55 protein-coding genes and 2 riboswitches (1 of these 57 only partly in view) are annotated in these 55,497 nt (G+C 70.3%); of the genes, 38 read left to right on the top strand and 17 right to left on the bottom strand.

Going from position 1 to position 55,497, the window contains the following annotated elements:
• The first annotated feature begins 150 nt into the window (after positions 1-150).
• From dacB to ACWEVS_RS18610, 11 genes are all read left to right on the top strand, one after another.
• On the top strand, positions 151-1,314 hold the full coding sequence (gene dacB, locus ACWEVS_RS18660; protein ID WP_449922011.1) for a D-alanyl-D-alanine carboxypeptidase/D-alanyl-D-alanine endopeptidase: 1,164 nt from the start codon (positions 151-153) through the stop codon (positions 1,312-1,314).
• Between the two features lie 100 nt (positions 1,315-1,414).
• Positions 1,415-2,521, top strand: coding sequence for a zinc-dependent metalloprotease (locus tag ACWEVS_RS18655; protein ID WP_449922009.1), 1,107 nt, complete (start codon positions 1,415-1,417; stop codon positions 2,519-2,521).
• Between the two features lie 132 nt (positions 2,522-2,653).
• Positions 2,654-3,652: a tRNA lysidine(34) synthetase TilS gene (gene tilS, locus ACWEVS_RS18650; RefSeq protein ID WP_452552505.1), complete on the top strand. Its 999-nt coding sequence runs from the start codon at positions 2,654-2,656 to the stop codon at positions 3,650-3,652.
• Between the two features lie 10 nt (positions 3,653-3,662).
• Positions 3,663-4,217 carry a hypoxanthine phosphoribosyltransferase gene (gene hpt / locus ACWEVS_RS18645; protein ID WP_354909343.1) on the top strand — a complete coding sequence of 185 codons (555 nt, stop codon included), beginning with the start codon at positions 3,663-3,665 and terminating at the stop codon, positions 4,215-4,217.
• Positions 4,218-4,449: 232 nt separating this feature from the next.
• On the top strand, positions 4,450-6,441 hold the full coding sequence (gene ftsH / locus ACWEVS_RS18640) for an ATP-dependent zinc metalloprotease FtsH (RefSeq protein WP_449922007.1): 1,992 nt from the start codon (positions 4,450-4,452) through the stop codon (positions 6,439-6,441).
• Entirely contained in the window at positions 6,438-7,016 is a 579-nt protein-coding gene (gene folE / locus ACWEVS_RS18635; RefSeq protein ID WP_449922005.1) for a GTP cyclohydrolase I FolE, read from the top strand. The genes ftsH and folE overlap by 4 nt, the downstream gene beginning before the upstream one ends.
• 188 nt (positions 7,017-7,204) lie before the next feature.
• Positions 7,205-8,047 (top strand): dihydropteroate synthase, encoded by an 843-nt coding sequence (gene folP, locus ACWEVS_RS18630; protein ID WP_449922003.1) that lies wholly within the window; start codon positions 7,205-7,207, stop codon positions 8,045-8,047.
• The gene (locus ACWEVS_RS18625; protein ID WP_354909351.1) at positions 8,044-8,493 is read left to right on the top strand and encodes a nuclear transport factor 2 family protein; all 450 of its coding nucleotides are present in this window, start codon (positions 8,044-8,046) and stop codon (positions 8,491-8,493) included. Before folP ends, ACWEVS_RS18625 begins: the two co-directional genes overlap by 4 nt.
• The gene (folB, locus tag ACWEVS_RS18620; RefSeq protein WP_354909352.1) at positions 8,483-8,848 is read left to right on the top strand and encodes a dihydroneopterin aldolase; all 366 of its coding nucleotides are present in this window, start codon (positions 8,483-8,485) and stop codon (positions 8,846-8,848) included. Before ACWEVS_RS18625 ends, folB begins: the two co-directional genes overlap by 11 nt.
• A complete protein-coding gene (gene folK / locus ACWEVS_RS18615) occupies positions 8,845-9,348 on the top strand; it encodes a 2-amino-4-hydroxy-6-hydroxymethyldihydropteridine diphosphokinase (RefSeq protein WP_354909355.1) in 504 nt (167 codons plus the stop codon). The genes folB and folK overlap by 4 nt, the downstream gene beginning before the upstream one ends.
• Entirely contained in the window at positions 9,345-9,806 is a 462-nt protein-coding gene (locus ACWEVS_RS18610; RefSeq protein WP_354909357.1) for a DUF3180 domain-containing protein, read from the top strand. Before folK ends, ACWEVS_RS18610 begins: the two co-directional genes overlap by 4 nt.
• A 151-nt stretch (positions 9,807-9,957) precedes the next feature.
• Here the strand turns inward: ACWEVS_RS18610 and ACWEVS_RS18605 are convergent, their stop codons facing one another.
• Together ACWEVS_RS18605 and ACWEVS_RS18600 are read right to left on the bottom strand one after the other, a co-directional pair.
• Complete coding sequence (locus ACWEVS_RS18605; protein WP_452552502.1) at positions 9,958-11,040, bottom strand: acyltransferase family protein; 1,083 nt, start codon at positions 11,038-11,040, stop codon at positions 9,958-9,960.
• The gene (locus ACWEVS_RS18600) at positions 11,037-12,182 is read right to left on the bottom strand and encodes an NADH-quinone oxidoreductase subunit D (RefSeq protein ID WP_354909362.1); all 1,146 of its coding nucleotides are present in this window, start codon (positions 12,180-12,182) and stop codon (positions 11,037-11,039) included. The genes ACWEVS_RS18605 and ACWEVS_RS18600 overlap by 4 nt, the downstream gene beginning before the upstream one ends.
• 91 nt (positions 12,183-12,273) lie before the next feature.
• On the opposite strand from ACWEVS_RS18600, the gene ACWEVS_RS18595 reads away from it, so the two are divergent.
• Entirely contained in the window at positions 12,274-12,786 is a 513-nt protein-coding gene (locus tag ACWEVS_RS18595; protein WP_452552500.1) for a DoxX family protein, read from the top strand.
• Here the strand turns inward: ACWEVS_RS18595 and ACWEVS_RS18590 are convergent.
• On the bottom strand, positions 12,783-14,039 hold the full coding sequence (locus tag ACWEVS_RS18590; protein WP_452552498.1) for an aminotransferase class V-fold PLP-dependent enzyme: 1,257 nt from the start codon (positions 14,037-14,039) through the stop codon (positions 12,783-12,785). The two genes, ACWEVS_RS18595 and ACWEVS_RS18590, sit on opposite strands and share 4 nt — an antisense overlap.
• A gap of 47 nt (positions 14,040-14,086) precedes the next feature.
• Positions 14,087-14,202, bottom strand: a riboswitch (SAM riboswitch).
• A gap of 103 nt (positions 14,203-14,305) precedes the next feature.
• Between ACWEVS_RS18590 and ACWEVS_RS18585 the strand changes: the two genes are divergently transcribed.
• Together ACWEVS_RS18585 and ACWEVS_RS18580 are read left to right on the top strand one after the other, a co-directional pair.
• Positions 14,306-15,037 (top strand): TerC family protein, encoded by a 732-nt coding sequence (locus tag ACWEVS_RS18585; protein WP_449921993.1) that lies wholly within the window; start codon positions 14,306-14,308, stop codon positions 15,035-15,037.
• Positions 15,037-16,227 carry a cytochrome P450 gene (locus tag ACWEVS_RS18580; RefSeq protein WP_452552495.1) on the top strand — a complete coding sequence of 397 codons (1,191 nt, stop codon included), beginning with the start codon at positions 15,037-15,039 and terminating at the stop codon, positions 16,225-16,227. Before ACWEVS_RS18585 ends, ACWEVS_RS18580 begins: the two co-directional genes overlap by 1 nt.
• A 58-nt stretch (positions 16,228-16,285) precedes the next feature.
• On the opposite strand, the gene ACWEVS_RS18575 is transcribed toward ACWEVS_RS18580, so the two are convergent.
• Genes ACWEVS_RS18575 through ACWEVS_RS18565 form a run of 3 tightly spaced genes read right to left on the bottom strand, consistent with a single transcriptional unit; the run spans position 16,286 to position 18,957 of the window.
• Positions 16,286-17,470 (bottom strand): cation:proton antiporter, encoded by a 1,185-nt coding sequence (locus ACWEVS_RS18575; RefSeq protein ID WP_452552494.1) that lies wholly within the window; start codon positions 17,468-17,470, stop codon positions 16,286-16,288.
• Between the two features lie 37 nt (positions 17,471-17,507).
• Positions 17,508-17,990 (bottom strand): cation:proton antiporter regulatory subunit, encoded by a 483-nt coding sequence (locus tag ACWEVS_RS18570; protein WP_354909374.1) that lies wholly within the window; start codon positions 17,988-17,990, stop codon positions 17,508-17,510.
• Positions 17,991-17,994: 4 nt separating this feature from the next.
• Positions 17,995-18,957, bottom strand: coding sequence for an SAM-dependent methyltransferase (locus tag ACWEVS_RS18565; protein WP_452552491.1), 963 nt, complete (start codon positions 18,955-18,957; stop codon positions 17,995-17,997).
• 192 nt (positions 18,958-19,149) lie between these two features.
• Here ACWEVS_RS18565 and ACWEVS_RS18560 point away from each other — a divergent pair, with 192 nt between their 5' ends.
• The 6 genes from ACWEVS_RS18560 (at position 19,150) to ACWEVS_RS18535 (ending at position 25,160) form a co-directional block, all read left to right on the top strand.
• A complete protein-coding gene (locus ACWEVS_RS18560) occupies positions 19,150-19,380 on the top strand; it encodes a chaplin (RefSeq protein WP_354909378.1) in 231 nt (76 codons plus the stop codon).
• A 262-nt stretch (positions 19,381-19,642) separates the two neighbouring features.
• A complete protein-coding gene (locus tag ACWEVS_RS18555) occupies positions 19,643-20,533 on the top strand; it encodes a Rossmann-like and DUF2520 domain-containing protein (RefSeq protein ID WP_452552490.1) in 891 nt (296 codons plus the stop codon).
• A 47-nt stretch (positions 20,534-20,580) separates the two neighbouring features.
• Positions 20,581-21,402 carry a pantoate--beta-alanine ligase gene (gene panC, locus ACWEVS_RS18550; protein WP_449921986.1) on the top strand — a complete coding sequence of 274 codons (822 nt, stop codon included), beginning with the start codon at positions 20,581-20,583 and terminating at the stop codon, positions 21,400-21,402.
• 9 nt (positions 21,403-21,411) lie between these two features.
• Positions 21,412-21,822, top strand: a complete 411-nt coding sequence (gene panD / locus ACWEVS_RS18545; protein WP_449921984.1) for an aspartate 1-decarboxylase — start codon at positions 21,412-21,414, stop codon at positions 21,820-21,822.
• A 74-nt stretch (positions 21,823-21,896) separates the two neighbouring features.
• On the top strand, positions 21,897-24,377 hold the full coding sequence (locus ACWEVS_RS18540; protein ID WP_452552488.1) for an L-aspartate oxidase: 2,481 nt from the start codon (positions 21,897-21,899) through the stop codon (positions 24,375-24,377).
• Positions 24,378-25,160: a type III pantothenate kinase gene (locus tag ACWEVS_RS18535; RefSeq protein ID WP_354909390.1), complete on the top strand. Its 783-nt coding sequence runs from the start codon at positions 24,378-24,380 to the stop codon at positions 25,158-25,160. It begins immediately after the preceding gene.
• A gap of 40 nt (positions 25,161-25,200) precedes the next feature.
• Here ACWEVS_RS18535 and ACWEVS_RS18530 read toward each other — a convergent pair whose 3' ends face one another.
• Positions 25,201-25,689 (bottom strand): hypothetical protein, encoded by a 489-nt coding sequence (locus ACWEVS_RS18530; RefSeq protein WP_449921980.1) that lies wholly within the window; start codon positions 25,687-25,689, stop codon positions 25,201-25,203.
• A 143-nt stretch (positions 25,690-25,832) separates the two neighbouring features.
• Here ACWEVS_RS18530 and lysX point away from each other — a divergent pair, with 143 nt between their 5' ends.
• The gene (gene lysX, locus ACWEVS_RS18525; RefSeq protein ID WP_452552486.1) at positions 25,833-27,314 is read left to right on the top strand and encodes a bifunctional lysylphosphatidylglycerol synthetase/lysine--tRNA ligase LysX; all 1,482 of its coding nucleotides are present in this window, start codon (positions 25,833-25,835) and stop codon (positions 27,312-27,314) included.
• Between the two features lie 105 nt (positions 27,315-27,419).
• Here lysX and ACWEVS_RS18520 read toward each other — a convergent pair whose 3' ends face one another.
• Entirely contained in the window at positions 27,420-28,349 is a 930-nt protein-coding gene (locus tag ACWEVS_RS18520; protein WP_452552485.1) for an NADP-dependent oxidoreductase, read from the bottom strand.
• Between the two features lie 78 nt (positions 28,350-28,427).
• On the opposite strand from ACWEVS_RS18520, the gene ACWEVS_RS18515 reads away from it, so the two are divergent.
• Together ACWEVS_RS18515 and ACWEVS_RS18510 are read left to right on the top strand one after the other, a co-directional pair.
• Positions 28,428-28,844: a winged helix-turn-helix transcriptional regulator gene (locus ACWEVS_RS18515; RefSeq protein ID WP_452552483.1), complete on the top strand. Its 417-nt coding sequence runs from the start codon at positions 28,428-28,430 to the stop codon at positions 28,842-28,844.
• 225 nt (positions 28,845-29,069) lie between these two features.
• The gene (locus tag ACWEVS_RS18510; protein ID WP_354909400.1) at positions 29,070-29,285 is read left to right on the top strand and encodes a LuxR C-terminal-related transcriptional regulator; all 216 of its coding nucleotides are present in this window, start codon (positions 29,070-29,072) and stop codon (positions 29,283-29,285) included.
• Here ACWEVS_RS18510 and ACWEVS_RS18505 read toward each other — a convergent pair.
• On the bottom strand, positions 29,282-30,325 hold the full coding sequence (locus ACWEVS_RS18505; protein WP_452552481.1) for an NlpC/P60 family protein: 1,044 nt from the start codon (positions 30,323-30,325) through the stop codon (positions 29,282-29,284). The two genes, ACWEVS_RS18510 and ACWEVS_RS18505, sit on opposite strands and share 4 nt — an antisense overlap.
• Positions 30,326-30,330: 5 nt before the next feature.
• Positions 30,331-30,481, bottom strand: a riboswitch (cyclic di-AMP (ydaO/yuaA leader).
• 276 nt (positions 30,482-30,757) lie between these two features.
• Here ACWEVS_RS18505 and ACWEVS_RS18500 point away from each other — a divergent pair.
• From ACWEVS_RS18500 to ACWEVS_RS18475, 6 genes are all read left to right on the top strand, one after another.
• Entirely contained in the window at positions 30,758-31,327 is a 570-nt protein-coding gene (locus ACWEVS_RS18500) for an amino-acid N-acetyltransferase (RefSeq protein ID WP_354909405.1), read from the top strand.
• An 86-nt stretch (positions 31,328-31,413) separates the two neighbouring features.
• Positions 31,414-32,772, top strand: a complete 1,359-nt coding sequence (locus tag ACWEVS_RS18495) for an RDD family protein (RefSeq protein WP_452552479.1) — start codon at positions 31,414-31,416, stop codon at positions 32,770-32,772.
• Between the two features lie 97 nt (positions 32,773-32,869).
• Positions 32,870-33,367 carry an RDD family protein gene (locus ACWEVS_RS18490; RefSeq protein ID WP_452552477.1) on the top strand — a complete coding sequence of 166 codons (498 nt, stop codon included), beginning with the start codon at positions 32,870-32,872 and terminating at the stop codon, positions 33,365-33,367.
• 386 nt (positions 33,368-33,753) lie between these two features.
• Complete coding sequence (locus ACWEVS_RS18485; RefSeq protein WP_354909410.1) at positions 33,754-34,086, top strand: histone-like nucleoid-structuring protein Lsr2; 333 nt, start codon at positions 33,754-33,756, stop codon at positions 34,084-34,086.
• A 300-nt stretch (positions 34,087-34,386) separates the two neighbouring features.
• The gene (locus tag ACWEVS_RS18480; protein WP_452552475.1) at positions 34,387-36,888 is read left to right on the top strand and encodes an ATP-dependent Clp protease ATP-binding subunit; all 2,502 of its coding nucleotides are present in this window, start codon (positions 34,387-34,389) and stop codon (positions 36,886-36,888) included.
• An 879-nt stretch (positions 36,889-37,767) separates the two neighbouring features.
• Positions 37,768-38,661, top strand: coding sequence for a TIM barrel protein (locus ACWEVS_RS18475; protein WP_449921967.1), 894 nt, complete (start codon positions 37,768-37,770; stop codon positions 38,659-38,661).
• Between the two features lie 308 nt (positions 38,662-38,969).
• Here ACWEVS_RS18475 and ACWEVS_RS18470 read toward each other — a convergent pair whose 3' ends face one another.
• Positions 38,970-39,836 carry an A/G-specific adenine glycosylase gene (locus tag ACWEVS_RS18470; protein WP_449921966.1) on the bottom strand — a complete coding sequence of 289 codons (867 nt, stop codon included), beginning with the start codon at positions 39,834-39,836 and terminating at the stop codon, positions 38,970-38,972.
• A 68-nt stretch (positions 39,837-39,904) separates the two neighbouring features.
• Between ACWEVS_RS18470 and ACWEVS_RS18465 the strand changes: the two genes are divergently transcribed.
• Complete coding sequence (locus ACWEVS_RS18465; protein ID WP_452552473.1) at positions 39,905-40,588, top strand: hypothetical protein; 684 nt, start codon at positions 39,905-39,907, stop codon at positions 40,586-40,588.
• A gap of 6 nt (positions 40,589-40,594) precedes the next feature.
• On the opposite strand, the gene disA is transcribed toward ACWEVS_RS18465, so the two are convergent.
• The 5 genes from disA to ACWEVS_RS18440 form a co-directional block, all read right to left on the bottom strand.
• Positions 40,595-41,680 (bottom strand): DNA integrity scanning diadenylate cyclase DisA, encoded by a 1,086-nt coding sequence (gene disA / locus ACWEVS_RS18460; RefSeq protein WP_354909421.1) that lies wholly within the window; start codon positions 41,678-41,680, stop codon positions 40,595-40,597.
• A gap of 425 nt (positions 41,681-42,105) precedes the next feature.
• Complete coding sequence (gene radA, locus ACWEVS_RS18455; RefSeq protein ID WP_449921962.1) at positions 42,106-43,521, bottom strand: DNA repair protein RadA; 1,416 nt, start codon at positions 43,519-43,521, stop codon at positions 42,106-42,108.
• 157 nt (positions 43,522-43,678) lie between these two features.
• Entirely contained in the window at positions 43,679-43,984 is a 306-nt protein-coding gene (gene trxA, locus ACWEVS_RS18450) for a thioredoxin (protein WP_449921960.1), read from the bottom strand.
• Positions 43,981-44,355 carry a MerR family transcriptional regulator gene (locus ACWEVS_RS18445; RefSeq protein WP_452413520.1) on the bottom strand — a complete coding sequence of 125 codons (375 nt, stop codon included), beginning with the start codon at positions 44,353-44,355 and terminating at the stop codon, positions 43,981-43,983. The genes trxA and ACWEVS_RS18445 overlap by 4 nt, the downstream gene beginning before the upstream one ends.
• Positions 44,356-44,440: 85 nt before the next feature.
• The gene (locus ACWEVS_RS18440) at positions 44,441-45,139 is read right to left on the bottom strand and encodes a class I SAM-dependent methyltransferase (RefSeq protein WP_452413522.1); all 699 of its coding nucleotides are present in this window, start codon (positions 45,137-45,139) and stop codon (positions 44,441-44,443) included.
• Positions 45,140-45,175: 36 nt separating this feature from the next.
• Here ACWEVS_RS18440 and ACWEVS_RS18435 point away from each other — a divergent pair, with 36 nt between their 5' ends.
• The 7 genes from ACWEVS_RS18435 to ACWEVS_RS18405 all read left to right on the top strand — a co-directional run bounded on the left by ACWEVS_RS18435 (position 45,176) and on the right by ACWEVS_RS18405 (position 51,999).
• The gene (locus ACWEVS_RS18435; protein ID WP_449921955.1) at positions 45,176-45,985 is read left to right on the top strand and encodes a sugar phosphate isomerase/epimerase family protein; all 810 of its coding nucleotides are present in this window, start codon (positions 45,176-45,178) and stop codon (positions 45,983-45,985) included.
• 25 nt (positions 45,986-46,010) lie between these two features.
• Positions 46,011-46,907: a class I SAM-dependent methyltransferase gene (locus tag ACWEVS_RS18430; RefSeq protein WP_452552470.1), complete on the top strand. Its 897-nt coding sequence runs from the start codon at positions 46,011-46,013 to the stop codon at positions 46,905-46,907.
• The gene (locus tag ACWEVS_RS18425) at positions 46,904-47,485 is read left to right on the top strand and encodes a TetR/AcrR family transcriptional regulator (RefSeq protein ID WP_449921952.1); all 582 of its coding nucleotides are present in this window, start codon (positions 46,904-46,906) and stop codon (positions 47,483-47,485) included. Before ACWEVS_RS18430 ends, ACWEVS_RS18425 begins: the two co-directional genes overlap by 4 nt.
• Before the next feature lie 92 nt (positions 47,486-47,577).
• Positions 47,578-49,671 (top strand): (Fe-S)-binding protein, encoded by a 2,094-nt coding sequence (locus tag ACWEVS_RS18420; protein ID WP_452413526.1) that lies wholly within the window; start codon positions 47,578-47,580, stop codon positions 49,669-49,671.
• Between the two features lie 140 nt (positions 49,672-49,811).
• A complete protein-coding gene (locus tag ACWEVS_RS18415; RefSeq protein WP_449921949.1) occupies positions 49,812-50,642 on the top strand; it encodes a hypothetical protein in 831 nt (276 codons plus the stop codon).
• The gene (locus ACWEVS_RS18410) at positions 50,639-51,700 is read left to right on the top strand and encodes a glycosyltransferase (protein ID WP_354909444.1); all 1,062 of its coding nucleotides are present in this window, start codon (positions 50,639-50,641) and stop codon (positions 51,698-51,700) included. Before ACWEVS_RS18415 ends, ACWEVS_RS18410 begins: the two co-directional genes overlap by 4 nt.
• Positions 51,701-51,717: 17 nt before the next feature.
• Positions 51,718-51,999: a metal-sensitive transcriptional regulator gene (locus tag ACWEVS_RS18405; RefSeq protein ID WP_183653791.1), complete on the top strand. Its 282-nt coding sequence runs from the start codon at positions 51,718-51,720 to the stop codon at positions 51,997-51,999.
• Positions 52,000-52,085: 86 nt separating this feature from the next.
• Here the strand turns inward: ACWEVS_RS18405 and ACWEVS_RS18400 are convergent, their stop codons facing one another.
• Both ACWEVS_RS18400 and ACWEVS_RS18395 read right to left on the bottom strand, forming a co-directional pair.
• Positions 52,086-52,247 carry a hypothetical protein gene (locus ACWEVS_RS18400; RefSeq protein WP_354909446.1) on the bottom strand — a complete coding sequence of 54 codons (162 nt, stop codon included), beginning with the start codon at positions 52,245-52,247 and terminating at the stop codon, positions 52,086-52,088.
• A gap of 195 nt (positions 52,248-52,442) precedes the next feature.
• Positions 52,443-54,638 carry a hypothetical protein gene (locus ACWEVS_RS18395; protein ID WP_452552469.1) on the bottom strand — a complete coding sequence of 732 codons (2,196 nt, stop codon included), beginning with the start codon at positions 54,636-54,638 and terminating at the stop codon, positions 52,443-52,445.
• 45 nt (positions 54,639-54,683) lie between these two features.
• Here ACWEVS_RS18395 and ACWEVS_RS18390 point away from each other — a divergent pair, with 45 nt between their 5' ends.
• Positions 54,684-55,497, top strand: the 5' portion of a protein-coding gene (locus tag ACWEVS_RS18390) for a hypothetical protein (protein ID WP_449921943.1). It continues 77 nt past the right edge of the window; the window shows 814 of its 891 coding nt (coding positions 1-814); it begins with the start codon at positions 54,684-54,686; its stop codon lies off the right edge, out of view.

The following is a 55,497-nucleotide window of genomic DNA, read 5'->3' as shown; positions in this document are numbered from 1 at the left end:
TACGCGCTGACGAACGATCTCAGCCTGGGCGCGCTGACGAGGCCTGAACCACTGCCGACCGAGCGTGCTGAGCCTTCGCCCGTCCCTGTGGTCACCGCGGGGCCGGTGCTGGCCTCGGGTGGAGACGGACCTCTCCCCCCTAAGGGTACTTTGACCGCACAGCTCGCCGACGCCCTGGGTGACGAAGCGCTCGGTGACAGGGTGGGCGCCGTCGTCATCGACGCAGGGACGGGGGAGCAGATCTTCGCCGCCGGCGCCGCCACCGGGATCACCCCGGCCTCCACCACCAAGGTGGTGACCTGCGCCGCCGCGCTCGCCTCCCTCGGTCCCGACGCCCGCCTGAAGACCTCCGTCGTCCAGGGCCCGAACCGCAACTCGATCGTGCTGGTCGGCGGCGGCGACCCGACGCTGGCCGGGCCGTCGGCCAAGCCGGGCGCCTATCCCAAGCAGGCGTCGATGGTCCAGCTCGCCTCCCGCACCGCGGCCGCGCTCAAGTCGTCGGGCGTCACCAAGGTCACGCTCTCCTACGACGCCTCCCTCTTCACCGGCAGTGGGTCCGCGCCCGGCTGGAAGCCCAACTACATCCCGGACGGCGAGGCCGCTCCCGTCCACGCGCTGGCGATCGACGAGGGCCGCCAGAACCCGGCCTCCTCGACGCCGCGCGTCGCCGACCCGGCCGCCTACGCGGCCACCGCGTTCGCCAAGACCCTCGGCAAGTACGGCATCAGCGTCGGCGCGTCGATCCGCCCGGCCAAGGCGGCCCGCGGGGCGGCCACGCTCGCCGCGGTGGAGTCCGCGCCCGTCTACGCGCTCGTCGAACGCACGCTCACGAAGAGCGACAACGATCTGGCCGAGGCGCTGGCCAGGCACGTGGCCATCAAGGAGGGCAGGCCCGCCTCCTTCGAGGGCGGCTCCCAGGCGGTGCTGGCGGTGCTCAAGCGGCTGGGCATCGACAAGGGCGTGACGGTCTCCGACGGGTCGGGGCTGTCCATCAGGAACCGGATCAGCGCGGAGGGCCTGGCCCGTGTGCTGGCCGTGGCGGCCAAGGACCCCGCGCTGCGTCCGCTGCTCGCCGGCATGCCGATCGCGGGGTTCACCGGGACGCTCGGCCACCGCTTCACCGGCGGGGACAGCAAGGGGCAGGTCGGCCTGGTCCGCGCCAAGACCGGCACGCTCAACCACGTCAACACGCTGGCCGGGTTCGCCACCACGCGCTCGGGGCGGCTGGTCACCTTCGCCTTCCTGGCCGACAAGGTCCCCTACACCGCCGAGTCGGTCCTCGACCGTCTGGCCGCCATCGTCGCCCGCTCCTGACCGGCCCGGGCACGCGGCAGCCGGGCGGCGGCGCCGGGCCCGCGCAGGAGGGCGGGCCAGTTCTTCGCAGTGGGCGAGCCGACCACGTACGGTGGACGGTATGCAGGTGATCGACTGGGATCTGGCCGTCTCGACCGGAACGCGCCTGGTGCGCCCCGGACCACAGGTGAGCCGTGAGGAGGCCCGCCACGCCGTCACCGAACTGCGCACCCTCTCCCGTGAAGCGGAGGGGCACGTCCGCGAGTTCACCAAGATAGAGGCGGCCACCCCGCCGCAGCCCGCCACCATCGTCGACCGGCCGGGATGGATCCGGGCGAACGTCGAAGGCTTCCGCGTCGTGCTCGAACCGCTGACCGAGCGGATGGCCAACCGCGACAACCCGCCGCCCGCCATCGTCAGCGCCGTCGGGTCGCGGATCACCGGCGTCGAGGTGGGCGCCGTGCTGGCCTTCCTCGCCTCGCGGGTGCTGGGCCAGTACGAGCTGTTCCTGCCGCCCGACCCGACGGGACGCGAGCCCATCGGCCGCCTCACCCTCGTCGCGCCGAACATCGTCAACGCCGAGCGCGAGATGGGCGTCCACCCGCGCGACTTCCGCCTGTGGGTGTGCCTGCACGAGGAGACGCACCGGGTGCAGTTCACGGGGGTGCCGTGGCTGCGCGAGTACGTCAGGTCGCAGATGACCGACTTCCTGCTCGCCTCCGACCTCGACGTGGCCACCCTGCTCGAACGGCTGCGCGCCGCCGCCGACACCGTGGCGGACGTGGTGCGCGGCACCGGCGACGGCAACCTCATCGACGTGATCCAGACGCCGGAGCAGAAGGAGATCCTCGACCGGATCACCGCGGTGATGACGCTCCTGGAGGGCCACGGCGACTACGTGATGGACGCGGTCGGCCCGAGCGTGGTGCCGTCGGTGGCCGACATCAGAGCGAAGTTCAGCCAGCGCCGCGAGGGGATGTCGCGCCTCGACCGCACGGTGCGCAAGCTGCTGGGCCTCGAGATGAAGATGAAGCAGTACGCCGAGGGGTCGGCCTTCGTCCGGCACGTGGTCGGCAAGGTGGGGATGGACGGGTTCAACCGCGTGTGGACCTCGCCGGAGACGCTGCCGATGTCGGACGAGATCGCCGATCCTGACCGGTGGATCGCGCGCGTCGTCCCGCAGAGCCCGCCCGCCCTCCCGGCCCAGCCGGCCGACCCGGAGGCCTGACCGGCGCGGGCGTCGCGGGGACGATCCCGGCGGTCTGGCCGGACGCGGGAACGATCCCCGAGGTCTGGCCAGGCGCGGGCGTCGCGGGGACCGTCCGGCTGAGCGGGGCCCGAGGGGCGGGAGAATGGCGCCATGGGCCCACATCCGGCCGTCGCCGACGTACGGCGAGCCGTCCGCGAGGCGCTGGCCGACCTCGTCCCCGGCGACCTGGTGCTGGCCGCCTGCAGCGGCGGCGCCGACTCGCTCGCGCTGGCCGCCGCCCTGGCCTTCGTTGCGCCCAGGGCGAACATCCGCGCCGGTCTCCTGACCGTCGACCACCAGCTCCAGGACGGCTCGGCCGACCGGGCGGTGAAGGTCGCCGAGACGGCGAGGGGGTGGGGCCTGGACCCGGTCGAGGTCCTCACCGTCAGCGTCGGTACGGCGGGCGGTCCCGAGGCGGCCGCCCGCGACGCCCGCTACCAGGCGCTCGCCGAGGCGGCCGACCGGCTGGGAGCCGTGACGGTCCTGCTCGCCCACACCCGTGACGACCAGGCCGAGACCGTCCTGCTCGGCCTGGCCAGGGGCAGCGGACCGCGGTCGCTGTCGGGGATGGCGGAGCGCGCGGGCCGCTACCGTAGGCCGTTCCTCCGGCTCGGCAGGGACACCACCGAGGCCGCCTGCGCGGCGCTGGGTCTCGACGTGTGGGACGACCCGCACAACACCGACACCCGCTACACCAGGGTGAAGGTGCGCACCAGGGTGCTGCCGGTGCTGGAGGGGGAGCTGGGGCCAGGCGTCGCCCAGGCGCTCGCGCGGACCGCCGATCTGGCGAGGGACGACGCCGACGCCCTCGACGAGTGGGCCGCGAGGGCCTTCGACGATTGCGCTCTAAGCGATATCGGCGGGGTTGTGACGCTTGCCGTACCGGGGCTCGACGGTCTTCCGGCCGCCGTGCGGCGGCGCGTGCTGCGGCGCGCGGCGATCGCCGCGGGCTCGCCCTCGGGAGCGCTGTCGGCGGGCCACGTGATGGCCGTGGAACGGCTGATCACGGCATGGCGAGGGCAGGGAAGGGCCGACCTACCCGGGGGAGTTGGTGTGGTTCGGCGGTATGGCACCCTTGTGTTCGCCCCCGCGCAAGAGAACCAAGCGTAAGGACACCCAGGTGGACGCAGCCGACATGGGCAAGGACCTCGAGAGGGTCCTCATCTCCGAAGACGAGCTCCAGGCCAAGATCGGCGAACTGGCGGCTCGGATCGACGCAGACTACTCAGGCAAGGACCTGCTGCTCGTCGGCGTGCTGAAGGGCGCGGTGATGGTGGTCGCCGACCTGGCCAGGGCCCTGCACCTGCCGGTCCAGACCGACTGGATGGCGGTGTCCTCCTACGGCGCCGGCACCAAGTCGTCGGGCGTGGTGCGGATCCTGAAGGACCTCGACACCGACATCACCAACCGCCACGTGCTGATCGTCGAGGACATCATCGACTCCGGCCTCACGCTGAGCTGGCTGCTCGACAACCTGAAGTCGCGCAACCCCGCCTCGCTGGAGATCTGCGCGGCACTGCGCAAGCCCGACGCGGTCAAGGTGCCGATCGAGGTCAAGTACATCGGCTTCGACATCCCGAACGAGTTCGTCATCGGCTACGGGCTCGACTACGCGGAGCGTTACCGCAACCTCCCCTTCATCGGGACGCTCGCGCCGCACGTCTACAACAGCTGACAGCCGACGAATGGCGGGGAACATCGAGCGGCCTGACGTACGTTGGTAGGGCAAGGCCGGTGGAGCGGGCAGTGACCCTGCGCCTCCCCCGGTGTACCTTCTGACACCGAGGGGGTGACCCCGTGTCGCCCTCGGGTAGTCAGTAGGAGCGGTGTCGGATGCCGCAGCCCCGGATCGTCGGGGTTCAAGGCCTTGGTCAGGAAGGGACGGGCCCGCAGGGGTTCCGCATCGGATGGATCTCAAGCGATTTACACGTGGGCCACTGCTGTGGATCCTGGGCATCGTCGTGCTGCTCCTGCTTGTCACCACGATGTGGAGCGGTGACGGCAACTTCAAGACAGCCGACACGTCCACGGTGCTCAAGCAGATCCGCGACGGCAACGTTTCCAACGCGAAGGTCGTCGACAAGGACCAGCGTATCGAGCTGACGCTCAACACCCCGGTCAAGATCGGCGACGTCTCCACCAACCGCATCCAGTCGAGCTGGGTGGCGGGGCAGGGTGTGCAGCTCGTCGACGAGCTCGAGAAGCAGGACCAGGCCGGCAAGCTCAAGAACGGCTTCAACGTCGAGGTGCCGCAGGAGAACTTCCTGATCGGCCTGCTCGTCAGCTTCCTGCCGATCGTCATCATCGTCCTCATCTTCCTGTTCATCATGAACCAGATGCAGGGCGGCGGCAGCCGGGTGATGAACTTCGGCAAGTCGAAGGCGAAGCTGATCACCAAGGACACCCCCAAGACGACGTTCGCCGATGTCGCCGGCGCGGACGAGGCCATCGAGGAGCTGCAGGAGATCAAGGAGTTCCTGCAGGCCCCGGCCAAGTTCCAGGCCATCGGCGCCAAGATCCCCAAGGGCGTGCTGCTGTACGGCCCGCCCGGCACCGGCAAGACCCTGCTCGCCCGCGCGGTCGCGGGTGAGGCGGGCGTGCCGTTCTACTCCATCTCCGGCTCCGACTTCGTCGAGATGTTCGTGGGTGTCGGCGCCAGCCGCGTGCGTGACCTGTTCGAGCAGGCCAAGGCCAACGCGCCGGCGATCATCTTCATCGACGAGATCGACGCCGTCGGCCGCCACCGCGGCGCCGGCCTCGGCGGCGGTCACGACGAGCGCGAGCAGACGCTGAACCAGCTGCTCGTCGAGATGGACGGCTTCGACGTCAAGGGCGGCGTGATCCTCATCGCCGCGACCAACCGGCCCGACATCCTCGACCCGGCGCTGCTGCGTCCCGGCCGGTTCGACCGGCAGGTCACCGTCGACCGTCCCGACCTGGAGGGCCGCAAGGGCATCCTCAAGGTCCACGGCCGCGGCAAGCCGTTCGCGCCCGAGGTCGACCTCGACGTCATCGCCCGCCGTACGCCCGGCTTCACCGGTGCCGACCTGGCCAACGTGATCAACGAGGCGGCGCTGCTCACCGCGCGCGCCGACCAGAAGCTGATCACCATGGACACCCTCGAGGAGTCCATCGACCGCGTCATGGCCGGCCCCGAGCGCAAGACGCGGGTGATGTCGGACAAGGAGAAGAAGATGATCGCCTACCACGAGGGCGGTCACGCGCTCGTGGCGCACGCGTTGCCCAACAGCGACCCCGTGCACAAGATCACGATCCTCTCCCGCGGCCGCGCGCTCGGCTACACCATGACCCTGCCGATGGAGGACAAGTTCCTCGCCACGCGGTCGGAGATGATGGACCAGCTCGCGATGCTGCTCGGCGGTCGCGCGGCGGAGGAGCTCGTCTTCCACGAGCCCACCACCGGCGCCTCCAACGACATCGAGAAGGCCACCGCCGTCGCCCGCCGCATGGTCACCGAGTACGGCATGAGCGAGCAGCTCGGCGCCCGCAAGTTCGGCACCGGCCAGGCCGAGGTCTTCCTGGGCCGCGAGATGGGCCACGAGCGCGACTACTCCGAGAAGATCGCCTCCACGATCGACGAGGAGGTGCGCCGGATGATCGAGACGGCGCACGACCAGGCGTGGGACATCCTCGTGGAGTACCGCGACGTCCTCGACAACCTGGTGCTGGAGCTCATGGAGAAGGAGACCCTCTCCCGCGAGCAGGTGCTCCAGATCTTCTCGCCCGTCGTCGTCAAGGAGCACCGCCCGTCCTACGCGGGCTACGGCAAGCGGCTCCCCTCGGACCGCCCGCCGGTGCTGACGCCGAAGGAGCAGTCCGGAAACGGCGCACTGACCGCGCGCGCCGACAACGCTCTCCCCTCTGGTGAGGGTGCGTGAAGCCGCGCGAGGTCGATCACGCCCGGATCGAGAAGGCCGTCCGGGAGATCCTGTACGCCATCGGCGAGGATCCGGACCGTGACGGCCTGCTCGACACCCCCGCCAGGGTGGCCCGCGCGTACGCCGAACAGTTCTCGGGGCTGCACCAGCGCCCCGAGGACGTGCTGAACAAGGTGTTCGACGTCGACCACGACGAGATGGTGCTGGTGCGCGACATCGAGGTGTACTCCACGTGCGAGCACCACCTCGTCCCCTTCTACGGGCTGGCGCACGTCGGCTACATCCCCAACGACAAGGGGCAGGTCACCGGGCTGTCGAAGCTGGCCCGGCTGGTCGACGTCTTCGCCAGGCGCCCGCAGGTGCAGGAGCGCATGACCTCGCAGATCGCCGACGCGCTCATGCGGGTGCTGGAGCCGCGCGGCGTGATCGTGGTGATGGAGTGCGAGCACCTGTGCATGACCATGCGCGGGGTCCGCAAGCCGGGCGCGAAGACCATGACCTCCGCGGTCAGGGGCGACTTCCGCACCAGCGAGAAGACCCGCGCCGAGGCGATGGCCCTCATCCTGGGTCGCTGACCCTTCCTCCGGTACGGCACGCCCGGACAGGCGCCACCCTTCGCGGTCGGCGCCTGTCCATCCAGGAACCGCGGTCGTCACGGGAGCATGTCACGCCATAGCCGTACACGGGGGTGAGACAGATCGTTATCCACAAAGGGGAGACCCGGCGGGGAGACGACACGAGTGATGCACCTAGGCTTGGTGACATGAAGATGGGGCTGCCAGTCGAGGAGCGCTGCCTCGTCATGGGTGTGGTCAACGTGACGCCCGACTCCTTCTCCGACGGCGGCCAGTGGTTCGACGAGCACGCCGCCGTCCGCCACGGCCTCGAGCTGGTCGAGGAGGGCGCCGACCTGGTCGACGTCGGTGGCGAGTCCACCCGGCCCGGTGCGGCGCGGGTGTCGCAGGAGGAGGAGCTGGCCAGGGTCGTCCCCGTGATCCGCGCTCTGACGGCCGAGGGCGTCACGGTGAGTGTCGACACGATGCGGGCCGAGGTGGCGAGGGCGGCGGTCGAGGCCGGTGCCGCGCTCGTCAACGACGTCAGCGGCGGTCTGGCCGACCCCGACATGCCGCGGGTGGTGGCCGCGACGGGCGTGCCGTACGTGGTGATGCACTGGCGGGGCCACAGCCACGACATGGACAGCAGGGCGGTCTACTCCGACGTGGTCGCCGAGGTGCGCGAGGAACTGGAAAAGCGGGTCGCGCTGGTGCTGGCGGAGGGTGTCTCCGAGAGTCAGATCGTGCTGGATCCCGGGCTGGGGTTCGCGAAGACCGCCGAGCACAACTGGGCGCTGCTGGCCGGCATCGGCGAGCTGGCCGAGCTGGGCTTCCCGCTGCTGATCGGGGCGTCGCGCAAGAGGTTCCTCGGCAGGCTGCTGGCCGATCCCGACGGCACTCCCCGCCCGTTCGAGCGCTCCGACGCCGCCACGACCGCGGTCACGGCGCTGGCCGCGCAGGCGGGCGCCTGGTGCGTACGGGTGCACGACGTGGCTCCGAACGCCGACGCCGTCCGCGTGGCGGCCGCCTGGACCCGAGGGAGCGGCCGATGAGCGTCGACATCGCCGCGATCGAGACGGTCAACCAGGCCTTCTACACCGCCATCGAGGACGCCGACCTCGACAAGATGACCGAGATCTGGGCCGAGGACACCGCCGACGGCCAGGTGTCGTGCGTGCATCCCGGCTGGTCGATGCTGTCGGGCCGGGCCGAGGTGCTGCGGTCGTGGGCGCTCATCATGGCCAACACGACCTACATCCAGTTCGTGCTCACCGACGTGCAGACGACGGTGCTCGGCGACGTGGCGATCCTGACCTGCGTGGAGAACATCCTGACGGCGGGCGAGGAGGGCGAGGCCAGCTTCGCCGCCGGCAAGGTGGTGGCCAGCAACGTCTACGTCAGGTCGGGCAGGGGCTGGCGGCTGTGGATGCACCACGGCTCGCCGGTGCTGCAGAGCGACGAGGAGGACGAGGAGGAGGAGGCCGAACGTGACCGCTGACCGGATCACCCTCAGAGGGCTGCGCGCGCGGGGCCGCCACGGGGTGTTGCCCGCCGAACGCGAGCTCGGGCAGGAGTTCGTGATCGACGCCACGCTGTTCCTCGACACCGGGCCCGCCGCCGACACCGACGACGTCACGCGCACCGTCCACTACGGCGAGCTGGCCCAGGCACTGACGAAGATCGTCGAGGGGGAGCCGGTCAACCTGATCGAGACGCTCGCCGCCCGGCTGGCCGAGCACTGCCTGGCCGACGACACCGTGCAGGCGGCCGAGATCACCGTGCACAAGCCTGCGGCCCCGATCCCGCTGCCCTTCGACGACGTGGCCGTCACGATCCTGCGGAGCCGTGCATGAAAGTGGTCCTCGCCCTGGGAAGCAACCTGGGGAGCCGGTTCCAGACGCTTCAGGGCGCGATCGACTCGCTGTTCGACGCGCCGGGGCTGCGCTTCGTCGCGGTCTCACCGGTCTACGAGACCGATCCCGTCGGCGGCCCCGACGACCAGAAGCCCTACCTCAACGCCGTCGTCATCGCCGAGTCCAAGCTCACCCCCGAGACGCTGCTGGACCGGGCGCAGAGCATCGAGAACGCCTTCGGCAGGGTCAGGGCCGAACGCTGGGGCCCGCGCACGCTCGACGTCGACATCATCGCCGCGGGCGACGTGGTCTCCGACGACCCCGAGCTGACGCTGCCGCACCCGCGCGCCCACGAGCGGGCCTTCGTCCTGGTGCCGTGGGTGGAGGCCGACCCCTCGGCGGTGATGCCGGGCCGCGGCCCGGTCGCCGACCTGCTGAAGGGGCTCGACCAGTCAGGCGTACGGCTGCGCCAGGACCTCAAGCTGCAGGGGCCGGATTGAAGCCCACTCGCCCCGCCGTCCTGGTAGGCGTGCTGGTCGTCGTCGCCCTGCTGTCGTGGCTGTTCGTCAGGCAGTTCTACGCCGATCTGCCGCTGGTGCCGTGGACGGCGATCCCGACCGTCCTGCTGCTGGCCGTCGGCGAGTTCTACAGCGGCTGGATGACGCGTGCGCGCATCGCCCGCAAGCCCGACACCAAACCGGTCGAGCCGCTGGCGGTGGCCCGGCTGGCGGCGCTGGGGAAGGCCTCGGCGTACGCGGGCGCGGTCTTCGCGGGCGTCTTCGCCGGGTTCTCGCTGACGACGGTCCAGTTGCTGACCAGGGAGACCCCGCGGGTGGAGTTCTTCGTCGCCACGGGGTCGTTCCTGGCGTTCGTGGTGCTCATCGTCGCGGGCCTTTACCTGGAGAACTCCTGCCGCGTCCCGAAGGATCCGCAGGACGAGCTTCAAAGGCCGAGATAGCGCGCGACGGCGTCCTCGACCTCGGCCATCTCGTCGCGGCCGACGTAAGAGACGGGTGCACCGGGGATGAAGGTGATGTCCACACTCCGGATCCGGTCGACGAGGAAGCACGTCATCGTGCCGCGGAGCTCGATCCGCGGACGTTGTGCGCTCACGAGGGGGTCGGGGTGCGGTCCGCTCGGCCGCGGCGGGAGAAGAGGTAGATGACCGGGAGCGTGCACAGCAGCGGGCCGATGATGGCGAACGGCCGCTCCAGCCACCACATGAGGTTGGGCCGCGGATCGGCCGACGGGAAGCCGAACAGCGCCCACCACGCCCCCAGCGCGATGGCCATCCCCGTGGTGTGGAACAGGAACAGCGGCAGCGCGAACCTGTTGATGGTGTCGTTGACCCGCTTCCAGGCGGGCCGCTCCAGCACCCGCTCCATCGTCGGCCGCAGCACCTCGACCAGGCCGATCTGGAAGATGAGCAGCGCCACGATGACGAAGGTCGGCGGGGCCATGTTCGACAGCTTGTCGCCCGGCACGCCGACCATGCTGCCGGGGTACAGGCCCGAGTAGACGAGGCCGAACAGGCCGAACAGGCCGGTCCACAGGACGGCGACGTCGTAGCGGCGGGGCAGGGCGACGATCCTGTCGTAGAAGAAGCCCGCCTGGTGGGCCAGGCCCCACACCAGGATCATGTTGAGCCAGCCGACCCACTCGACCTGGTAGCGCAGCCGTACGACGTCGACGACCAGCGCGGCGCCGCCCAGCCAGATGAGGGTGAGCACGTCGTAGCGGCGGTGCAGCCACAGCGCGACGGGCAGCAGCGCGATCAGCATCAGGTAGACGATGAGGAACCACAGCGGGCTGAGCACCAGCAGCACCACCCGCCACATCCACGGCACGTCGAACAGCGCCGTCACGACCGCGCCGAAGGCGATCCAGGCGCCGGACAGGGTCAGCGCGGGGATGGCCAGGGCCTTGATGCGCCGCCAGACGAAGGCGCCGATGCCCGTTCCGCGCTCGCAGGCCCGGCGCCACGACAGCAGGTGGACGTGGCCGCCGACGTAGAAGAACAGCGGCAGCACCTGGAACAGCCAGGTCAGCATCCACAGCCCCGAGGTGAAGCCGAGCGGGCTGGTGGGTGACGGCCCCTCGGGTGTCCAGACGAGGATGGTGAAGGCCCAGTGCCAGACGACAACGGTGATCAGACTGACCGCGCGGAGCCAGTCGACGTATCTGTCCCTCACTTGTCGATGTCACCCACCACGAAGAACATCGAGCCGAGGATCGCGACCATGTCGGCGACCAGGTGGCCCGGCAGCATCTCGCGCAGCACCTGGATGTTGTTGAAGGAGGCCGAGCGCAGCTTCATCCGCCACGGCGTCTTGTCTCCCTTGGAGACCAGGTAGTAGCCGTTGACGCCGAGCGGGTTCTCCGTCCAGGCGTAGGTGTGGCCCTCCGGCACCTTCAGCACCTTGGGCAGGCGCTGGTTGATCGGCCCGGGCGGCAGCGAGCGCAGCCGCTCGACGCAGGCGTCGGCCAGGTCGAGCGAGACCTTGAGCTGGTCGATGAGGACTTCGAAGCGGGCGTGGCAGTCGCCGGCCGTACGGGTGACGACCTTGACGGGCAGCTCCTCGTAGGCGAGGTACGGCTGGTCGCGCCGCAGGTCGACGTCGACCCCGGAGGCCCTGGCGATGGGGCCGGTCACGCCGTACTGCATGATCGTGTCGCGGTCGAGGACGCCGACGCCCTTGGTGCGGGCCAGGAAGATCTCGTTGCCGAGGATGAGGTTCTCGATGTCGGGCACCTTGGCGCGGGTGGCGGCGACGACCGAGGTGACGCGGTCGAGCCAGCCCGCGGGCAGTTCCTCCTTGAGGCCGCCGACGCGGTTGAACATGTAGTGCATCCGGCCGCCGGAGATCTCCTCCATGACGCCCTGGATGCGCTCGCGCTCGGTGAAGGCGTAGAAGATCGGGGTGATCGCGCCGAGTTCGAGCGGATAGGAGCCGAGGAACATCAGGTGCGACAGGACCCTGTTCAGCTCGGCCAGCAGGGTGCGCGCCCACACGGCGCGGACCGGGACCTCCATGCCGAGCATGCGTTCGGCGGCGATCACCACGCCGAGCTCGTTGGCGAAGCCCGACAGCCAGTCGTGCCGGTTGGCCAGCATGATGATCTGCCGGTAGTCGCGGACCTCGAACAGCTTCTCCGCGCCTCTGTGCATGTAGCCGATGATGGGTTCGGCCGTGGCGATGCGCTCGCCGTCGAGGGTGAGGCGGAGCCGGAGAACACCGTGCGTCGAGGGGTGCTGGGGGCCGATGTTGAGGATCATGTCCTCCGTGGCCAGTTCCTTGGCGCCCGCTCCGATCCCGACCACGCGTTCTTCCATACAGTCATGCTGCCACTGGCGGTGGTGGTGATCCAGTCAAGGTATGGTCTGTTCGCGCATTTTGCCAGGTGATATGGGGACAAAAGGGCCCATGAAAGGAGTGGGTTTCGACCTGGCCGCGCTGGTCGCCCGCGTGGCGATCGGCGTGATCTTCATCGCCCACGGATGGCAGAAGTGGCAGGGCGGGCTCGGCGCCGTCACGCGGATGTTCGCCCAGCAGGGCGTCCCGCTGCCGACGGCCGCCGCCACCTTCGCCACCGTCGCCGAGCTGGTCGGCGGCGCCTGCCTCGTCCTCGGCCTGATGGTGCGCGTGGCGGCGCTCGCCCTGGTCGCCGACATGGCAGGCGCCCTGGTGTTCGTGCACGCCGGCAGGGGCGTCTTCGTGTCGGCGGGCGGATGGGAGCTGGTCGCCGCCCTCGGCGCGGTCTGCCTCCTGCTGGTGGCGCTCGGCGGGGGGCGCGTCGGGATCGACGCCCTGTTCGCCCGCGGTGCCCGGCGCAGAGCCGCGGGTCGCGCCGCCGAGCGCGAGGTCGAGCGCCCCATGGACATCTTCGACGAGCCGGAGAGCGACGACGTGCCACCCGACACGCCCAACCGGTCCTAGCGGCGGGACACCAGGTCGTGCAGGGCGGCGACCAGGCGGTCGACGTGTTCCTCGGTCGTGCCGATGCCGATCGAGGCCCGTACGGCCGAGGCGGTGTCGTCCTCGCAACCCCCGTCGGTCGCATCCAGCAGGTGCCGCACGAACGGGTGGGCGCAGAACTTCCCGTCACGCACGCCGATGCCGTACTCGGTGGACAGCGCCTCGGCGACCTCCCTGGCCGTGTAGCCGTCGACGACGAACGACACGATGCCGACCCGCGGGTGGTCCGGCCCCCACAGCGACAGCTCGTGCACACCCTCGACCGCGGCCAGGCCCGCGCGCAGCCGGGCGATCAGCCGCTCCTCCTCGCGCACCAGCGGCGTCCAGCCCGTCGCGGTGAGGGCGTCGCACGCCGCGGCCAGCGCGATCGCGCCCAGCACGTTCGGGGTGCCCGCCTCGTGCCTCGGCTCGGCGTCCTCGTGCCACTCGGCGGTCCCCTCGTCGAGGGCGCTCACGGACTTCACCGCGCCGCCCCCCTTGAGGTACGGCTCGGCGTCCGACAGCCAGTCGCGCCGCCCGACCAGCACGCCCGCCCCGAACGGCGCGTAGAGCTTGTGCCCGGAGAAGGCGACGTAGTCGAGGTCGAGCGCGGTCAGGTTGAGCTTGCGGTGGGGGACGAGCTGGGCGGCGTCGACCAGGACGCGGGCGCCGTGCCGGTGGGCGACGTGCGCGAGGGCGGCGATCGGCCACAGCTCGCCCGTCACGTTGGAGGCGGCGGTCACCACCAGCAGCTTGGGGCCGTCGATGGCGGCGAGCGCGTCGTCGGCCTGCCGGACGGCCTCGCCGGGGAAGGCGGGCGGCGCGAGGCGGACGACCCGCTGCCACGGCAGGAGGGAGGCGTGGTGCTCGGTGTCGAAGACCACGACGGTGGTGCCCTCGGGCAGGCACCTGGCCAGCAGGTTGGTGGCGTCGGTGGTGTTGCGGGTGAAGACCACGGCGTCGTCGGTGCGGGCGCCGACGAAGGCGCGCACGGTGTGGCGCGCCTGCTCGTAGCGGGCGGTGGTGAGCTGGGAGGCGTAGCCCGCGCCGCGGTGGACGCTGGAGTAGGCCGGGAGCGCGGCGGTCACCGCCGCGCTGACCGGCTCCAGACACGGCGCGCTGGCGGCGTAGTCCAGGTTGGCGTAGGAGACCAGGCGGCCACCCTTGACGGGCACCTCGAGGTCCTCGCCCAGCACCTTCACCTGAACGGGGTCGACGATCGTCGCGACGGACACGGCACAGCCCTCCTGGGGTCATCGGACCCCTGGCCGTGGCGTGTCGGAGCCCGCGCTTGCCCGCCACACCTCGTGACGGACCAGGTCTTCACCCGGGGCACCCCGCCGCGGACGCGAGGGTTGCCGGCCAGCGAGCCGGGGCTTGGCGCTGGCACTCATGACCTACGCCGGAACTATAACCGACACGGACCCGCTTTTCGCAAGCGGCGAACTATTGGGGCGACCGGCTCGTTGGGGATGAGAACAGCGAACCAAGGAGGTATGAGATGTTGGACTGGGTGGCAGACCCACAGATCTGGATCGGGTTCTTCACCCTGGTCGCCCTGGAGATAGTCCTGGGCATCGACAACATCATCTTCATCTCGATCCTGGCCGGGAAGCTGCCGCCCGAGCAGCGCGACAGGGCCAGGGTCCTCGGCCTGGCCGCCGCGCTCGTCTCGCGTCTGCTGCTGCTGCTCGGTCTGTCCTGGGTGGTGCGACTGACCGAGCCGCTCTTCAGCGTGCTGGGGCAGGAGATCTCGGGAAGGGATCTGATCCTCATCCTCGGCGGTCTGTTCCTGCTGGCCAAGAGCGCGCTGGAGATCGGCCACAGCATGGAGCCGCAGGAGCAGGGCGGCAAGGAGCGGAAGGTCACCTCCTTCACCTCGGTCATCCTGCAGATCATGGTGCTCGACATCGTGTTCTCGCTGGACTCGGTCATCACCGCGGTCGGCATGGTGGACGAGCTGGCCGTGATGGTCGCGGCGGTGATCGTCTCGGTGCTGGTGATGCTGTTCGCCTCCGGGCCCATCAGCAGGTTCGTGGACAAGCACCCGAGCATCAAGATGCTGGCGCTGGCGTTCCTGGTGCTGATCGGCGTCGTGCTTCTCGCCGAGGGCTTCGACCAGCACATCCCGAAGGGATACATCTACTTCGCGATGGCCTTCTCGGTGATCGTCGAGATGCTCAACATCAGGATGCGGAGCAGGCACGCGAAAGCCGAATCTAATATGCAATAGTGCGATTTGATCCTTGGAATCCGGATTTTGTAGCTTCGCCGTACGCGGCCTACGAGGAGCTGCGGCGGGACGCGCCGGTCAGCTTCTTCGAGCCCACGGGACAGTGGCTGATCGCCAGGCACGCGGACGTCAACGCGCTGCTCAGGGATCGCCGCCTCGGCCGGTCCTACCTGCACCTGGCCACCCACGAGGAGTTCGGTCGCGAGCCCGAACCGGAGTTCCAGGAACCGTTCTGGCGGGTGGTCAGGGCGGGCATGCTCGACGTCGAGCCGCCCGTCCACACCCGCCTGCGCCGCCTGGTCTCCAAGGCGTTCACCCCTCGCATGGTCGAGTCGATGCGGCCCAGGGTCCGCGCGATCGTCGACGGTCTTGTCGACGACTTCGTCGAGAAGGGCGGCGGCGACCTGATCGCCGAGGTGGCCGAGCCGCTGCCGGTCACCGTCATCGCCGAGATGCTCGGCGTCCCCGAGGGCGACCGGCACCTGCTGCGCCCCTGGTCGGCCGACATCTGCGGCATGTACGAGCTGAACCCGTCGCCGGAGGCCCAGCACACGGCGGTCAGGGCGGCGGCGGAGTTCTCCGACTACCTCAAGGACCTGGCCCGCGTCCGCACGGCCGACCCGGGCGATGACCTGGTCAGCGCGCTCGCCCAGATCGAGGAGCTGACCGAGGACGAGCTGGTCGGCACCTGCGTGCTGCTGCTCAACGCGGGCCACGAGGCGACCGTGAACGTCACGGGCAACGGCTGGTGGTCGTTGTTCCGCAACCCGGCCGAGCTGGCCCGGCTGCACGACGACCTCTCGCTGGTGCCCACGGCGATCGAGGAGCTGATGCGCTACGACACCCCGCTGCAGATGTTCGAGCGCTGGGTGCTGGAGGACATCGAGGTCGGCGGCGTGGCCATCCCGAAGGGCGTCGAGGTGGCCCTGCTGTTCGGCTCGGCCAACCGCGACCCGGAGGTCTTCGCCGACCCCGACCGGCTCGACGTCGGCAGGGTGGACAACCCGCACATCTCCTTCGGCGCCGGCATCCACTTCTGCCTGGGTGCGCCGCTGGCCAGGATCGAGCTGGTGGAGTCCTTCGGCGCCCTCCTGAAGAGGGCGCCGAAGATGGAGCTGACGAGCGAGCCCGTCTGGAACCCCGGCTACATCATCCGAGGGCTTCGCTCCGTGGACGTTTCCTGCGGGTGAGCGAGGCGGGACCTCTCATGGTCCGACTCACGGCCCCCGCGACTCATGGCCCGGCGAATCACGGCCCCGACGAAGGCTGCCGGGTGAGAAGCGGCTCGGCCAGCCTGGCGGCCAGCGGGCCGAAGGCCGCGAGGATCAGCACGTAGGTGGCGGCGAGAGGGCCGAGATCGGGATGGACCCCCGCCGCCACCGCCAGGCCCGCGATGACGATGTTGAACTCGCCGTGCGGCACCAGCGCGATGCCCGCGCGCATCCGGCCCGCCCTGGCGATGCCCGCCCGGCGCGCGGCGTAGGCGCCGGTCAGCAGTTTGGTGACGATGCTGACCGCGGCGAGCAGCAGGGCCAGCAGCGCCACCGGCGGGATCTTGGTGGGGTCGGTCTGCAGGCCGAAGAAGACGAAGAACACGGCGGCGAACAGGTCGCGCAGCGGCATCAGCAGCGCTCTGGCCTCGTGCGCCAGCTCGCCCGACAGGGCGATGCCGACGAGGAAGGCGCCGACGGCCGCCGACACCTGCAGCTGCTGGGCGACGCCGGCCACCAGCAGGGCCAGGCCGAGCACCTTCAGCAGCAGCACCTCGTTGTTGGGGCTGGAGACGAACGCCTCGATGAACCTGCCGTAGCGCAGCGCGATCAGCAGGACGACGGAGACCGTGGTCAGCGCGATGCCCAGGGAGATCGTCCCCGTCAGCAGCGAGACGCCTGCCAGCATCGCGGTGAGCAGCGGCAGGTAGACGGCCATCGCCAGGTCCTCGAAGACCAGCAGCGACAGCACGACGGGCGTCTCGCGGTTACCGATCCACCCCAGATCGGACAGCACCTTCGCGGTGATGCCCGAGGAGGTGGCGTAGGTGACGCCCGCCATGGCGACCGCGGCCACGGGCCCCCACCCCAGCAGCAGCGCGGCTATCGCGCCGGGGGCGGCGTTGAGGACCATGTCGACCAGTCCCGCTCTGGCGTTGCCGCGCAGGCTGGAGACCAGCTCGCTCGCGTTGTACTCCAGTCCGAGCGTGAGCAGCAGAAGCACGACGCCGATCTCGGCGCCGATGGCGATGAACTCCTCGCTGGTGGCCAGCGGCAGGATGCCGCCCTGCCCGAAGGCGAGTCCGGCGAGGAGGTAGAGGGGAATGGCGGAGATGCCGGCCCGCAGCGCCAGGGCGCCGAGGACGCCGAGGGCCAGGATGATCCCACCGAGTTCGAGGAAGACTACGGCGGTGTCGTGCACGTCGACGGCGAGTACCTGCATCAGGGCGTTACCGCCGCGGGGGTGAGGGGCAGGCGCATCAGCCGTCCGTGAGGATGTCGGCGGCGGTGGCGGTCGTCTCGGCGTCGCCGACGATGACCACCACGTCTCCGGCGGTGAACCTGAAGTCGGGGGTGGGGCTCGCGAAGACCTGCGCCCCGCGCACCACGGCCACGACGGAGGCGCCGGTGCGGGTGCGGATGCGAGCGTCGCCCAGTGTCCTGCCGTCGTACGGCGAGCCGGCCACGACCGGCACCTGGAGGCTCATCAGGCCCTCGATCTCGCGATGGAGGGCGTTGAGCCGCTGGACGATGCGCGGCGCGCCGAGCAGCTCGGCGAGCGCGTCGGCCTCCTCGTCGTTGAGCTGGATGGCCTCGCACGCCCGGTCGGGGTCCGACCGGTCGTAGATGATCAGGTCGCGCCGCCCCGTCCGGTGTGAGACGACGGCGACGCGGCGGCCCGAATGGGTGCCGAACTCATGTTTGAGCCCGATGCCTGGAAGCGCGGTCTGTTCGATCTCCACATCGCTAACGTATCTGGCTCAGCCAGCCGAAACCGCCCAAGCCTGCTGGGTCGATCAGCTCGGCCTCCTGGGAGGCGCGGGCCAGCGCCCTCAGGTAGCCCGACGGATCGGTCCGCGCGAGGTCGAGCGCGGGACGGGTGCCGGTGATTCCCAGAGTGCGCAGAATGTCGCGCTGTGTGGACAAGGTTGTGGATATCGCGCCGGCCTGCCGGCCCGCCTCCGCGCACGCGTCAAGCGCGACATGTGCGGTGATGTCGCAGGTCCCGTCGGGTATGGGCGCCACGATCGAACCGTCCCTGTATCCGGTGAGCGTGCCGCGGGGCGGCCGGTTATCCACAGGGTGTGCATAATCGACGGCGATCGCCTGGCCGCCCGCCAGCCGGGCGATCACGGCCGCCCACGCCGCGCACCGCGACCTGCCGACCTCGGCCCGCTGGCCCACCCGCCGCAGCGGCCACCACTGCTCGAGCCAGGCCAGATCGTCCTCGCCGGGCGGGTCGCCGAGCCGTTCCTCGCCCGTCCCGGTGTGGACCAGCACCAGGCGCGGGCCCGCGGCGGTCTGCTCCACGACGTCGAAGGGGACGTTGTCCAGCCACTCGTTGGCGATCGCCATGCCGGTGATGCCCTGCGGGATCGTGTGGCTCCACCTGATCGCCTCGGGCAGCCCGGTGGGCCGGGAGGACAGGTCGACGGCCGTGACCCTCAGCCTGGCTTGCAGCTCCGGCGGGGCCGCCGCGAGCACGTGCGCCGACAGTGCGCCGTCGCCGGCGCCGATGTCGACGAGATCGAGCGGGTCGGGACGGCCCAGCGCGCCGTCGAGGCGCAGCAGCATCGTCAGCACGGCCCCGGCGAAGACCGGTGAGGCGCCGACCGAGGTGCGGAAGTGCCTGGACGGGCGTTCGCGCAGGTAGAAGCCGCTCTCCCCGTACAGTGCCCGCTCCATCGCCGCTCGCCAGGTGAGCCACATGCCACGGACTATCTCATGACCTTCGACCGACACGCCTGGTGATGTGATGACTACTCCTTGTCGCCGCTTTGCGCTACGGTAACCCGGTGTCATCGAGCGATCACCCGGGCGCTCCCCCCGGTGACCCCGGTTCGATCGCCGATGCGGAGACCGGACCGCGGCCCCGTGCCGCGCAATGAGAGGACATCCCCCATGTTCAAGAAGTCTGCCGTCGTCGCGGGTGTGCTGGCCATGATGGCGCTCGGCGCGCCCGCCGCCCACGCCGACAACATCACCAGCGGCAACAACGGCGTGCTGTCCGGCAACCAGATCTTCGCGCCGATCTCCATTCCGGTGAACGTGTGCGGCAACGCCGTGGGCATCTTCGGCTGGGCCGTGGCCGGGTGCAAGGGTGGCGCCTCGGTCGACGTCCACCAGCACTGATAGGCGCGCGCCCGCCGTGCGATGGAGCACGGCGGGCGCGTCTCACACCAGGGGCCGGCCCGTCGGCGGTGGGTCGGCCCTCCTTGTGGGGAGCGGGCGCCGGTCACCGTGCCCGGCGTCCGCTCCGGCAGGGGTGTCCACTATGTATGCCCTTGCTGGGTTTTGTCCCCTCCCAACATGCGGCAAAAGAGCCATGACCGTGGCCGGTGACGACCGGCGGTTACCCTGGTCAGCAGTGTCGGATGACAGGGAGCGCGACGTCATGGACGCAGGGGATCGCCCGGGGCGGTTGGCCGTCGGCGTGCTGGGCGCGGGCAAGGTGGGCTCGGTGCTCGGCGCGGCGCTGGCCCAGGCCGGTCACAGGGTCGTGGCGGCGAGCGGCGTCTCCGACGCCTCGCAGCGCTGGGCGGGCGAGCGGCTCGGCGTGCGCACGGTCAACCCCGAAGAGGTCGTCAGCAAGGCCGAACTGATCCTGCTCACCGTCCCCGACGACGCGCTGCCCGACCTGGTCGCCGGACTCGCGGCCACCGGGGCCGACGTTCGCGGCAAGCTGCTCGTCCACACCAGCGGCGCCTACGGCCTGGCCGTCCTCGACCCCGCCCGGCAGGCGGGCGCGCTGCCGCTGGCCCTGCATCCCGTGATGACCTTCACCGGCAGGGACGACGACCTCAGCAGGATCACCGGCATCTCCTTCGGCGTCACCTCGCCCGAGCCGCTGCGCCCGATCGCCGAGGCGCTGGTCATCGAGATGGGCGGCGAGCCGGTCTGGATCGCCGACAGCGACCGCGCCCTCTACCACGCGGCGCTCGCGGGAGCGGCCAACCACATGGTCACCCTGATCGCCGAGTCGCAGGAGCTGCTGGCGAAGATCGGGGTCGAGCACCCGGGCAGGATGCTCGGCCCGCTGCTCGGGGCCGCGCTCGACAACGTGCTCAGGCTGGGCATCACGGGGCTGACGGGGCCGGTGGTGCGCGGCGACGCCGGCACCGTGCGCAAGCACGTCGACGCGCTGATACTGGCGGCGCCCGAAGCGGCCGACGCATACGTGGCACTCGCTAGGCTCACGGCGGACCGGGCGCTCGCCGCCGGGTTGCTGAAGCCCGAGGCGGCCGAGCGGCTGCTCGACGCGCTCGGGGGAAACATGTGGACCTGATCGGGCCGGGACGTTCCGCCTGGACCTGATCAGTCTAGGAGGACACGATGGAACTGATCGTCGCGCACGACCGCGCCGGCCTCGAGAAAGCCCGCTCCTCGGGCCGCGTGGCGCTCGTCCCGACCATGGGCGCCCTGCACGAGGGTCACCGCTCGCTGATGCGCGTGGCCCGTACGCTGGCCGACCAGGTCGTGGTCAGCATCTTCGTCAACCCGCTCCAGTTCGGCCCCGCCGAGGACTTCTCCCGTTACCCCCGCACCTTCGACTCCGACCTCGACATCTGCGCGGCCGAGGGGGTGGACGTGGTCTTCGCCCCCTCGGCCGACGACATGTACCGCCCCGACCGTCAGGTGAGCCTCTCCGCGGGCCGGATGGGCGCGATCGTCGAGGGCGCGGTGCGCCCCGGGCACTTCGACGGCGTGCTCACCGTGGTGCTGAAGCTGTTCAACCTGGTCGGGCCCCAGGTCGCGGTCTTCGGCCAGAAGGACGCCCAGCAGCTCGCGCTCATCAGGCGCATGGTCGCCGACCTCGACCTGCCCGTGGAGGTCGTGGGCGCGCCGACCGTGCGCGAGCCCGACGGGCTGGCCCTCTCCAGCCGTAACCGGTACCTCACGCCCGACGACCGCCAGCGCGCGCTGGCGCTCTCGCGCGCCCTGCACGCGGGGGCCGCGCGGCTCTCGCCCGCCGCCGTCCGCGCCGCCGCCGAGGGGGAGCTGGCCGCGTCCGGACTCGTGGCCGACTACGTTGTCCTCGTCGACCCCGCGACGTTCGCCGAGATTCCCGACGACTTCCGGGGCGAGGCGGTGTTGGCTGTCGCGGCCAAGGTCGGCACCACCCGCCTGATCGACAACGTCCTTATCGCTTTCTGAAGGAGCGTCGTGCTCAGGACCATGTTGACGTCCAAGATCCATCGAGCCACGGTCACGCAGGCCGACCTGCACTACGTGGGATCGTTGACCATCGACGAGGAGCTGATGGAGGCGGCCGGGTTGTTACCGGGCGAGCAGGTGCACGTGGTCGACATCGACAACGGCGCCCGCCTGGTGACCTACGCCATCACCGGCCCGCGCGGGTCGGGGATCATCGGTATCAACGGCGCCGCGGCCCGGCTGGTCTCACCGGGCGACCTGGTGATCATCATCGCGTACGGCCAGCTCGACGACGCCGAGGCGCGGGCCTTCACTCCCCGGGTGGTCCACGTCGACCGGGACAACAGGATCGTGGAGCTGGGCGCCGACCCCGCGGCCGCGGTCGAGGGCGCCATGCGCGGCGACGAGCTCCACGTCTAAGGGGAGGGGGCGGGGAAGGAGCACGGATCGCGGGGCGTTATCGTCATAGTGACGAAATCCGAGGAGGCTCCCCCATGAGTGCACCCGCGATCCCCATGAAGCTCACCGCCCCCGCCCCCGGCTGGACGGTCGAGGCGGACGTGATCGTGGTGGGTTCGGGCGTCGCCGGGCTGACCGTGGCCCTGCACCACGCCGAGCTCGACCCCACCGCGAAGGTCCTGGTCGTCACCAAGGACGTGCTGTCGTCCGGCTCCACGAGGTGGGCGCAGGGCGGCATCGCGGCCGTTCTCGACCCCGCCGACTCGCCCGGCGAGCACCTCGACGACACGCTGGTCGCCGGGGTCGGCCTGTGCGACGAGCAGGCCGTCAGGACGCTGGTGACGGAGGGGCCGGGAGCGCTGCGCAACCTGATCGCCAGGGGCGCCAGGTTCGACACCGACGAGAACGGCGAGCTCCAGCTCACCCGCGAAGGCGGGCACCACCGCAACCGCATCGTGCACGCGGGCGGCGACGCGACCGGCGCCGAGGTGCAGCGGGCGCTCATCCAGGCGGTCCTCGCGCACCCCGCGATCGAGGTGATCGAGCACGCCCTCGTGCTCGACCTGGTCAAGGACGCGGGGGGCCGGGCGCGCGGCGTCACCCTGCACGTCATGGGCGAGGGCGCGCGCGACGGTGTGGGAGAGGCGCGGGCCAGGGCCGTGGTGCTGGCCACCGGCGGCATGGGCCAGATCTACGCCGCCACCACCAACCCCGTCGTCTCGACGGGCGACGGCGTCGCGCTGGCGCTGCGCGCGGGCGCCGTCGTCAGGGACCTGGAGTTCGTGCAGTTCCACCCGACCGTGCTATGGCTGGGGGAGGAGTCCACCGGCCAGCAGCCGCTGATCTCCGAGGCGGTACGCGGCGAGGGCGCCTACCTCGTCGACGCCGGCGGCGAGAGGTTCACCGACGAGCTCGCGCCCCGTGACGTGGTGGCCAAGGCGATCACGCGACAGCCGGGCCAGGTCTACCTCGACGGCCGCCACTTCGGGCTCGACAAGTGGAAGACCCGCTTCCCGACCATCTACGGCATCTGCCTCGAGCACGGGATCGATCCCGCCACGGACCTGATCCCCGTCATGCCCGCCGCCCACTACGCCAGCGGCGGCGTCCGGACCGACCTGCGCGGCCGTACCTCGATCGAGGGGCTCTACGCCTGCGGCGAGGTCGCCTGCACGGGCGTGCACGGCGCGAACCGGCTGGCCTCCAACTCGCTGCTGGAAGGACTGGTCTTCGCCGAGCGCATCGCCGAGGACATCCACCGGCTACGGCCCGCCCCCGGCGAACCCGTCGCGGCCACCGCGGAGGAGGGCCTGGTCGACCCACGGGCCCGCACGCGTATCCAGGCCCACATGAGCAGCGGCGCGGGCGTGCTGCGCAGCCGGTCCTCGGTCACGCAGACGGGCGTCGCGCTCAGGGACGCCCGCTGGACCCCCGTGGCGGTCCAGCCCTGCGTGGAGTCGTGGGAGACCACGAACCTGCTCACCGTGGCCTCGGTCCTCGTGGCCGCCGCCTACGCCCGCCTGGAGACCAGGGGCTCGCACTGGCGGGAGGACTTCCCCGACCGCGACGACGAGAACTGGCTGGGACACCTGGACATCACGCTGACTCACGAGGGGCTGACCATGACCTACACGCCGCACGAGACGGCCCCGCGCCTGGCGCGGGAGCTGGAGGCCGCGGGGCTCGACCCGGCGACCGTGGACGAGGTCGTCTCGCGCGCGCTCGCCGAGGACCTGGAGGAGGCCGGTGACGTCACCTCCCTGGCCACGATCCCCGCGGGGCAGCGCGCCACCGCCGACGTGGTCGCACGGGCCGACGGGGTGGTCGCGGGGCTCGCCGTCGCCGAGGCCGTCTTCCGCAGGCTGGGCGCCACCACCGTCGAGCGCGGGGCCAAGGACGGCGAGCGCGTACGGCACGGCGACGTGCTCATGACCGTCGAGGGCGAGACGCGCGCCCTGCTGACGGCCGAGCGCACCGCGCTCAACCTCCTCACCCACCTGTCGGGCATCGCCACGCTCACCGCCCGCTGGGTCGACGCGGTCGAGGGGACCGGCACCCGGGTGCGCGACAGCCGCAAGACGCTGCCGGGCCTGCGGGCGCTGGAGAAGTACGCGGTCAGGGCCGGCGGCGGGGTCAACCACCGCATGTCGCTGTCGGACGCGGCGCTCATCAAGGACAACCACGTGGTGGCCGCAGGCGGAGTCGCCGAGGCTTTCCGCAAGGTGAGAGACCTGTATCCCGAGCTGCCGATCGAGGTGGAGGTGGACCGCATCGACCAGATCGCCCCCGTCCTGGCCGAAGGCGCCGAGGAGATCCTGCTGGACAACTTCACCGTGGCGGAGCTGGCCAGGGCGGTGCGACTCGTCGACGGCCGGGCCAGGCTCGAGGCAAGTGGCGGGCTGACCTTGGAATCGGCCCGTGATGTAGCCGAAACTGGCGTGGACTACGTTGCTGTGGGAGCGCTCACGCACTCGGCACCTGCGCTTGACATAGCCCTGGATCTACGGGGGAACTAGATGCTGCTCGCGATCGACGTCGGCAACACCCACACGGTGCTCGGCCTCTTCGAAGGCGAGGAGGTCATCGAGCACTGGCGGATCGCCACCGATGCCCGCCGTACCGCTGACGAGATCGCGGTCGTCCTGCAGGGGCTGCTCGCCCAGTCGCCCCTGCTCAAGGACGCGGACGTGAGCGGCATCGCGATCTGCTCGACCGTGCCCTCGGTGCTGAACGAGATGCGCGAGATGTGCCGCCGCTACTACGGCGACGTCACCGCCGTCATCGTGGAGCCCGGCATCCGCACGGGAGTGCCGGTCAGGATGGACAACCCCAAGGAGGTCGGCAGCGACCGGATCGTCAACTCGCTGGCCGCCATCGACCAGTACGGCGGGCCCTGCATCATCGTCGACTTCGGCACCGCCACCTCCTTCGACGCGGTGTCGGCCAAGGGAGAGTACGTCGGCGCGGTCACCGCTCCGGGCATCGAGATCTCCGTCGACGCCCTCGCCGCCGCCGGGGCCCAGCTGCACAAGGTGGAGCTGATCAGGCCGCGCTCCGTGATCGCCAAGAACACCGTCGAGGCGCTGCAGTCGGGCATCATCTACGGCTTCGCCGGCCAGGTCGACGGCATCGTCGAGCGGATGGCGGCCGAGCTCGCCGACGACCCCGACGACGTCACGGTCGTGGCGACCGGCGGTCTCGCCTCGCTGGTGGTCAGGGAGGCGCGCTCGATCGACGTGCACGAGCCGTGGCTCACGCTCATCGGGCTCAGGCTCATCTACAACCGCAACGCGACATGACGAAGAGCCCCCGCGGGAGGGGGCCCTTCGATCGGGTTTCTCACACCTCTTCGGCGTCGTAGAGGTCCCACCACTTGCCGCACTTGCTGACGCGGTGGGTGGACGGGTCGTACTGGCAGACCTTGACGCGCACCGCGTAGACGTCGTCCTCGTGGAACTGGAAGGACTTGTAGCCCGGGTAGCCGCAGTAGTAGCGCGAGTAGACCTGGTACCAGTCGTACTCGTCGTCGGCCGCCTGGAACTTCACGTACGCGCACTTGCCGCCCTGGTTGTAGGTCCTGTTGTCGAGGTCGTAGAGCCGTCCCTTGACGTGAACGGAGTTGCCGTCCTCGTAGTCGCCCTCGACGCCGATCCAGCCGCTGGCCTTGGCCAGGCCGTACTTGGCGTAGTAGGAGCCCCAGTAGTCGTCGTAGTCGGAGGCGCCGGTGGAGGAGGAGGTCGTCGAGGCGTTGGCGGTGGCGGGGAGCGACAGGGCGAGTGTGCCGGTGGCGGCCACTGCGAGGAAGCCTGTCGCGAGCTTCTTCATCATGATCTCTCCTTGAGCCCCGCGGTTCCGGCTCCCTGCCGGATCCCCCTGGGCTCCTGGGTCATTGGTAACCCCGCCTCCTTGCACTCCCTTTGCAAAGAGCTGACGAACTCTTGCATTGCGCCATATCGGTACCCTTTGGTGTTGTGAGCGACGAACTTCCCGAGCAGATGCGCATCCGGAGGGAGAAGCTCGACCGCCTTCGTGACGAGGGCGTCGATCCTTATCCGGTGACCTTCCCCCGTACGGCGACCAACGCCGAGATCAGGGAGAAGTACCAGGGTCTCGACCCTGACACCGCGACCGGCGACAAAGTCGGCGTCGCGGGGCGCGTCATGCTCAACCGCATCGGCGGGAAGCTCTGCTTCGCCACGCTGCGTGACGGCGGCGGTGACCTGCAGGTCATGATCTCCCTCGACAAGGTGGGAGAGGAGTCGCTGGCGGCCTGGAAGCGCGACGTCGACCTCGGCGACCACGTCGGCATCGAGGGAGAGGTCATCACCTCCCGGCGCGGTGAGCTGTCCATCCTCGCCGACCGCTGGCAGATCACCTCCAAGTGCCTGCGCCCGCTGCCGGAGAAGCACGTCGGCCTCACCGACCCCGAGGCCCGGGTACGGCAGCGCTACGTCGACCTCATCGTCAACGACGAGGCGCGCTCGATGGCCCGCGTCCGCAGCGCCACGGTCCGCGCGGTGCGCGACTTCTGGCACGAGGAGGGCTACCTCGAGGTCGAGACGCCCATGCTGCAGCCGATCCACGGCGGCGCGGCGGCACGGCCGTTCAAGACCCACATCAACGCCTACGACATGGAGCTCTACCTCCGCATCGCGATCGAGCTCTACCTGAAGCGGCTCGTGGTCGGCGGCATCGAGAAGGTCTTCGAGATCAACCGCAACTTCCGCAACGAGGGCGCGGACTCCACGCACAACCCCGAGTTCACGATGCTCGAGGCGTACGGCACCTACCTCGACTACAACGACATGGCCGAGCTCACGCAGCGGATGTACCAGCGGGCGGTCGTGGCCGCGCTGGACACCACCGTGGTCGTGCACGACGGCGTCGAGATCGACCTCGGCCTCGCGCGCTGGCCGAGGGTCAGGCTGTACGATGCGGTCTCCGCGGCGCTGGGCGAGGAGATCACCACCGACACCCCGCTCGAGCAGGTCAGGAAGTACGCCGACGAGCGTCACGTCCACTGGGACGCGAAGTGGGGCCAGGGCAAGCTCGTCCAGGAGCTCTTCGAGGAGCTGGTCGAGCACACGCTGGTCCAGCCGACGTTCGTCATGGACTACCCGCTGGAGACCTCGCCCCTCACCCGGCAGCACCGCGACAACCCGCTGCTCACCGAGAAGTGGGACCTGATCGGGTTCGGCACCGAGCTCGGCACCGCCTACTCCGAGCTGGTCGACCCGATCGAGCAGCGCCGCAGGCTCACCGAGCAGTCGATGCTGGCGGCCGGCGGCGACCCCGAGGCGATGCAGCTCGACGAGGACTTCCTGCAGGCGCTGGAGTACGCGATGCCGCCGACGGGTGGCGTCGGGGTCGGGATCGACCGGATGATCATGGCCTTCACCGGCAGGAACATCCGGGAGACGATCCTGTTCCCGCTGGTGAAGCCCACCGGCTGACGCGTGTCCACGCCGGTCGTCACCGCCGGGCGGGCTCGCCGGTGACGATCGGGGCGGTCGCGTCCTGAGGCGGCCCGGCGGGCCGTACCCGGTCGGGTGGCGGTGTCAGAGGGTGAGGACCAGGCGACCGCGCAGGCCGCCCTTGGCGAGACGGGCGTAGGCGTCGCCGGCCTGCTCCAGCGGGTAGGTCCCGGCGACCCTCGCGGTCAGCCGGCCGAGCCCGGCCAGCCGGGCGATCCCGGCGAGCTGGAACGGCTCCTCGCGGAAGAACACGGTGGCCACGTCCGTCCCCCGCAGCGCGACCGGTGCCACGCCGGCTGTGAGGGTGACGAACGTCCCCCCGTCGCGGAGGGCGTTCAGTCCCTCCAGGCCGGTCACGGCGGCGTCGATCACGGCGTCCACCCCGCCTGGCACCCGCTTCCTGACCGCCTCGCCCAGATCCTCTCCGCGCGGGACGAACCACTCGGCGCCGAACCCCCGGACCAGTTCCTCGTCGTCGCCTCCCGCCGCGGCCACCACCCGCAGGCCGCGGGCCGTCGCCAGTTCCACCGCGAACCCGCCGACGGCGCCCGCGGCCCCCGTGACCAGGACGGTCTGGCCCTGGCTCAGGTTCGCCCGGTCGAGCGACTGCCACGCGGTCAGCGTGTTGAGCGGCAGGGTGGCGGCCTCGACCAAGGACAACCCCGCCGGAGCGGGCGCGACCGCCGGCGCGTCGACCACCACGTGGTCCGCCTGGGCCTTGGTCGGCAGTTCGAGCCGGCTGACCAAGGCGATCACCTCTTGCCCGGGCGCGATGGCGACGCCTTCACCCACCTGGTCGACCACGCCCGCGGCGTCGAAGCCGAGGCCGTAGGAGTCGAGCTCGCGGGCGACGCCGTAGTCGCTGAGCGAACCTGAGGCGACCGCGAGGTCGAACGGGTTCAGGCCGGCGGCGGCGACCTTGATCCGGACCTGGCCCCGGCCCGCCTGGGGAGTCGGGGCCTCGATGAGCTCGGGAGAGCCGGAACCGCCGATGAGGGCACGCATGGTTGTCATGCGGACGACCCTAGGGAGAGAAGCTCTCTTCTGGTAAGAAGGCACCTGGAAGTGCGTAAGCCACCCGGAGGAGCTCGCATGGCGACCACGACGGCGGCCGCGCGCCGTGCCGCGGCCAAGCAGGAGTACGACGCGTACGTCGCGCAGTGCCCCTCGAGGAAGCTGCTGGACACCCTCAGCGACAAATGGGTCAGCCTGATACTCACCGCCCTGGCCGGCGGCTCGATGCGATACAGCGATCTGGCCAGGACGGTCGCGGGCGTGAGCCAGAAGATGCTGACGCAGACGCTTCGCGGGCTGGAAAGGGACGGGCTGGTCTTCAGAACGGTGACCGCCTCGGTGCCGGTGCGCGTGGATTATGAGCTCACGCCACTCGGAACGAGTCTGCTCCCACTCATGGCCGCGATCAAGGAATGGGCGGAGAGTCACATCGAGGATGTCGAGCTTGCCCGCGAACGCTATGACGCCGGGCAGACCGCTGAAAAAACGGCGTGAAATTCAGGATAAGAGCGCATTGCGGTCGGCCGGTTGTGGCCTGATCTTCGCGCCGTATGTCGCGCGAGTTCTTCATATAGAAACGATCAAGTCAATAGTCGCCGTCAAGCGCTTCGTGGAATCAACCTTGACGACCTTTCGAGTATGCGTTTACCGTCTGCGGGACGAGCAGCGGTGCTCGAGCCGAGACGTCGCCGAGTTGTGCTGTTGGGGGGAGGGCTCCCGATGGATGTGCTCACCGACGACGGAGTCGTGTTGAGCCAGGACGACCTGGATCTCCTCGCGGAGTTGGCCAAGGGTGTCACGGTCGACCGCGTGGGCAGAACGCTGGAGATCAGCGGCCGCACGGTCCGCCGCCGCCTGCGCGTCATCTGCGACAGGATCGGCGTCGCCACGGCCATCGAGGCCGTGGCCTGGGCCGCGCGCCGGCGACTGATCTAGTCGGCGATCCGTACGGCTCCCGCGAACGGCCTGTTGGCGATCGCGGCGACCCGGACGACGTCACCCGTGCGGGGCGCGTGCACCATCATCCCGCCGCCGATGTAGATGCCCACATGGTGCAGGTCGTTGTAGAAGAAGACCAGGTCGCCGGGGCGTAGCTGCTCGCGCGAGATGTGGGTGCCGGCCGTCCACTGGTCGCCGGTGTAGTGCGGCAGGCTGATGCCCACCTGCTGGTAGGCGGCCATGACCAGGCCCGAGCAGTCGAAGGAACTCGGCCCCTCGGCGCCCCACACGTACGGCTTGAGCTGTTGGGTCAGCGCCCAGCGGGCGGCCTGCGCGGCCTTGCCGCTGCCGATGATGGGCAGGTTGACCCTGCTGGCGCGGGTGCCCGGCCGTCCCGCCTCGCCCAGGGCGCGCCGGAACAGGCTGCTCTCGGTCTTGGCGACCATCGAGGTGATCTTGTCGCGTTTGCTGCCGAGGTCGTTGACGAGTTTCTGGACCTCGGCCAGGCGTGTCTTGGCGGTCGCCCTCGCCTTCTCGGCGGCGGCGATGGACTCGGCGAGCTCCTTGACCTCCTGGCCCTGCTGCTGGCCGAGGGCGTAGGAGGTGGCGGCGGCGTCGAGGAAGGAGTCGGGGTCGCCCGACGAGGTGAAGGCCAGGCCGTCGGCGAGGCCGCCGTACATGTAGGTGCTCTCGGCCACGAGCGTGGCTCGGGCGCGCTTGGCGGCCAGATCGGCCTCGCTGGTGGCCAGGACCTTCTTGGCGGTCTCGGCGGACTTCTTGACGCCCTTGAGCTTCTCGCGCTGCCCGTTGTACTGCTCGGTGAGCGTCTCGATGTCGTTGTGCATCTTCTCGACGCGCTCGGCGAGCTCCTTGAGCGTCGGCTTGGGGTCGGCGGCGGCCGGGCTCAGCGGCATGGCGAGGGCGAGGGCGGCCATCGCGGCGCTCACGACGGCGAACCGCTTCCTGGGGGAGCCCGGTTCGTGGGGGCGGGCGTGCTTGCCCGCGGACTTCCCCTCGTGAGTGCGCCTGCGCTTCACCAACCAGCTCCTCTCGTAGCCGCCGACCGGGTTAGCTGACGGGTTCGGGCCGGAGCAGCCCTACCGAGCACGGACTCGGACTCACCCCTGTGGCGGTCGGTGGTCCGCCGGCGGGTCCCCGGCTCCCCGTGGTGGGGGATTAGGCGCGTCACCCACGCCTGGCTGCGTGGGTGACATCGTCGCTGGACACTAGTGCAAGCCAGGTTCGTGCTCAACCAGAACTACGGATCCAGTAGAGGATGCGCAAACAAAGGATCACGGGCGGGTCACGCGAAAGCCTGATCAACCAGGGTATTGCGTGCCCTTTGCCCGGATTGGCAGAGATTTGTCGGGCATGTCGTGCGTCGATGCGGAGCGTGCTCGCCTCACTACGTGAGGTCATGTGATGGTAGTTAGGGATGGGCCGAAACAAGCTCGGTACGCTGAAGGGCCATGGAGCAGGTCGTCGAGCGCCCAATGCAGGACACCGAGATCGTCGTACGGCGCGCCCGCACGCCGGACGTCAGGTCGATCAAGCGCCTGGTCGACATCTACGCGGGGGCGGGCCGCAAGCTTCTCGAAAAAGCCACGGTCACGCTGTACGAGGACGTCCAGGAGTTCTGGGTCGCCGAGCGCGGCGGCCAGGTGGTCGGCTGTGGCGCGCTCCATGTGCTGTGGGAGGACCTCGCCGAAATTCGCACGGTCGCCGTCGATCCCGCGGCCAAAGGTTCAGGCGTCGGTCACCGTATTGTTACCGCGCTCGTGAGAACGGCTCGCGACCTGGGCCTTCGCCGGGTCTTCTGCCTGACGTTCGAGGTCGACTTCTTCGCCCGACACGGCTTCGTGCCCATCCAGGGAACGCCGGTATCACCCGAGGTCTACGCCGAGCTGCTGGCCTCCTACGACGAGGGTGTGGCCGAGTTTCTGGACCTCGAGCACGTCAAGCCCAACACCCTTGGCAACACCAGGATGCTGCTTCATCTGGACGCAGTTGACTACGGCGTTGACCAAGAGGAAAGGTGATTGTTGATACTCATGTCGATACGTTGGGCAACAGCAAGCATGTGTCCTGACATGTGCCACATGCGCCATCGAAGCGAGGTGACACGGTGAGCACCGGACAGCCGCCGTACCCGGACCAACCTGACGACAATTCCGGATACGGTCAGCAGAACGCAGGACGCCCTGGCGAGCAGCCGGATCCTGACGTGACGATCGTCGGCTATCGCCATGAGGGCGGCGGCTACGGTCAGCCGTCACAGGGCCAGCCCGACCAAGGCTACGGCCAGCAGGGCTACGGCCAGCAGCCCGGTTACGGCCAGCAGGGCTACGGCCAGCAGCAGCAGCCCGGCTACGGCCAGCCTTCCTCGGGCCAGCAGGGCTACGGCCAGCAGCAGCCCGGCTATGGACAGCAGGGCTACGGCCAGCCCGCGTCAGGCCAGCAGCCCGGCTACGGCCAGCCCTCCTCGGGCCAGCAGGGCTACGGCCAGCAGCCCCCCGCTTCCGGCCAGCAGCCTTACGGTCAGCAGGGCTACGGCCAGCAGTACGGCCAGCCCGGCTACGGCCAGCAGGCCGCCTCGGGCCAGCAGCCCGAGTACGGCCAGCAGGGCTACGGCCAGCAGCAGGCCTCCTCCGGCCAGCAGCCCGAGTACGGCCAGCAGCCGGAGTACGGGCAGCCCGGCTACGGCCAGCAGCAGCCCGGGTACGGCCAGCCGGCGTCCGGCCAGCAGCCCGGTTACGGCCAGCCCTCCTCGGGTCAGCAGCCCGGCTACGGCCAGCAGCCCGGCTACGGTCAGCAGGGCTACGGCCAGCAGGGCCAGTCGCAGCCCGGCTACGGCCAGTCCTCGCCCTACGGCCAGCAGCAGCCCTACCAGCCCGGCTACGGCCAGCAGCAGCCGCCCGCCTACGGCCAGCCCGGCTACGGCCAGCCGTACGGCGCTCCGGCCGGCCTGCAGCCGCCCGGCGCACCCGCCCCGCTCGCCGAGTGGTGGCAGCGCCTGGTCGCCCGCATCGTCGACGGCGTGATCTTCGCGGTCTTCTGGATCATCGTGAGCACGGTCCTGTTCATGGTCGCGGGCCCGAGCTACGACCTCGCCACCGGCACGTTCACCGGCATGAACCCGCTCGTCCTCGCGGCGATCCTCGCCGTCCTCGCGGCGCTGTTCTACGTGGGTTACGAGTTCCTGCTGACCAAGTCCAAGGGGCAAACGGTCGGCAAGATGATCATGGGTATCAAGATCGTCCCGGTTGGCGGCTCGCTGCCCCCCGGCGGTCTGGAGAGCGACTCCGCCATCAAGCGGGCCGGCATCACCTGGGGCGGCGTGATCCTCAACGCCATCCCGATCCTCGGTGGCCTGCTGGCCTTCGCCGCGATCGGCGTCAACGGCGCCTCCCACCTCTGGGACAAGCCGCTGCAGCAGACCTTCGCCGACAAGTTCGCCGGCACCGTGGTCGTGAAGATCAAGTAAGCGGATACCGAAAAAACGGGGACCGGCGTCGCGCCGGCCCCCGTTTTCGCGTCCCCGGCCCTGTAATCGCGGCCGGCCGGCGTACAGAATGGGGCTTATGGTCGCGCCGCCGCCAGGAGTGCCGGCCGTACCGGCCGATTGGTGGGAACGGCTCGTCGCGCGAAGCATTGAGGCTCTCGTCGTCGGGGTTCTCTATTACATTCTGTTCATCACGGCCTGGGGTTTGTTGCGGACTGTCGGCCTGCTTGAGGTGTATGGCGACCGGTTGCCGAGGTTGTTGGCCTGGCTGGCCGCGGGGCTGGGTTATGCGGGCTATGACTGCCTGGTCCATTACCGGCGGCGCCGTACCTTCGGGAAGGCGATCATGAAGATAAGGCTGGCGCCCGCCCCGGGGCGGCGGCTGGGGCCGGAGGATCTGGCGAAACGCGCGCTGCTCTATCCCGGGCCGATCGCGCTCGCGGGGATTCCTGGCGCCAATGTCGTTGTCGGAATCCTGGTGTTCGCCGTCGGACTGTCTATCTTGATCGACAAGCCCCTCCAGCAGGGGTTGCACGACCGGTGGGCGGGTTCGTTGGTGATCAAAGACCCTCGCTGAAGTGTGCATCTGCCCCCAGACGCCGATTTTTCAGGATTTTCCGGGCGATCGGGTAAGAACTCTGGAGAGACTGGCATTAGGCTAGGTGGCACACACCCCGCCAGGTGGCGCTCCCTTTGGCGCTATCGTCGGGGCGGAGAGTCGACAACAGCTGTCCCGTCCGTCGCAGGGCGGCACGTGCATAAAGGGCGCGTCTCCCGCAAACCCCATGAGGCGGCGTGGGGCGGAATGCAGCCGCCGGGCGCCGTCCAAACAGGACGGGTCCGTCCGGGGACCGAACTGACCCGGGAGTCAGGGAATCCGCGAAGCGCTGAATTGTCTCGTCGCCTTTCCGGGTATATGTTTGGCACGCGAATGAAACAATGCGCCGGGAAAGGATTCCGTAGATGGCCAAGCAGATCCAGGAGATTCTCATCGATGACCTCGATGGGGGCGAGGCCAATGAGACGGTCAGCTTCGCCATTGACGGCGCGTCGTATGAGATTGACCTCAGCGACGTTAACGCCAAGAAGCTGCGGGACGCGCTGTCGCCTTTCGTGACGTCCGCCCGCAAGTCGGGTGCCGTTGCGGCCCGTCGCCGGGTGCGCGGCGGAGCACGTTCCATGAGCCGTGAGAAGAGCTCCGAGATTCGGCAGTGGGCCAAGGCCCACGGCCTCCAGGTCAGCGAGCGCGGCCGCATCTCCTCCGCGATCGTGGAGAAGTACGAACAAGCCCACTGACATCATGCGCTTATGCCGATCGCCTAGAACCCCGGAGATCGCCATAAGCGCATGATCGTGTTTGCCGGTGAAAACCGGGCATGTCGTGCGGCCGGTGGCTCATGCTCTAAACGTCGTTCGCTTGCGGCGTATCGGGAACACAGCACCCCCTGTAGGTAGTTGGATGGAGGGTGAACGCCCTGCTCTCGGGGAACGTCTCTGCTATGGAGCGTGTCAGCGGTTCGCCGAGCCAGGGCTAGCATGCGGGAGGACGGGACCGGATTTACCGGCCTGACTGACCGCTCTGTGAGGAGCGACGAGATGTTCGAGAGGTTCACCGACCGAGCGAGGCGGGTTGTCGTCTTGGCCCAAGAAGAGGCCAGGATGCTCAACCACAACTACATCGGCACTGAGCACATTCTTCTTGGCTTGATCCATGAAGGTGAGGGCGTAGCCGCCAAGGCTCTGGAGAGCCTCGGCATCAGCCTTGAGGGTGTGCGCCAGCAGGTCGAGGAGATCATCGGCCAGGGCCAATCGGCTCCGTCGGGGCACATTCCGTTCACCCCGCGGGCCAAGAAGGTTCTTGAGCTGTCGCTCCGTGAGGCTTTGCAGCTGGGCCACAACTACATCGGCACCGAGCACATCCTGCTCGGGCTCATCCGCGAGGGTGAGGGTGTGGCTGCCCAGGTGCTGGTCAAGCTTGGAGCCGATCTCAACCGTGTGCGGCAGCAGGTCATCCAGCTGCTCCACGGCTACCAGGGCAAGGAGCCGGCCGCCGCGGGTGGCCCGCAGGAGTCCGCGCCGTCCACGTCCCTGGTGCTCGACCAGTTCGGCCGCAACCTGACCCAGGCGGCCCGCGAGGGCAAGCTGGATCCGGTCATCGGCCGTGAGAAGGAGATCGAGCGGGTCATGCAGGTCCTCTCCAGGAGGACCAAGAACAACCCCGTTCTCATCGGCGAGCCCGGCGTCGGCAAGACCGCCGTCGTCGAGGGCCTGTCACAGAAGATCGTCAAGGGTGAGGTGCCCGAGACGCTGAAGGACAAGCAGCTCTACACGCTTGACCTGGGCGCGCTCGTGGCCGGCTCCCGCTACCGCGGTGACTTCGAAGAGCGCCTGAAGAAGGTGCTCAAGGAGATCCGCACCCGAGGCGACATCATCCTGTTCATCGACGAGCTGCACACGCTCGTGGGTGCGGGCGCCGCCGAGGGCGCGATCGACGCCGCCAGCATCCTCAAGCCGATGCTGGCCCGCGGCGAGCTGCAGACCATCGGCGCCACCACGCTCGACGAGTACCGCAAGTACCTCGAGAAGGACGCCGCGCTGGAGCGCCGCTTCCAGCCGATCCAGGTGGCCGAGCCGTCGCTCAGCCACACGATCGAGATCCTGAAGGGTCTGCGCGACCGCTACGAGGCGCACCACCGCGTGTCGATCACCGACGACGCGCTGGTCGCCGCCGCGCAGCTGGCCGACCGCTACATCAGCGACCGCTACCTTCCCGACAAGGCGATCGACCTCATCGACGAGGCCGGTTCCCGGATGCGCATCCGCAGGATGACCGCTCCGCCGGACCTGCGCGAGTACGACGAGAAGATCGCCAACGTCCGCCGCGACAAGGAGTCCGCGATCGACGCGCAGGACTTCGAGAAGGCGGCTGCCCTCCGCGACCAGGAGAAGCAGCTCCAGCTCAAGCGCGAGCGCCGGGAGAAGGAGTGGAAGGCCGGCGACATGGACGTCGTGGCCGAGGTCACCCAGGAGCTCATCGCCGAGGTCCTGGCCACCGCCACCGGCATCCCGGTCTTCAAGCTGACCGAGGAGGAGTCCCAGCGCCTGCTCCGCATGGAGGACGAACTCCACAAGCGGATCATCGGCCAGGACGACGCCATCAAGGGCCTGTCGCGGTCCATCCGGCGTACCCGTGCCGGTCTGAAGGACCCGCGCCGTCCCGGCGGCTCGTTCATCTTCGCCGGCCCCTCGGGCGTCGGTAAGACCGAGCTGTCCAAGGCTCTGGCGGAGTTCCTCTTCGGCGACGAAGACGCTCTGATCATGCTGGACATGTCGGAGTTCATGGAGAAGCACACCGTCTCCAGGCTGTTCGGCTCCCCGCCCGGCTACGTCGGGTACGAAGAGGGCGGCCAGCTGACCGAGAAGGTGCGGCGCAAGCCGTTCTCCGTGGTCCTGTTCGACGAGATCGAGAAGGCCCACCCCGACATCTTCAACTCGCTGCTGCAGATCCTGGAAGACGGTCGCCTGACCGACGCCCAGGGCCGGGTGGTCGACTTCAAGAACACGGTCATCATCATGACCACCAACCTCGGCACCCGCGACATCTCCAAGGGCATCGGGGTCGGGTTCGCGAAGTCCAACGACGCCGAGTCCAACTACGACCGGATGAAGTCGAAGGTCCAGGAGGAGCTCAAGCAGCACTTCCGGCCCGAGTTCCTCAACCGTGTCGACGACATCGTGGTCTTCCACCAGCTCACGCCGAAGGAGATCATCCAGATCGTCGATCTGATGCTCGCCCAGGTGAGCGAGCGGCTGAAGGACCGCGACATGGGGCTCGAGGTCTCGCCCGCCGCCAAGCAGCTGCTGGCCGACCGCGGCTACGACCCGGTGATGGGCGCCCGTCCGCTCCGTCGTACGATCCAGCGCGAGCTGGAGGACTCCCTGTCGGAGAAGATCCTGTACGGCGAGCTGCGTCCCGGCCAGGTGATCAAGGTCGACATCGAGGGCGAGGGCGACAACGCCAAGTTCCTCTTCGTCGGCGAGACCGCCTCGCGCGTTCCCGACTCGGCGGCCGCGATCGCGGAGCCGATCCAGAACTAAGCGCTGGGTTTGCCAGGGCCCGCGTGGGATCCCCACGCGGGCCCTGCCGCGTGTTCAGCCACCGTCGCACTGGCCGGTCTCTCGGTCGGCGGTTTCTTGGGTGGCGGTCTTGGGCGGCGGTCTCTCGGGCGGCGGGTTCTCGGGCGGCGGGTTCTCGGGCGGCGGGTTCTTGGGCGGGTTCTCGGGGCGGTCTCTCAGTCGGCGACCTCTCGAGGGCGGTCTCCCGGGCGGCGGTCTTTGGAGGCGCCATTCCTCCCGCCTTGCGGACGTTTCTCCCCGAGGTTCTCCGTCTTGCCGACCTTGCGGTTCGCAGGTGCTCACCCAGCGCCGGTCCGGCGCCTGCGCCCAGCGACGGAGTGCCCGAGCCTGGGGTGTGCGGGTTATCACTCCCGTCCGTTGGCAAGGGGAGCGAAGTCCTGCTGGGCGGCGCGCCTGCGACGGGCGGGACCAGTGACCGCGGGGGCGCCAGACCGGCTTGCCGTACGGGGAGGGAGAGGCTGCGGGGCGGCAGACCGGCCGTACCGGGAAGAGGGCGGAGAGGGCGCGCCGGGAGCGCGGGGATGGGTCGCGTTACTGGGGTGGGCATCGGTTTGATGTCAGATTGGTGACTCCAGGTTGGGTTCGGCTATACCGCCACGAGAAGTAGTACTACAATCCGTAGAGCAAAGCACGCCAAGTCCCGCACAAGTGACCCACAAGAAGGCGTCCCTAGGTTGGGGCTCATCCCTGAGGCGTAGTCGGAAGTCAACTCAGGGCGGACGCGGAGGCCCCGGTCCGGCGGGCAAGCTCGGCACACGTCCGAGCGACGGACACAACACCCAGTGCAAGCCGTGGAGGAAGCCGATGCGCCTGCGTCACGATGACGGAACGCTCGTTCACTTGGCGTACAACGCCGGCGTGCACCCCGCGGAGGACCTCGAGAACCTCATCGCCCACCTGACCCGCTACGCCGTCCCGGTGCGCAAGCGCCTGGGCGTCGACCGGATGGGCGTCGGGCTGTGGCTGTCGCCCACCGTGGCCGACCATCTGATCGCCGACCGCATCGAGCTGGTACGGCTGCGCCGCTCCCTCGAGGAACGCGGTCTCGAAGTGGTCAGCCTGAACGGCACCGGCGGCCGCAACCAGGACGTGCCAGGCCCCGACTGGGCCAAGCCCGAGCGCTACCGCTACACGATGGCGCTCGCCAAGATCCTCGCCTTCCTCCTGCCGGAGGACGTGCGGTTCGGCAGCATCTCCACCATCCCGATCGGCTGGCGCCGCGACTGGCCCGCCGACCTGCACGCCATCGCGACGCGCCGGCTGGAGCGGCTGGCCCGCGAGCTGCGCGGCATCCACAGCGTCACGGGCAAGACGATCCGCGTGGGGTTCGAGCCGTGGCCGGGATGCGTCCTCGAGACGACCGAGCAGGCCGTCGAGCGGGTGGGCGGCATCGACTCCGAGCATCTCGGCGTCTGCCTCGACGCCTGCCACCTGGCATGCGGCGGCGGCGAGGAGCCCGGCGCCGCGCTGCGCGGGCTCGCCGAGGTCGGGGCGCCGGTGGTCAAGCTGGGGCACGTGCACAACCACACCGACACGGGCGCGGTTCTGCACGACACGTTGACGGCGATCCTGTCGGGCGCGGTCAACGGCACGGCGCACATCGAGGTCGAGACGCACAACCTGGCGGTGCCGGGACGTGCCAAGGGGCCGGGGGCGCTGGTGTCGATGCTGGCCGAGGAGCTCGACTGGGCCCGCACGAACCTCACCTCGCTGGGCCTCCAGCTCGCCGCCTGACCTCTCCTCTCCACCGCGCCCTGGAAACGCCGACCCCGGGACGGCGGGCGGCCCAGGAATGCCGACCCCAGGGCGGCGGGCGGCGGCCCAGGAAGGCTGACCCCGGGATGGCGGGCGGCCCAGGAATGCCGACCCCAGGGCGGCGGGCGGCGGCCCAGGAAGGCTGACCCCGGGATGGCGGGCGGCGGCTCAGGAACGCCGCCGACCCCCAGTGCGGCGGGCGGCGGTCCCGGACACCGACCCCAGGACAGAGGGTCCAGGCGTGAACCGTGCCCTGGGCCCGAGGCGGGGGCGTACCCCTGGGCGGGTCAGGTGGGCAGGCGGTAGGTTCCGTCGTCCAGGACCTCGGCCAGGCCGTCGGTGATCAGCCCGTCGAGCGCCCGCTCCCGCTGGACCGGCTCGTCCCACACCGCGTCGAGCGCCGTCTTGGGCACCGGCCCGTGCGCCGCGCGCAGCACCGCGAGGAGACGGCCCCGGCACTGCCGGTCGGTGCCGTCGTAGGTCTGCCCCTTGCGTGCCTGGCCGGGCGGCTTCCCGGCGAGCCGCCAGGCGCACTGCGTGATGATCGGGCAGCGCTCGCACTGGGGGCCGCGGGCCGTACAGACCAGGGCTCCGAGCTCCATGACCGCCACGCCCCAGACGGGCGCGCCCACGGCGGGGAGGAGGTCCTGGGCGAGGCGGCGTTCGGCGGCGGTGGTGGCGGCCGGTGGGTACTCCTCCGCGCGGACGGCCCTGCCCAGCACGCGGCGGACGTTGGTGTCGAGCACCGGATGGCTGCCGCCGAAGGCGAAGCTCGCCACGGCGGCGGCGGTGTACTCGCCGATGCCGGGCAGCGAGAGCAGCGTCGCGTGGTCGGACGGCACCGATCCGCCGTGCTCCGTGGTGATCGCCCTGGCGCAGGCGTGCAGGCGCAGCGCCCGGCGCGGGTAGCCGAGGCGGCCCCAGTGGCGTACGGCCTCGCCGGGGGGTTCCGCCGCGAGGTCGGCGGGGGTGGGCCAGCGCTCCATCCACTGCTGCCACACCGGCAGGACGCGCACGACGGGCGTCTGCTGGAGCATGATCTCGCTGACCAGGATGCCCCAGGGGGTGGCGTCCTGGCGGCGCCAGGGGAGATCGCGGGCATTGTCGGCGTACCAGTCGAGAATCGGCTCTCGTAGGAGGTTCGGGTCGGCCACCCGCTCAGACTAGTGGGTTACGGCGTGTCGTCACCCTGCGTGCACGGGGGCTTCAGCATCCTGGGGGTATGGAACCGGATACCCTGCGCGGCGTCCCTGGGGATGTCTACTGGCGGCGGCGTATGACCGTACTTGTCGGGGTGCTGGTCGTGGTGGCCTTCGTGGCGTGGGCGTGTTCGGCCACGGGTGGGCCCGAGCACGCGTCGAACGCCGGGAAGCCCTCGCAGCCCGGGGTGGAGCAGGTTCTGGCGGGGTTGCCCTCCGTGACGGCGACGCCGACGCCGCAGCCGTCGAAGACGCGTGTGACGCCCTCCGCCGCACCCTCGCCCAAGCCCACCCCGGCACCGCCGGTGCGCAGGGCGGGCCTGCCGTGCGAGGAGAAGGACCTGGTCCTCAACCTGGAGCAGCGGCAGGAGGTCTATGCGGCGCAGGCTCGTCCCACCTTCATGCTCACCCTGGTGAACACCGGCCCGGTCATGTGCACCGCGGACGTGGGGCCGCGGGCGATGGAGATCCGCATCACGTCGGGCAATGACCGGGTGTGGTCGACGGCCGACTGCGTGAGCGGCGAAGGCGTCGAGGTCCGCAAGCTGGAGCGCGGCATCCCGTACGTCCACAGCCTCGAATGGGACCGGCGACGCTCGGGCGTCGACTGCTCGGGCACGAGGGCCGGCGCGCTGCCCGGCACGTATGTCGCGGTGGTGCGCAAGGGTGGTCTGCGCAGCCCGAAGGCGGTCTTCCACCTGCGCTAGGGCGGGTCAGACGTAGCGTTCGAGGATGCTGGACTCGGCCAGCCGCGACAGGCCCTCGCGCACGCTCCTGGCCCGCGACTCGCCCACGCCGCCGACCGCCTGCAGGTCGTCGACGCTGGCCGCCAGCAGCTTCTGCAGCCCGCCGAAATGGTCGACCAGCCGGTCGACGACCGTCGCGGGCAGCCGCGGAACCTTCGCCAGCAGCCGGAACCCGCGCGGGCTGACCGGGCTGTCGAGCGTCTCGTTCGCCCCGCGCCCCAGCACCCGCGCCACGGCGGACAGGTCGAGCAGCTCGCTCGCCGACAGCGCGTCGAACCCGTTGAGGACGTCGGTGACCTTGCGCTTGGTCCGCGTCACCGACGCGGGAAGGTAGTCGCGCACGATCAGCTCGCGGTCGGAGTCGACCCCGGCGACCAGCTCGTCCAGCTGCAGGGACAGCAGGCGGCCGTCGGTGCCGAGCTCGACGACGTAGCCCTGGATCTCCTCGGAGATCCGGCGCACCATCTCCAGGCGCTGGGCGACGGAGGCCACGTCGCGGACCGTGACCAGATCCTCGATCTCCAGCGCCGACAGCGTGCCGGACACCTCGTCGAGGCGGTGCTTGTAGCGTTCGAGGGTGGCCAGGGCCTGGTTGGCCTTGGACAGGATGGCCGCCGACTCCTCCAGGACGTAGCGGATGCCGTCGAGGTAGAGGGCGATGATCCGCATCGACTTGCTGATCGCGATGATGGGGAAGCCGGTCTGCCGGGCGACGCGCTGCGCCGTACGGTGCCTGGTGCCTGACTCGTCGGTGGGGATGGCGGGGTCGGGCACGAGGTGCACCGCGGCCCGCACGATCTTGTGATCGTCGCTGCGCAGCACGATCGCGCCGTCCATCTTGGCCAGCTCGCGCAGCCGCGTCGCGGAGAACTCCACGTCCAGCTCGAACCCGCCGCTGCACAGCTCCTCGACCACGCTGTCGTAGCCCAGGACGATGAGCCCGCCCGTCTGGCCGCGCAGAATGCGCTCCAGACCGTCTCTCAGTGGAGTGCCCGGGGCAACCGAGGCGAGGGCTGTGCGACGACGGTCGTCAAGACTCCTGTCGTTTGCCACCTGACCCCCGTGTCCTAGTCAAAATCCAGCTTACCGGCCAACCTGTGTGCCGTACCCGTAGTCTCATGAACCCCATCCTCATCCGGACGTCGTCTCGGATGGACAGGTCGTTCCCGCAGGACGACCCGCCTTCGTCGCCCTGCCGCCGCCGGTCAGGGGGGTCCCGCTCCGGGTCCGTCCCGCTCCTGCCCGTACGGCACGCCGGCGACAGGCCACCGTGGTCCGCCGGTCCCGCGCCGTCCATCACGCTACTGCGGGCCCACGGGGCTGGGCGCCGTCACGTCGGATCGTGCGGCCGCCCTTCTCCTGCCCGTGTCGCGCGCTTTCATTTCCCTTACCGACGTCGCGGCACATGACAGTGGCCCCCTCGACCGCGTAGTCGTTATGCAACCGTTGTGGGACCGGCGGCCGGCTGGGCGGGGTGGTCAGGTGACGTGGGTGAGGGCGTCCCAGACGTTCTCCGCCTCCATCACCTCGAACCCTGGAGCGAACGCGACCGGCCCCACCGGGACCAGCGCGCGCTGCTCACCCGGCCGGCGACGGCTGCCGCCCTCCTCCAGCGAGCCCCGGGGCACCAGCGCCCGCTTGAACCCCAGCCGCGCGGCCTCCGACAGCCGGCGGCGGACGTCGCGCACCGGCCTGAGCTCGCCCGCCAGCCCCACCTCGCCCAGCGCGACGAGCCCTTGCGGTAGCGGCTTGTCGCCCGCCGCGCTGGCCACGGCGAGCATGACCGACAGGTCGACGGCGGGGTCGGCGAGCTTGATGCCGCCGACGGTGGCGGTGAAGACGTCGCAGCCGCCCAGCCTGGCGTTGAGCCTGCGCTCGAGGACGGCCAGGATCATCTGCACCCGGTAGGGGTCGAGGCCGGAGGAGGTGCGGCGCGGCTGCTGCGCCTCGGTGCGCGCGACCAGCGCCTGGACCTCGGCGGGCAGCGGTCTGGTGCCCTCGACGGTGACGGTGACGCAGGTGCCGGGCACCGGCTCGCTGCGGCGCGAGACGAACAGGCCGCTGGGGTCGGTGATGCCCTCGATGCCGCGGTCGTGGAGGTCGAAGCAGCCGACCTCGTCCGTCGGGCCGAACCTGTTCTTGATCGCGCGGACCATGCGCAGCCTGGAGTGGCGGTCGCCCTCGAAGCTGAGCACCACGTCGACCAGGTGCTCGAGGGTGCGGGGGCCGGCGATCGAGCCCTCCTTGGTGACGTGGCCGACCAGGACGGTGGCCATGTTGCGCTCCTTGGCCAGCCGGACGAGATTGGCGGCCACCTCCCGCACCTGCGTCACGCCGCCAGGGACGCCCGTGGCCTGCGCGGAGCCGACCGTCTGCACCGAGTCGACGATCAGGAGCTGCGGCTGGACCTTCTCCACATGAGTCATGAGCGCCGACAGCTCGGTCTCGGCGGCGAGGTAGAGCTTGTCGCGGATCGCCCCGATGCGGTCGGCGCGCAGCCGGACCTGGGCGGCCGACTCCTCGCCCGTGAGATAGAGGACGGTGGTCCACTCGGCGATGCGGGCGGCGGCCTCCAGCAGGAGCGTGGACTTGCCGATGCCCGGCTCGCCCGCCAGCAGCAGGACCGCGCCCGGCACCAGCCCGCCGCCGAGGACGCGGTCGAGCTCGCTCACGCCGGTCGGGCGGGCGGTGGCGATCTCCGCCTTGACGTCACCGATGGGTACGGCGGGGCCGCTGGTGGCGCCGGGCTGCACCACGTGGACCCCCGCTCGGGCGCCCTCCTCGTCGACCGTGCCCCACGCCTGGCACTCGCCGCACCTGCCGACCCACTTGGTGGTGCGCCAGCCGCACTCGGCGCAGCGGTAACCGGGCTTCTGTGCGGTCTTCGGTGCCATGCGGAGCAGGCTAGCCTGCGTGGCCGACAATCGGCCGCAGCCAGGACGCGGCGGTCTCGGGCGCTTTCACGGTGACCAGGCGTTCCGGACGTCCTGCGCGGGAGCCCTGCGCGGGAGCCCTGCGCGGGAGAGGCTCGTCGTGGAGAGGCGGCCGGGGTCAGGAGAGGCCGAGCTCGGCTTCCAGCATGCGCTTGGGCTTCGCGCCGACGACCTGCTTCACCGGCTCGCCGTTCTCGAAGAGCAGCAGGGTGGGCAGGCCCATCACGCCGTACCTGGTCATGATCTCGGGGTTCTCGTCGGTGTTGAGCTTGCCGATGGCCAGCCCGTGCTCCGCCTCGATCTGGTCCAGGACGGGCGCCACCATCCGGCAGGGTCCGCACCACTCCGCCCAGAAGTCCACCAGGACCGGCTCGGAGCTCTTGAGCACGAGCTCCTCGAAGTTCTCAGTCGTCAGCTTGATCATGCCTTCTCCTTCGCGAAACATCCGGTGCAGGCCTGGGTGAGCTGTCCTGCCACCTCCGCACGCCTGGCCAGCAGGAGGCCGATCTCCTCGTCGATCTGGGCCAGCTTGCGCCGGTAGACGGCGACGGACTCCGCGCACGCGCTGCCCGAGGCGTGACCCGCACGGAGGCAGTCGACGAACGGGCGGGCGTCCTCGAGCGTGAACCCCACCGTGAGCAGCTGGCGGATCTCGCTGACCAGCTTCACGTCCGAGAGGGAGTACTCGCGGTAGCCGTTCGCTCCCCTGCGGGCGCTGAGGAGCCCGTGCTTCTCGTAGTAGCGCAGGGAACGAGCGCTCACACCTGTCCGTTCGGCCAGCTCTCCGATCCGCATGCCACAACGGTAAACGTTGACGCCAGTGTCAAGGTCAAGCGGTCCGAAACGCCGCCATCGGACGACCGGTCGCCCGCCGCGCCGGTCAGAAGTAGCGCCAGCGCAGGACGTTCGGGTAGGCCAGCTCCACTCCGGTCGTCTCCCGGATCGCCTCCTCGGCCACCTCGGGCGCGAACTCGATGCGCAGCACCGCCTCGAGGTCGGCCCGGCGCTCGAAGACCATCCGCAGGTCCAGCTCGTCGCGCTGCCATCCCTGCCGGGACCAGAAGTCCTCCACGGCGCCGGGCGAGTACGCCGGCACCGTGCGCTGGAACCACCTGCCGAAGGCGCCGCGCGTGGCGTCGAGGTCGATCACGAACGCCGCGCCGCCCCGCCGTACGACGCGGGACAGCTCGCGCAGCCCCGGTTCGCAGCCGGGGCCGAAGAAGTAGGCCCACCGGGCGACGGCCACGTCGACGCCGGCGTCGGGCACCGGCAACGCCTGCGCGGTGGCCGCGTGGACGGACACGTTGGCGAGCCCGTCGCAGCGGCGGCGGGCCAGGCCGACGAGGTCGCCGTGGGGTTCGACGCCGATCACCCTGGCCGCTGTGGCGGCGAAGGACGGCAGGTGGTAGCCGCTGCCGCAGCCGATGTCGAGCACGGTCGCGCCGTCCCAGGGGCGGATCGCCCGCATCGCCGCGTCGGCCGCGCCGTCGGGGTCGACCGCGCGGTTCTCCAGCTCGTAGATCGCGGGGGTGTTCCAGATGTTCGGGCTGGGGATGGCTCCGGTGGCGACGCGCGGCATGCCCCCACGGTACGGCCTCGCGCGTAGGCTGGCAGCGTGGCAGATGTCATCCGCGTGCCCAATGCGAAGATCGCATTGTCCACTGCTTCGGTATATCCGGAACGTACCCCCGACGCCTTCGAGCTGGCCGCCCGCCTCGGCTACGACGGTGTGGAGATCATGGTGGGGGCCGACCCCGTCAGCCAGGACATCGACGTCATCGAGCGGTTGTCGGACCACTACGAGATCCCCGTCCTCGCGATCCACGCGCCCTGCCTGCTGGTAACCCAGCGCGTGTGGGGCCGCGACCCGTGGGCCAAGCTGCTGAAGGCGCAGAAGGCCGCCGAGCGGCTCGGCGCGCGCACGGTCGTGGTCCACCCGCCGTTCCGCTGGCAGCGTGACTACGCCCGCGACTTCGAGAACGGCCTGGCGAGGATGCGCGACGAGACCGACGTGGTCTTCGCGGTGGAGAACATGTTCCCCCTCAAGGCGCGAGGCAACGACGTCGTGCCGTACTCCCCCGACTGGAATCCGATCGACTACGCCTTCCCCCAGGTCACCCTCGACCTGTCGCACACGGCGGTCTCGGGCTCCGACGCGATGGAGATGGCGGTGAAGCTCGGCGACCGGCTCGCGCACCTGCACCTGGCCGACGGCGTCGGCGTGCCGAACAAGGACGAGCACCTGGTCCCCGGCAGGGGCAACCAGCCGTGCGCGCAGGTCCTCGAACGGCTGGCCAACACCGGCTTCGACGGGCTGGTGGTGCTGGAGATCAACACGCGCAAGGCGTCCAGCCGTACGGAACGGATCGACGATCTGGCGGAGGCCCTGGCCTTCGCCAGGCTGCACCTCGCGGCGTCTAGATGAGCGGGCCGCGGGGGAAAGTCCTCTCATGAGTGTCACTGGCCCCTCCCGCGCGCTTGGCAGGGTGTTCGACCGGGTCGCCGACGCCTACGATGCGGGCCGTCCCGGCTATCCGGGTGAGCTGTTCGACGCGCTCACGGAGCTGTCCGGCGTCGCGCTGGCGGGTGCGACGGTGGTCGACGTCGGCGCGGGCACCGGCATCTCGGCGCGTGCCCTGCGGGATCGCGGTGCCCGCGTGGTGGCCGTCGACCCCGGCCGCGAGATGCTGGCGCGGCTGATGGCGCGCAACCACACGGACAGGCAACACGCGGACAGGCAACACGCGGACGGGAACCACGCGGACGGGAATCACACGGACGGGAATCACGCGGACGGTGTCCACGCGGACGGTGTCCATGCGGACGGTGACGGCGCGCCGGTGGCGCTGGGTATCGTGGCGGCCGTGCAGGGGGACGGCAACGCCCTGCCCCTCAGGGACGGCGGCGCCGACCTGGTGACCTACGCCCAGTCGTGGCACTGGCTCGACCCCGACGTCTCGATCGCGGAGGCGCGGCGCGTGCTGCGCCCCGGCGGGAGGGTCGCCGCCTGGTGGAACACCACCGACGCCGCCAGTGCCGACTGGCTGGCCGCCTATGAGGTCCGCCTGGCGGAGGCGTGCGCCGCCTACTGGGGTCCGGCGCGACCCGAGTGGAACATGCCGAAGATCGCGGAGGCGCTGCCGGTCGAGGAGCGCTGGCTGCGCTGGACGCGCCGGGTCGCCGTCGACGCCTTCCTGCTCGACCTGCGCTCCCACTCCTACATGGCGACGATGCCCGCCGAGGCCGCCGACGAGCTGGTCGCCCTGCAACGCGCCGAGCTGCTGCGGGTCTTCCCCGACGGCGTGCTGACCGTCCCGATGCGCGTCTACCTGGCGGTCGGCGGATGACGGTCAAGCGCCGGACGGGACGCAGGCCGGGCGCCTCGGACACGCGTGGCGACATCCTCACCGCGGCCAGGCAGGTGTTCGCCGAGAAGGGGTTCGACAAGGCGACGGTCCGCGGCATCGCCCGCGAAGCCGCGGTCGACCCCGCCCTCGTGCACCACTACTTCGCGACCAAGGAGGGCTTGTTCGTCGAGGCCATGCGGCTGCCCATCGATCCCGACGACGTGCTGGGCCGGTTGCTGGACGGCCCGCGCGAGGAGGTGGGCGAGCGGCTGGTCCGGCTGATCCTCACGGTCACGGCCGACGCGCAGGCCAGGGAGCCCGTGCTCGCGCTCATGCGGTCGGCCATGACCAACGAGCAGGTGGTGCTCATGATGCGGGAGTTCATCACCAACGCGCTGCTGTACCGGGTGGCCGATGGTCTGGGCATCTCGCACCTGCGGATGGAGGCCGCGTTCGCCCAGCTCATCGGGGTGGTGCTGGCGCGTCACGTGCTCAGGCTCGAGCCGGTGGCCTCGGCTGATCTCGAGGAGCTGGTGGAGCTGGTCGGTCCTGCCGTACAGCGCTATCTGGCCTCGTAGAGCATCGTTCTACTATGGTCGCGGTGCCGTACCGACCAAAAGTTACCCGTCGGTAGGATAGTGGGCAGCCAACGCAGTCTGTGGGAGGACACGTGCTCTGGGTCGCCATCATCGGGCTCGCGATGACCGTGGCAGCGGTCGCCGTCGCGGGCCGCCGGACACTGTTCCTGTTCAAGCTCGCCACGGTGGGCCCACCCGCGCCCGAGCGCGTCCAGTACGCCAAGGACAACGTGGGCACCGAGGTCAAGGCGCAGCTCGTCGAGGTCTTCGGGCAGAAGAAGCTGCTGAAGTGGACGCCTTCGGGTGTCGCGCACTTCTTCGTCATGTGGGCCTTCTTCATCCTGCTGACCGTCTACATCGAGGCCTACGGCGCGATCATCCAGGGCGCGATCACCGGCCGGCCTGACTTCCACATCCCGCTCATCGGGCAGTGGTCGGTGCTGGGCTTCCTGCAGGACTTCATCGCGGTGGCCTGCGTGCTCGGCCTGATCGCGTTCGCGGCGATCCGGATCAAGAACTCCCCGAAGACGCTGGGCCGCAAGTCGCGCTTCTCCGGCTCGCACCTCGGTGGCGCGTGGCTCGTGCTGTTCATGATCTTCAACATCATCTGGACGCTGTTCCTCGCCCGCGGCGCGGCGGCGGCCAACGGCAACCTCCCCTACGACGGTGGCGCGTTCGTGTCGCTGGCCCTGGGCGAGGTGCTGCCGGCCAGCTCCCTGCTCGAAGAGATCGCGCTGCTGCTGCACATCGGCTTCATGCTGGTGTTCCTCGTCATCGTGGTGAACTCCAAGCACCTCCACATCTTCACCGCGCCGCTGAACGTGCTGTTCTCGCGCCGGCCCGACGGGCTCGGCGGCGCGCCGGAGCTGCGCGTCGACGGCAAGCCCGTCGACTTCGAGGACGAGGACCTCGACCCCGAACGGCTGGGCCGCGGCAAGATCGGCGACACCACCTGGAAGGGCTTCCTCGACTTCTACTCCTGCACCGAGTGCGGCCGCTGCCAGTCGCAGTGTCCCGCGTGGAACACCGACAAGCCGCTGTCGCCGAAGATGCTCATCCTCGACCAGCGTGACCACGCCTTCAAGGTCGCGCCGTACCTGCTGCAGGGCGACACCAGCCACGCCGACACCGACGTGCTCGCGCTGCTGGAGAAGCCGCTGGTCGGCGAGGAAGGCGTCATCCACCCGGACGTGCTGTGGTCGTGCACCAACTGCGGCGCCTGCGTCGAGCAGTGCCCGGTCGACATCGAGCACATCGACCACATCCTCGACATGCGCCGCTACCAGGTGATGGTCGAGTCGTCGTTCCCGTCCGAGGCGGGCGTGATGGTGAAGAACCTGGAGAACAAGGGCAACCCGTGGGGCATGTCCGAGATGAAGCGGGCCGACTGGATCGCGGAGCTCGACTTCGAGGTCACGCTCATCGACGAGAAGATGCCCGAGGACACCGAGTACCTGTTCTGGGTCGGCTGCGCGGGCGCCCTGGAGGACCGGGCGAAGAAGACCACGAAGGCCGTCGCCGAGCTGCTCCACATCGCGGGCGTGAAGTTCGCGGTGCTCGGCCCCGCCGAGGCGTGCACCGGTGACCCGGCCCGCCGCCTGGGCATGGAGTTCCTGTTCAACATGCTCGCCCAGCAGAACATCGAGACGCTGAACGAGGCGGGCGTCAAGAAGATCGTCGCGACCTGCCCCCACTGCTTCAACACCCTCGCCAACGAGTACCCGCAGCTCGGCGGCACCTACGAGGTCGTGCATCACACCCAGCTGCTGGCCAAGCTCGTGGACGAGGGCAAGCTCACCCCGATCACCCCGATCGAGGAGAAGATCACCTACCACGACCCGTGCTTCCTCGGCCGCCACAACAAGGTCTACAGCCAGCCGCGCGACATCATGTCGAAGGTCCCCGGCGTGCAGACCCAGGAGATGCACCGGCACAAGGACAGGGGCTTCTGCTGCGGAGCCGGTGGCGCCCGCATGTGGATGGAAGAGCGCATCGGCAAGCGCATCAACACCGAGCGGGTGGACGAGGCGCTGACCACGAACCCGGACACCGTCTCCACCGCCTGCCCGTTCTGCATGGTGATGCTCGGCGACGCGATCAACGAGAAGAAGAACAACGGCGAGGCCAAGGAGACGCTCGAAGTCGTGGACGTGGCCCAGTTGCTGATCAAGTCAGTCAAGGGCTGAGTCGGAAGTCCGCAACACCCTGTGTTGCGGACTTTCCCATGTCAGACGCGCGACGAAGCCGAAAACCTTTCTCCACATAACGGGAAAATCACGGTAACCTCAACGTCGCATGGCTTCATTCGACGGGGAGGGGGCTGCTGATGCGCGTCGTCGTGACGGACGCGGAAGTCACCCTGGCTGACGTGCTCTCCCTGCGACTCGCCATCGAAGGGCCGCTGGACCCGGGCACCAAACTGGTGCTGCGCCACCGCGCGACAGGCGTGGAACGGGAGGTCGCGCTCGCCACGACGGCGGTGCGGGCGCGTGACGCCACGCTCGCGGTCTCCCTCGCGCCGCTGACCCTGGGGGCCGGCCGCTGGGACACCTACCTGCGGCAGGAGGACGGCAGGAGCCGCATCAGGAGCGTCGACCCCGGCTTCTCCCTCGACCATCTCGACACCTACGCGCTGTCGAAGCGGACCGTCGCCTACCGGGCCTACCGCACCAGGAACGGCTACCTCGCGCTCAGGGTCTCCGACGCCGAGCCGGCCGCGGAGGTGCGGGCGGTCTGGTTCAGGGAGGGCCGGTTCGAGGTGACGGGCCTGCTGGCCTACACGGGGCTCGACGACGACGACTCCAGGCACGAGGCCAGGATCGCCCTGCGCCGCAGGCAGCCCGCCCCGGTCAAGGACCCTCCCGGGGACGGGAAGGACGCCGCGACCGTGGCCGCCGCCGCGACCGTGCAGGGGGTGCGCTTCCACGCCGCCGTCTCGCTGGTCGACGTGGTCGCCGCCGACCCCGAGGGCGTGGGGACGTGGGAACCGTCGCTGGAGGTGGAAGGCGTTCCCCGCCCGCTGCGGCTGGCCTCCCGGCTCGACGACGTGGACGGCAAGCGCGGCCGCCTCCACTACCCGGCGATGCGCGTGGACGGCGTGCCCGTCCGGCCCTGCTACACCGCCGACGACGAGCTGCGGATCGAGGTGGGCGTGTGAAGGTCAGCTTCGTGCTCCCCTCCGCGTACGGCATGCGCGGCGACGTCCGCTCCACCCTCAACCTGGCCTCCGACCTGGCCGAGCGGCACGAGGTCGAGGTGATCAGCGTCAGGCGGCAGAAGGAGAAGCCGTTCTTCGCCGTCAGCGGCAAGGTGCGGATGCGCACGCTCGTCGACGCCAGGCCGGGCGCCAGGCATCTGCTGCCGCGCGGTCAGATGCGCACGGAGGTGGCGCTGTGGCGGTTGCTTCGCACGCTCAAGAGTGACGTTCTGGTCACCACCCGGCCACCGATCAGTGTCCAGGCGGCCAGATACGCGCCGAAGGAGACGCTCAAGATCGCGCGGGAGTGGGGGCGGCCTGCCGTACCGGGGCCGGTGCAGCGGTTCTACCCGCGGCTCGACGCGGTGGTGACGGCCACGGACAGCGGGCGGGCGGACTGGGAGCGGCTGCTGGGCGCCGCCCCCGCCGTCCTCACGGTGCCCGACGCGCTGCCCGGCGGGCTGTGGCCGCGGTCGAGGATGGACAACAGGATCGTGGCCACCGGCGGGCGCTGGGTCGCCACCCGCGCCTACGACCGGTTGATCAGGGCGTTCGCGATCGTGGCCGACAAGCGGCCCGACTGGCGGCTGCGGCTGTACGGCGGCGGCCCGGAGGAACGCCGGCTGCGTGACCTGGTGCGCGACCTCGACCTGCACAACCACGTCTACTTCATGGGGACGACGCCCGACCTGGCGGGGGAGTTCGCCAAGGCGTCCATCGTGGCCACCACCTCGCGGGCCGAGACGCTCGGGATGGCGGTCCTGGAGGCGATGGGCTGCGGCGTGCCGGTCGTCGGCTTCGACGGCGCCCGCGGCCCGGCCGAGTACATCATCACCGGCTACAACGGCGTCCTCGTGCCCGACGGCGAGATCGAGATGTACGCAGCGGCGCTGCTCACGCTGATCGACGACGACCGCAGGCGCAGGTCGCTCGCCGCGGGAGCGCTCGACACCGCTTCCCGGCACTCGGCGGACGCGGTCGCGACGCTCTGGGAAGAGCTGATCGCCGAACTGCGCTGACTGGGTACCTTTGATGCATGCATGGGTACAGCGGAGACAAGCAGGCCTATCTGACCCGCCTGCGGCGTATCGAGGGTCAGATCCGGGGCCTGCAGCGCATGGTGGAGGACGACGCCTACTGCATCGACATCCTCACCCAGGTCTCGGCGGCCACGCGGGCGCTTCAGGCGGTGGCGCTCGGGCTGCTGGAGGAGCACATCTCCCATTGCGTGACCGACGCGATCAACACCGGCGGGCCGGAGGCGGAGGCGAAGGTCAAGGAGGCGTCCGCGGCGATCGCGCGGCTCGTTCGTTCGTGACTAGTCATTCCGGGCTTCGGTGAACCATCCGAAAAACCGTGTCCCGGACCCCGCGGGAGTCCGGGACTAGGTCAATGTGATGGTCTTCAGCGGCTCGCCGAAGTCCGCAATCCGAGCGCGTCGTCGAGCTCATCCAAGGTGAGCCGCCGTTCACTGATGGCTACGGCGGACAGAACCTCGGCGTAGAGCGCAATCTCGTCCAACGCGACACGGTCGTGAACCCGAGAGTCCAGGTCGTCGTGCCCCACCGCGTCGTCCTTCCTTCCGCAGCCCACACCCTCTTCGAGGTTACGGCGGAGGCTCTTCTGGCGACATGGCCCATCGGGGTCATTCCTTGCGGCGCCATCCTGCCCCCACAAGGATCATTTCCCGAAACCGAGATCACAATTCGGCGAATACCGTTCCAAGAGTGATATTTACCGAGTAAGGGTGAAATAGCGAGATTAGTGGTTTAGATGGGGATCGTCGCGCTCATGGATCAACCTGTGCACGATCGCGGCGGCCCCGGGGAAACCGCGCTCGGGCACCGGCGTACGGGTCAGCCGGCACCACGCCAGCCCCGCCGCGTAGGCGGCGCCCAGCACCGCGGCCGCGCCGTCCCTGGTCGGCGGTACGGCGTCGAGCCAGCGGGGGCCCACCTCGAACCCGTCGGGCTCGGTCTGCTCGCCGCGCGGCGCGGCCAACTGGACGCGGAGCGCGTGGCGCAGGCGATGATCCAGCCAGGCGACCACGGTCGGCAGGCCCTCGGGGGCGTCGGCGTGGTCGGCGGCGAGCAGGGCGGCGGCCGTCCGGTGCGGATCTGACGAGAAGGCCACGGCCTCCAGGAGGTCGCCGACCGTGTGGCGGAAGTGCTCGCCCGGGTCGGTCTCGGCCAGGACGGCACGCGCCAGGTGCTCGGGCACCCTGGACAGCCAGGCCCGCCGCAGGGCCTTGTCGGCGGCGGCCCCGTTCCGGGTCGCCGCCTCCTCGGCCGCGGCCCCGCCCACGCCGCCCTGAGCGCCGCCCACGCCGCCCTGAGAGGCCCCGCTCGGTGTCCGGGAGCCGGCTGTGGCGCTGGCTTCCCGCCAGGGGCCGGTTTCTCGCCAGGGGCCGGTCGCGGCGCCGGCTCCACTCCAGGAGCCGGTGGTGGGGCCGGATCCACGTTCTGCGCCGGCCGTCCCGCCGTGGGAGCCGGTTTCGCGCGAGGGGCCGGTCATGGCGCCCGTTTCGATCCACGCGCCTGTCGCGGGGCCGGTTCCGTGCGCGGGGGCGGTTCCGTGCGCGGGGCCGGTTCCGTGCGCTGGGCCGGTCGTCCCGCTCTGGGAGCCGGCTGTGGGGCCGGCTGTGGGGCCGGCGTCCCGACAGGGGCCCGTTGTGACGCCCGTTTCGATCCAGGGGCCGGTCGTAGTGTCCGGGTCGCGCCAAGAGCCTGTCCGGCCGCTCGGATCGCCCCAGGAGCCAGGTGCGGCCCCTTCCGTGGTCGTGGGCGGCGGCTGGTGGAGGCCGGAGGGCATGGCGCCCTGGTAGCCGGGTGCGCTCCCGCCCGCGGTGGAGTGCCAGGCGGCCGGGGGCGGGCCGCCCGTGCCATGGCCCGCGGCGTGCGGGAAGCCGCCGGTGGACCCCACGGAAGGCGGTGGAGGGAAGGCGCCGGTGGTCCCGACGGGAGGCGGTGGTGGGAAGGCGCCGGTGGTCCCGACGGGAGGCGGTGGAGGGAACGACCCGGTGGCGGGCCCGTACGGCGCGGCGGCCCCGTGCGACCCGCCTGGCCCGTGAGATGCGCCTGGCCCGTACGGCGTGGCGGCCCCGTGCGACTCGCCTGGCCGGTGAGGCCCGCCTGGCCCGTACGGCGGGGCGGGGGTCGGGCGGGGCAGGGGGCCCGTGGCCGTCTGGTGGTCCAGGGAGGGGTTGCGCAGCGCCGGCTCCAGCATCGCGATGAGCGCCTCGGCCCGGGGACGGAAGCGCGCGTCGGCGCGCAGGATCCCCGCCGTGTCGGCCATGAGGGCGGCCAGGCGCAACGCCGATCGGGGCGCGCCGGCGCGGACGCGCTCGCCGTACAGGGTGACGAGGGACTTCAGTGGCGGGGACGGCAGCCAGCGCACCCACTCGTCGCCCGGCAGCGGGCGGCCCAGGTACTCGCCGAACACCGAGAGGAGCTGCTCGTTGCCGTCGAAGGCGGGCGCGTAGGCGCACCACATGATCGCCGCCCAGATCGCCGCCACGGTGCTCGGCACGTCGCTCGCGAAGACGTCGCGGAAGGAGGTCAGCGGGTAGTCGTCGACCGAGCGCCTGCCGTTCGCCCTGACCAGCGCGCGGATCTCCGCGGTGAGCGCCGGCGGCACGTCGGGGCCGACGAAGGCCTGGCTGGACCAGCGTCCGGCGGCGAAGTCGGGGCCGGTGGGCACCAGGTGCGGCAGCAGGACGCCGGTGTGGCGATCGAGGCGGGCGGGGCTGTTGCGGGGCGGCGCCGACAGGTGCCAGCGGCCGTCGCCCGGGTCCTGGAGGTACCAGCGGGCGTGCGCGCCGAAGATCCACCTGCCGCCGTCGGGTGTGGCCAGGGCTCGGGATGCGATGGCGTTGGCCCTGGTCGGGAGGGGGAGTGTCGCCCAGCGCGGGTCTGAGACCATGGCGCGGACGTCCGCCTCGATGGCCGTGAACCGCATGGCGGCATCGTAGCCCGACGCCGCGACGCGCAAGAATGTCCCATTATGAGAGCCAAGATCGCGGTGTCCCTGCTTGCCGCCTGTGCCCTGGCCGGGTGCGGCACGGCGGCGTCGAGCCGGCCTCCCGCGCCGAAGGCGCTCACCGCGGCCGACGTGCGCGCCCCGGACCCAGGCGGCGAGGTGGGCTCGGCCTCCAGCGAGTTCTCCAGCGCCGCCGAGCTCGCCGTCTGGAGCCAGCTGAGCGACACCCAGGGCGACCCGGACCGGCTCGCCAAGCTCGACGTGGACGGCACCGCGAAGGGTGCCCTCTACCTGGAGCCCACGACCTCCACCTGGTTCGACGCCTTCCGCGGCCCGTTCGTCTACCAGGAGCTGGCCGGCGACATCGTCCTGCACACCAGGCTCAAGGTCGAGGGCAGGAAGGGCGGCACGCCCCGGCGCAAGTTCTCCCTCGGCGGCGCGATGCTGCGCGTGCCGCGGTCCAACGACAAGCCGAACTGGATCTCGGTCACCACCGGCACGGGGGACAAGGCCGAAGGGGTGGAGTTGAAGGAGACCGTGGACGGCGCCTCCAAGCCGAAGGAGGTGCGGGTCGGCGCCGGCTGGACGGAGCTGATCCTCGCCAGGACGGGCGCCGTCGTGTCCGCGCTGTACAAGGAGGACGGCGGCACGTGGAAGGTCGGACAGCGATGGCTGCGGCCCGACCTGCCGAAGGTGCTGGAGTGGGGCGTGACCGGCTACACCGACTGGGACGGCTACGGCGCGCTGAAGAAGGACGCCGCCAAGGCCAACGCCACCAGGACGATCAAGGGCAGGCCTGACCTCAGGATGACCGTCGACTACGTGCGCTTCCTGCGGC

This window comes from Nonomuraea sp. NPDC003754, from assembly GCF_053605785.1.
The sequence above is the reverse complement of the archived record's forward strand: the minus strand, read 5'-3'. Positions and strand labels throughout refer to the sequence as shown.

Excerpts from the sequence above, each read along its gene's own strand:
- folP (WP_449922003.1), top strand. The coding sequence starts at position 7,205 with ATGAAGATGGGGCTGCCAGTCGAGGAGCGCTGCCTCGTCATGGGTGTG.
- tilS (WP_452552505.1), top strand. The coding sequence starts at position 2,654 with ATGGGCCCACATCCGGCCGTCGCCGACGTACGGCGAGCCGTCCGCGAG.
- ACWEVS_RS18625 (WP_354909351.1), top strand. The coding sequence starts at position 8,044 with ATGAGCGTCGACATCGCCGCGATCGAGACGGTCAACCAGGCCTTCTAC.
- ACWEVS_RS18480 (WP_452552475.1), top strand. The coding sequence starts at position 34,387 with ATGTTCGAGAGGTTCACCGACCGAGCGAGGCGGGTTGTCGTCTTGGCC.
- ACWEVS_RS18415 (WP_449921949.1), top strand. The coding sequence starts at position 49,812 with ATGCGCGTCGTCGTGACGGACGCGGAAGTCACCCTGGCTGACGTGCTC.
- ACWEVS_RS18555 (WP_452552490.1), top strand. The coding sequence starts at position 19,643 with ATGGACGCAGGGGATCGCCCGGGGCGGTTGGCCGTCGGCGTGCTGGGC.
- ACWEVS_RS18585 (WP_449921993.1), top strand. The coding sequence starts at position 14,306 with ATGTTGGACTGGGTGGCAGACCCACAGATCTGGATCGGGTTCTTCACC.
- ACWEVS_RS18600 (WP_354909362.1), bottom strand. The coding sequence starts at position 12,182 with ATGGAAGAACGCGTGGTCGGGATCGGAGCGGGCGCCAAGGAACTGGCC.
- ACWEVS_RS18440 (WP_452413522.1), bottom strand. The coding sequence starts at position 45,139 with ATGCCGCGCGTCGCCACCGGAGCCATCCCCAGCCCGAACATCTGGAAC.
- ACWEVS_RS18425 (WP_449921952.1), top strand. The coding sequence starts at position 46,904 with ATGACGGTCAAGCGCCGGACGGGACGCAGGCCGGGCGCCTCGGACACG.
- ACWEVS_RS18530 (WP_449921980.1), bottom strand. The coding sequence starts at position 25,689 with ATGATGAAGAAGCTCGCGACAGGCTTCCTCGCAGTGGCCGCCACCGGC.
- ACWEVS_RS18595 (WP_452552500.1), top strand. The coding sequence starts at position 12,274 with ATGAAAGGAGTGGGTTTCGACCTGGCCGCGCTGGTCGCCCGCGTGGCG.
- ftsH (WP_449922007.1), top strand. The coding sequence starts at position 4,450 with ATGGATCTCAAGCGATTTACACGTGGGCCACTGCTGTGGATCCTGGGC.
- radA (WP_449921962.1), bottom strand. The coding sequence starts at position 43,521 with ATGGCACCGAAGACCGCACAGAAGCCCGGTTACCGCTGCGCCGAGTGC.
- ACWEVS_RS18405 (WP_183653791.1), top strand. The coding sequence starts at position 51,718 with ATGCATGGGTACAGCGGAGACAAGCAGGCCTATCTGACCCGCCTGCGG.
- ACWEVS_RS18465 (WP_452552473.1), top strand. The coding sequence starts at position 39,905 with ATGGAACCGGATACCCTGCGCGGCGTCCCTGGGGATGTCTACTGGCGG.
- ACWEVS_RS18540 (WP_452552488.1), top strand. The coding sequence starts at position 21,897 with ATGAGTGCACCCGCGATCCCCATGAAGCTCACCGCCCCCGCCCCCGGC.
- trxA (WP_449921960.1), bottom strand. The coding sequence starts at position 43,984 with ATGATCAAGCTGACGACTGAGAACTTCGAGGAGCTCGTGCTCAAGAGC.
- ACWEVS_RS18655 (WP_449922009.1), top strand. The coding sequence starts at position 1,415 with ATGCAGGTGATCGACTGGGATCTGGCCGTCTCGACCGGAACGCGCCTG.
- ACWEVS_RS18575 (WP_452552494.1), bottom strand. The coding sequence starts at position 17,470 with ATGCAGGTACTCGCCGTCGACGTGCACGACACCGCCGTAGTCTTCCTC.
- folK (WP_354909355.1), top strand. The coding sequence starts at position 8,845 with ATGAAAGTGGTCCTCGCCCTGGGAAGCAACCTGGGGAGCCGGTTCCAG.
- panC (WP_449921986.1), top strand. The coding sequence starts at position 20,581 with ATGGAACTGATCGTCGCGCACGACCGCGCCGGCCTCGAGAAAGCCCGC.
- ACWEVS_RS18430 (WP_452552470.1), top strand. The coding sequence starts at position 46,011 with ATGAGTGTCACTGGCCCCTCCCGCGCGCTTGGCAGGGTGTTCGACCGG.
- ACWEVS_RS18485 (WP_354909410.1), top strand. The coding sequence starts at position 33,754 with ATGGCCAAGCAGATCCAGGAGATTCTCATCGATGACCTCGATGGGGGC.
- ACWEVS_RS18490 (WP_452552477.1), top strand. The coding sequence starts at position 32,870 with ATGGTCGCGCCGCCGCCAGGAGTGCCGGCCGTACCGGCCGATTGGTGG.
- ACWEVS_RS18535 (WP_354909390.1), top strand. The coding sequence starts at position 24,378 with ATGCTGCTCGCGATCGACGTCGGCAACACCCACACGGTGCTCGGCCTC.
- ACWEVS_RS18565 (WP_452552491.1), bottom strand. The coding sequence starts at position 18,957 with ATGTGGCTCACCTGGCGAGCGGCGATGGAGCGGGCACTGTACGGGGAG.
- ACWEVS_RS18445 (WP_452413520.1), bottom strand. The coding sequence starts at position 44,355 with ATGCGGATCGGAGAGCTGGCCGAACGGACAGGTGTGAGCGCTCGTTCC.
- ACWEVS_RS18510 (WP_354909400.1), top strand. The coding sequence starts at position 29,070 with ATGGATGTGCTCACCGACGACGGAGTCGTGTTGAGCCAGGACGACCTG.
- ACWEVS_RS18500 (WP_354909405.1), top strand. The coding sequence starts at position 30,758 with ATGGAGCAGGTCGTCGAGCGCCCAATGCAGGACACCGAGATCGTCGTA.
- ACWEVS_RS18560 (WP_354909378.1), top strand. The coding sequence starts at position 19,150 with ATGTTCAAGAAGTCTGCCGTCGTCGCGGGTGTGCTGGCCATGATGGCG.
- ACWEVS_RS18520 (WP_452552485.1), bottom strand. The coding sequence starts at position 28,349 with ATGACAACCATGCGTGCCCTCATCGGCGGTTCCGGCTCTCCCGAGCTC.
- ACWEVS_RS18395 (WP_452552469.1), bottom strand. The coding sequence starts at position 54,638 with ATGCGGTTCACGGCCATCGAGGCGGACGTCCGCGCCATGGTCTCAGAC.
- ACWEVS_RS18515 (WP_452552483.1), top strand. The coding sequence starts at position 28,428 with ATGGCGACCACGACGGCGGCCGCGCGCCGTGCCGCGGCCAAGCAGGAG.